This window comes from Pseudomonas sp. ACN5, from assembly GCF_002303975.1.
Taxonomy (GTDB): Bacteria; Pseudomonadota; Gammaproteobacteria; order Pseudomonadales; family Pseudomonadaceae; genus Aquipseudomonas; species Aquipseudomonas laurylsulfatiphila.
In genome coordinates this window covers 110,906-168,576 of record NZ_MRCP01000010.1, presented here as the reverse complement: position 1 = coordinate 168,576, position 57,671 = coordinate 110,906, and the positions used below count along the sequence as shown (strand labels likewise).

General features: G+C 59.7%; 43 protein-coding genes (2 of these 43 running past the window's edge). 13 read left to right on the top strand and 30 right to left on the bottom strand.

All coding sequences use genetic code 11. The features are described 5' to 3' along the window. The 8 genes from rpsA to mtnA form a co-directional block, all read right to left on the bottom strand. Positions 1-926, bottom strand: the 5' portion of a protein-coding gene (rpsA, locus tag BSF40_RS19600) for a 30S ribosomal protein S1 (RefSeq protein WP_007973639.1). Its footprint begins 766 nt before the window's first position; 926 of the gene's 1,692 nt are visible here — the first part of the coding sequence; it begins with the start codon at positions 924-926; the stop codon falls past the left edge of the window. Positions 927-1,046: 120 nt separating this feature from the next. Next, positions 1,047-1,736: a (d)CMP kinase gene (gene cmk / locus BSF40_RS19595; protein ID WP_007973641.1), complete on the bottom strand. Its 690-nt coding sequence runs from the start codon at positions 1,734-1,736 to the stop codon at positions 1,047-1,049. Next, positions 1,733-3,940, bottom strand: a complete 2,208-nt coding sequence (locus BSF40_RS19590) for a bifunctional prephenate dehydrogenase/3-phosphoshikimate 1-carboxyvinyltransferase (RefSeq protein WP_256589565.1) — start codon at positions 3,938-3,940, stop codon at positions 1,733-1,735. Before BSF40_RS19590 ends, cmk begins: the two co-directional genes overlap by 4 nt. 28 nt (positions 3,941-3,968) lie before the next feature. After that, a complete protein-coding gene (gene hisC, locus BSF40_RS19585; RefSeq protein ID WP_095966352.1) occupies positions 3,969-5,081 on the bottom strand; it encodes a histidinol-phosphate transaminase in 1,113 nt (370 codons plus the stop codon). A gap of 12 nt (positions 5,082-5,093) precedes the next feature. Then, positions 5,094-6,188 (bottom strand): prephenate dehydratase, encoded by a 1,095-nt coding sequence (pheA, locus tag BSF40_RS19580; RefSeq protein WP_007939916.1) that lies wholly within the window; start codon positions 6,186-6,188, stop codon positions 5,094-5,096. Continuing rightward, on the bottom strand, positions 6,188-7,273 hold the full coding sequence (gene serC, locus BSF40_RS19575) for a 3-phosphoserine/phosphohydroxythreonine transaminase (RefSeq protein ID WP_095966351.1): 1,086 nt from the start codon (positions 7,271-7,273) through the stop codon (positions 6,188-6,190). Before serC ends, pheA begins: the two co-directional genes overlap by 1 nt. 222 nt (positions 7,274-7,495) lie before the next feature. Then, on the bottom strand, positions 7,496-10,150 hold the full coding sequence (gyrA, locus tag BSF40_RS19570; RefSeq protein ID WP_095966350.1) for a DNA gyrase subunit A: 2,655 nt from the start codon (positions 10,148-10,150) through the stop codon (positions 7,496-7,498). Positions 10,151-10,601: 451 nt separating this feature from the next. Beyond that, positions 10,602-11,678, bottom strand: coding sequence for an S-methyl-5-thioribose-1-phosphate isomerase (gene mtnA / locus BSF40_RS19565; RefSeq protein ID WP_095966349.1), 1,077 nt, complete (start codon positions 11,676-11,678; stop codon positions 10,602-10,604). A 108-nt stretch (positions 11,679-11,786) separates the two neighbouring features. Between mtnA and BSF40_RS19560 the strand changes: the two genes are divergently transcribed. From BSF40_RS19560 to BSF40_RS19540, 5 genes are all read left to right on the top strand, one after another. After that, complete coding sequence (locus BSF40_RS19560; RefSeq protein ID WP_095966348.1) at positions 11,787-13,121, top strand: TRZ/ATZ family hydrolase; 1,335 nt, start codon at positions 11,787-11,789, stop codon at positions 13,119-13,121. A 58-nt stretch (positions 13,122-13,179) separates the two neighbouring features. After that, positions 13,180-13,878 carry a bifunctional 2-polyprenyl-6-hydroxyphenol methylase/3-demethylubiquinol 3-O-methyltransferase UbiG gene (gene ubiG, locus BSF40_RS19555; protein WP_007973655.1) on the top strand — a complete coding sequence of 233 codons (699 nt, stop codon included), beginning with the start codon at positions 13,180-13,182 and terminating at the stop codon, positions 13,876-13,878. Positions 13,879-13,882: 4 nt separating this feature from the next. Then, a complete protein-coding gene (mupP, locus tag BSF40_RS19550; RefSeq protein ID WP_095966347.1) occupies positions 13,883-14,554 on the top strand; it encodes an N-acetylmuramic acid 6-phosphate phosphatase MupP in 672 nt (223 codons plus the stop codon). 170 nt (positions 14,555-14,724) lie between these two features. Further along, positions 14,725-15,465 (top strand): YciK family oxidoreductase, encoded by a 741-nt coding sequence (locus tag BSF40_RS19545; protein ID WP_095966346.1) that lies wholly within the window; start codon positions 14,725-14,727, stop codon positions 15,463-15,465. Between the two features lie 367 nt (positions 15,466-15,832). Beyond that, positions 15,833-16,759 (top strand): GGDEF domain-containing protein, encoded by a 927-nt coding sequence (locus tag BSF40_RS19540; RefSeq protein WP_095966345.1) that lies wholly within the window; start codon positions 15,833-15,835, stop codon positions 16,757-16,759. 136 nt (positions 16,760-16,895) lie between these two features. On the opposite strand, the gene BSF40_RS19535 is transcribed toward BSF40_RS19540, so the two are convergent. Then, complete coding sequence (locus BSF40_RS19535) at positions 16,896-17,657, bottom strand: iron-containing redox enzyme family protein (protein WP_219735577.1); 762 nt, start codon at positions 17,655-17,657, stop codon at positions 16,896-16,898. Between the two features lie 76 nt (positions 17,658-17,733). After that, positions 17,734-20,193, bottom strand: a complete 2,460-nt coding sequence (locus BSF40_RS19530; RefSeq protein WP_095966343.1) for an EAL domain-containing protein — start codon at positions 20,191-20,193, stop codon at positions 17,734-17,736. A 302-nt stretch (positions 20,194-20,495) separates the two neighbouring features. Between BSF40_RS19530 and BSF40_RS19525 the strand changes: the two genes are divergently transcribed. Then, on the top strand, positions 20,496-25,139 hold the full coding sequence (locus BSF40_RS19525) for a deaminase domain-containing protein (RefSeq protein WP_095966342.1): 4,644 nt from the start codon (positions 20,496-20,498) through the stop codon (positions 25,137-25,139). 11 nt (positions 25,140-25,150) lie between these two features. On the opposite strand, the gene BSF40_RS19520 is transcribed toward BSF40_RS19525, so the two are convergent. The 5 genes from BSF40_RS19520 to BSF40_RS19500 all read right to left on the bottom strand — a co-directional run bounded on the left by BSF40_RS19520 (position 25,151) and on the right by BSF40_RS19500 (position 29,553). Further along, positions 25,151-26,968: an ABC transporter ATP-binding protein gene (locus BSF40_RS19520; protein ID WP_095966341.1), complete on the bottom strand. Its 1,818-nt coding sequence runs from the start codon at positions 26,966-26,968 to the stop codon at positions 25,151-25,153. Continuing rightward, on the bottom strand, positions 26,961-27,563 hold the full coding sequence (locus BSF40_RS19515; RefSeq protein WP_172435727.1) for a DsbA family protein: 603 nt from the start codon (positions 27,561-27,563) through the stop codon (positions 26,961-26,963). The genes BSF40_RS19520 and BSF40_RS19515 overlap by 8 nt, the downstream gene beginning before the upstream one ends. Positions 27,564-27,599: 36 nt before the next feature. Next, entirely contained in the window at positions 27,600-28,541 is a 942-nt protein-coding gene (locus BSF40_RS19510) for a rhodanese-related sulfurtransferase (RefSeq protein ID WP_095966339.1), read from the bottom strand. Between the two features lie 175 nt (positions 28,542-28,716). Beyond that, complete coding sequence (locus BSF40_RS19505) at positions 28,717-29,016, bottom strand: BolA family transcriptional regulator (protein WP_095966338.1); 300 nt, start codon at positions 29,014-29,016, stop codon at positions 28,717-28,719. 12 nt (positions 29,017-29,028) lie between these two features. Beyond that, positions 29,029-29,553, bottom strand: coding sequence for a DUF2059 domain-containing protein (locus BSF40_RS19500; RefSeq protein WP_095966337.1), 525 nt, complete (start codon positions 29,551-29,553; stop codon positions 29,029-29,031). Between the two features lie 191 nt (positions 29,554-29,744). Between BSF40_RS19500 and BSF40_RS19495 the strand changes: the two genes are divergently transcribed. After that, positions 29,745-31,139 (top strand): class II fumarate hydratase, encoded by a 1,395-nt coding sequence (locus BSF40_RS19495; protein WP_095966336.1) that lies wholly within the window; start codon positions 29,745-29,747, stop codon positions 31,137-31,139. Between the two features lie 109 nt (positions 31,140-31,248). On the opposite strand, the gene BSF40_RS19490 is transcribed toward BSF40_RS19495, so the two are convergent. The 3 genes from BSF40_RS19490 to pap form a co-directional block, all read right to left on the bottom strand. Next, positions 31,249-32,211: a DMT family transporter gene (locus BSF40_RS19490; RefSeq protein ID WP_095966335.1), complete on the bottom strand. Its 963-nt coding sequence runs from the start codon at positions 32,209-32,211 to the stop codon at positions 31,249-31,251. Between the two features lie 232 nt (positions 32,212-32,443). After that, positions 32,444-33,628: a thiolase family protein gene (locus BSF40_RS19485; protein WP_095966334.1), complete on the bottom strand. Its 1,185-nt coding sequence runs from the start codon at positions 33,626-33,628 to the stop codon at positions 32,444-32,446. 102 nt (positions 33,629-33,730) lie between these two features. Beyond that, complete coding sequence (gene pap / locus BSF40_RS19480; RefSeq protein ID WP_095966333.1) at positions 33,731-35,254, bottom strand: polyphosphate:AMP phosphotransferase; 1,524 nt, start codon at positions 35,252-35,254, stop codon at positions 33,731-33,733. Positions 35,255-35,439: 185 nt separating this feature from the next. On the opposite strand from pap, the gene mnmC reads away from it, so the two are divergent. From mnmC to BSF40_RS19455, 5 genes are all read left to right on the top strand, one after another. Continuing rightward, entirely contained in the window at positions 35,440-37,419 is a 1,980-nt protein-coding gene (gene mnmC, locus BSF40_RS19475) for a bifunctional tRNA (5-methylaminomethyl-2-thiouridine)(34)-methyltransferase MnmD/FAD-dependent 5-carboxymethylaminomethyl-2-thiouridine(34) oxidoreductase MnmC (RefSeq protein ID WP_095966332.1), read from the top strand. A 170-nt stretch (positions 37,420-37,589) separates the two neighbouring features. Further along, positions 37,590-39,362, top strand: coding sequence for an N-acetylglutaminylglutamine amidotransferase (locus tag BSF40_RS19470; RefSeq protein WP_095966331.1), 1,773 nt, complete (start codon positions 37,590-37,592; stop codon positions 39,360-39,362). 3 nt (positions 39,363-39,365) lie between these two features. Continuing rightward, the gene (gene ngg, locus BSF40_RS19465; RefSeq protein WP_095966330.1) at positions 39,366-41,114 is read left to right on the top strand and encodes an N-acetylglutaminylglutamine synthetase; all 1,749 of its coding nucleotides are present in this window, start codon (positions 39,366-39,368) and stop codon (positions 41,112-41,114) included. Positions 41,115-41,270: 156 nt separating this feature from the next. After that, positions 41,271-42,461, top strand: coding sequence for an osmoprotectant NAGGN system M42 family peptidase (locus tag BSF40_RS19460; RefSeq protein ID WP_095966329.1), 1,191 nt, complete (start codon positions 41,271-41,273; stop codon positions 42,459-42,461). 201 nt (positions 42,462-42,662) lie between these two features. Next, a complete protein-coding gene (locus tag BSF40_RS19455) occupies positions 42,663-42,890 on the top strand; it encodes a YheU family protein (RefSeq protein WP_003199186.1) in 228 nt (75 codons plus the stop codon). Positions 42,891-42,894: 4 nt separating this feature from the next. Here BSF40_RS19455 and csrA read toward each other — a convergent pair whose 3' ends face one another. The 3 genes from csrA to BSF40_RS19440 form a co-directional block, all read right to left on the bottom strand. Continuing rightward, complete coding sequence (csrA, locus tag BSF40_RS19450; RefSeq protein ID WP_015093958.1) at positions 42,895-43,080, bottom strand: carbon storage regulator CsrA; 186 nt, start codon at positions 43,078-43,080, stop codon at positions 42,895-42,897. 154 nt (positions 43,081-43,234) lie between these two features. Beyond that, complete coding sequence (locus BSF40_RS19445) at positions 43,235-43,567, bottom strand: YnfA family protein (protein WP_008004345.1); 333 nt, start codon at positions 43,565-43,567, stop codon at positions 43,235-43,237. 64 nt (positions 43,568-43,631) lie between these two features. Next, the gene (locus tag BSF40_RS19440; RefSeq protein WP_095966328.1) at positions 43,632-44,447 is read right to left on the bottom strand and encodes an SDR family oxidoreductase; all 816 of its coding nucleotides are present in this window, start codon (positions 44,445-44,447) and stop codon (positions 43,632-43,634) included. A 284-nt stretch (positions 44,448-44,731) separates the two neighbouring features. On the opposite strand from BSF40_RS19440, the gene BSF40_RS19435 reads away from it, so the two are divergent. Further along, positions 44,732-44,884, top strand: coding sequence for a DUF3309 family protein (locus BSF40_RS19435; protein ID WP_018606531.1), 153 nt, complete (start codon positions 44,732-44,734; stop codon positions 44,882-44,884). Between the two features lie 72 nt (positions 44,885-44,956). Here BSF40_RS19435 and BSF40_RS19430 read toward each other — a convergent pair whose 3' ends face one another. The 9 genes from BSF40_RS19430 to BSF40_RS19390 form a co-directional block, all read right to left on the bottom strand. Further along, entirely contained in the window at positions 44,957-46,321 is a 1,365-nt protein-coding gene (locus tag BSF40_RS19430; protein ID WP_095966327.1) for a DUF1552 domain-containing protein, read from the bottom strand. 2 nt (positions 46,322-46,323) lie between these two features. Continuing rightward, a complete protein-coding gene (locus BSF40_RS19425; RefSeq protein WP_095966326.1) occupies positions 46,324-50,445 on the bottom strand; it encodes a DUF1592 domain-containing protein in 4,122 nt (1,373 codons plus the stop codon). 447 nt (positions 50,446-50,892) lie between these two features. Further along, positions 50,893-52,986, bottom strand: coding sequence for an LTA synthase family protein (locus BSF40_RS19420; RefSeq protein ID WP_095966325.1), 2,094 nt, complete (start codon positions 52,984-52,986; stop codon positions 50,893-50,895). A 337-nt stretch (positions 52,987-53,323) separates the two neighbouring features. Then, positions 53,324-53,929, bottom strand: coding sequence for an START domain-containing protein (locus BSF40_RS19415; RefSeq protein ID WP_095966324.1), 606 nt, complete (start codon positions 53,927-53,929; stop codon positions 53,324-53,326). Between the two features lie 41 nt (positions 53,930-53,970). Then, positions 53,971-54,225: a YkgJ family cysteine cluster protein gene (locus tag BSF40_RS19410; protein WP_095966323.1), complete on the bottom strand. Its 255-nt coding sequence runs from the start codon at positions 54,223-54,225 to the stop codon at positions 53,971-53,973. Between the two features lie 166 nt (positions 54,226-54,391). After that, positions 54,392-54,874 carry a translation initiation factor 2 gene (locus BSF40_RS19405; protein ID WP_095966322.1) on the bottom strand — a complete coding sequence of 161 codons (483 nt, stop codon included), beginning with the start codon at positions 54,872-54,874 and terminating at the stop codon, positions 54,392-54,394. An 80-nt stretch (positions 54,875-54,954) separates the two neighbouring features. Then, positions 54,955-56,394: a PLP-dependent aminotransferase family protein gene (locus BSF40_RS19400; protein WP_007973699.1), complete on the bottom strand. Its 1,440-nt coding sequence runs from the start codon at positions 56,392-56,394 to the stop codon at positions 54,955-54,957. A 200-nt stretch (positions 56,395-56,594) separates the two neighbouring features. After that, positions 56,595-57,401 carry an OmpA family protein gene (locus BSF40_RS19395; protein WP_095966321.1) on the bottom strand — a complete coding sequence of 269 codons (807 nt, stop codon included), beginning with the start codon at positions 57,399-57,401 and terminating at the stop codon, positions 56,595-56,597. Then, positions 57,398-57,671 carry the 3' portion of a DUF4398 domain-containing protein gene (locus tag BSF40_RS19390; RefSeq protein WP_015093949.1) on the bottom strand. The gene runs 83 nt beyond the window's last position, so only the last 274 of its 357 coding nucleotides appear in the window; its start codon lies beyond the right edge, outside the window — the gene reads right to left on this strand; the stop codon is at positions 57,398-57,400. The genes BSF40_RS19395 and BSF40_RS19390 overlap by 4 nt, the downstream gene beginning before the upstream one ends.

The following is a 57,671-nucleotide window of genomic DNA, read 5'->3' as shown; positions in this document are numbered from 1 at the left end:
GAAACGTGTACCAGACCTTCAACGCCTTCTTCCAGCTCAGCGAAGCAGCCGTAGTCGGTCAGGTTGGTTACACGCGCGGTAACGCGAGTGCTTTCCGGGTAACGGGCTTTGATAGCAACCCATGGATCTTCACCCAGTTGCTTCAGGCCCAGGGAAACACGATTGCGCTCGCGATCGTACTTCAGAACCTTGACATCGATCTCGTCGCCAACGTTGACGATTTCGGAAGGATGCTTGATACGCTTCCAAGCCATGTCGGTAATGTGCAGCAGGCCATCGACGCCACCCAGATCGACGAATGCGCCGTAATCGGTGAGGTTCTTGACAATACCTTTGACTTGTTGGCCTTCCTGCAGGGATTCCAGCAGAGCTTCGCGCTCGGCGGAGTTCTCGGCTTCCAGGACGCTACGACGGGAAACGACAACGTTGTTGCGCTTCTGGTCCAGCTTGATGACCTTGAATTCCAGCTCTTTGCCTTCCAGGTGCGTGGTGTCGCGCACTGGACGGACGTCAACCAGAGAACCTGGCAGGAACGCACGGATGCCGTTAACGTCGACAGTGAAGCCGCCTTTAACCTTACCGTTGATAACGCCCTTGACCACTTCTTCGGCTGCGAAGGCTGCTTCCAGAACAATCCAGCATTCAGCGCGCTTGGCTTTTTCACGGGACAGCTTGGTTTCACCAAAGCCGTCTTCAACCGAGTCCAGAGCAACGTGAACTTCGTCACCGACGTTGATGTTCAGTTCGCCAGCGTCGTTGTAGAACTGCTCAAGCGGGATGAGTGCTTCAGACTTCAGGCCAGCGTGAACGGTTACCCAGCGAGCCTGGTAATCGATATCAACGATAACACCGGTGATGATGGAGCCTGCCTGAAGGTTCAGGGTTTTTAGGCTTTCTTCAAAGAGTTCCGCAAAGCTTTCGCTCATTTTAATTCCTGTTGATGAGGGCGAAGAAAACGCCCATCTCCACACCCCAGACGGTGTGGGTTAGTTTCATTTAAAAGAAGCCACCGCAGGACTATGACTGGTCCCCTGCGGCCCTCTTGGTCACCCGGCGATATCGCGGATGGCGATCTCGCTCATGATGCGTTCCAGCACCTGGTCGATGGACAATTCCGTGGAATCCAGCTGTATGGCGTCAGCCGCCGGTTTGAGCGGGGCTACCGCTCGCTGGGTGTCACGCTCATCGCGTGCACGTATCTCATCTAGCAGACTCGACAGACTAACACCCTCGACTTTGCCCTTCAACTGCAAATATCGGCGGCGTGCCCTCTCCTCGGCACTGGCGGTCAGAAAAATCTTCAGCGGCGCATCAGGAAAAACCACCGTTCCCATGTCGCGCCCATCCGCCACCAGGCCCGGCGCTTCCTGAAAAGCACGCTGGCGCTGCAGCAGCGCCTCGCGCACAGCGGGCAACGCAGCCACCTGGGACGCGCCGGAACCGACGCTTTCGGTGCGGATGACATCGCTGACTTCATCACCTTCCAGAATGATGCGTTGCAGCTGACCGTCCGTCGCCGCGATGAACTGCACGTCCAGATGAGCGGCAAGTTTCTTCAGCAACTCTTCGTTGGTCAGGTCGACACCATGGTTATGCGCGGCGAACGCCAGCAGGCGGTACAACGCACCGGAATCCAGCAGGTTCCAGCCCAGGCGCTTGGCCAGAATCCCGGCTACCGTGCCCTTGCCCGAGCCACTTGGCCCATCGATGGTGATGACCGGTGCAATGTTGTTCACGACTGCGCCTCTTGTGCCACGCGAATACCGACCTGCGCGCACAGCGCCAGGAAGTTCGGGAACGACGTCGCGACGTTGGCGCAATCATGAATGCGGATCGGCGCACTGGCGCGCAGCGAAGCAACGCTGAACGCCATGGCGATACGGTGATCACCATGACCGTGCACTTCACCGCCGCCGATCTGGCCGCCGTCGATGATGATGCCGTCCGGGGTCGGTTCGCATTTGACGCCCAGTGCCAGCAGACCGTCCGCCATGACCTGGATGCGATCCGATTCCTTGACCCGCAGCTCTTCGGCGCCGGTCAGCACAGTGCGCCCTTCGGCACAGGCAGCGGCCACGAACAGCACCGGGAATTCGTCAATGGCCAATGGAACCAGCGCTTGCGGAATCTCGATACCTTTGAGTTTAGCTGCCCGCACACGCAGGTCAGCCACGGGTTCGCCGCCGACTTCACGCTGGTTTTCCAGAGTGATGTCCGCTCCCATCAGGCGCAGGATGTCGATCACACCGGTACGGGTCGGATTGATGCCGACATGCTCGAGCACCAGGTCCGAACCTTCGGCGATCGATGCCGCCACCAGGAAGAACGCCGACGACGAAATGTCGCCCGGCACTTCGATGTGGGTCGCGGCCAGCTTGCCACCGGACTCAACCGATGCCGTGGCACCATCAACGCTCACCGGGTAGCCGAAACCGCGCAGCATGCGCTCGGTATGGTCGCGGGTCGGAGCCGGCTCGGTAACGGTGGTCTTGCCTTCGGCGTACAGACCGGCCAGCAGCAGGCAGGATTTAACCTGGGCGCTGGCCATCGGCATGGTGTACGTCAGGCCCTTGAGCTTGTTGCCGCCACGGATGGTCATCGGTGGACGACCTTCGGCGGCAGTCTCGATCACCGCGCCCATTTCACGCAGCGGATTGGCCACGCGATTCATCGGGCGCTTGGACAGCGAGGCGTCGCCGGTCAGGGTGCTGTCGAAGTTCTGCGCAGCCAACAGGCCGGACAGCAGACGCATCGAAGTACCGGAGTTGCCCAGGTAGATCGGGCCCGGTGCCGGCTTCAGGCCGTGCAGGCCAACGCCGTGAATGGTCACGCGTCCGTGGTGCGGACCTTCGATGACCACGCCCATGTCACGGAACGCCTGCAAGGTCGCCAGGGCATCTTCACCCTCGAGGAAGCCTTCGACTTCGGTGACGCCCTCAGCGAGGGAACCGAGCATGATCGAACGGTGGGAAATCGATTTGTCACCCGGTACGCGAATCCGACCGGACAGGCGGCCACCAGGTTGAGCCAGGAAAATCAGATCGTTGGAATTCATAGCGTCCACATAGGCCCTGCGGGCCAGGATTTTACTGAAATGCTCGCGGGCAACCCGGGCGCGAGTGAAAACGCCCAACAATTGGTGCCCATCCCCTGCATCGACCGCGTCGCGCAAGGCGTCGAGATCGCTGCGAAATGTATCGAGTGTGCGCAGGACAGCTTCGCGGTTGGCGAGGAAGATGTCGTGCCACATGACCGGGTCGCTACCGGCGATTCTTGTGAAATCGCGGAAACCGCCCGCAGCGTAACGGAAGATCTCAAGATTTTCATTGCGCTTGGCCAACGAATCGACCAGGCCGAACGCCAGCAAGTGCGGCAGATGACTGGTCGCGGCCAATACTTCGTCGTGACGTTCGACTTGCATGTGCTCGACATCGGCACCCAGCGCGCGCCACAAACGGTCGACCACGGCCAAGGCTGCCGGATCGGTCTGATCCAGCGGTGTCAGGATCACCTTGTGCCGACGGAACAGCTCGGCGTTGGAGGCCTCGACCCCACTCTGCTCGGAACCGGCAATCGGATGCCCCGGCACGAAACATGGCGGCATCTTGCCAAATGCTTCAGTGGCAGCGCGCACCACGTTGCCCTTGGCACTACCGACATCGGTCAGGATCGCCTGCCCCAGGTCCATGCCAGCCAGACGCGCAAGCACTTTCTCCATGGCCAGGATCGGCACCGCCAGCTGAATGACGTCGGCGCCCTGACAAGCAACGCCCAGGTCTTCTTCGCAGCGATCCACCACCCCCAACTCGACCGCGAGCTTGCGCGATTGTGGATCGAGATCGACCCCGACCACTTCGCGACACATCCCGCTTTCGCGCAACCCCTTGGCAAACGAACCGCCGATCAACCCCAGACCGACCACCACCAGGCGACCGATCATAGGTTCAGCAGATTGCAGTGCAGTGACATCAACCACGAGCCAGAACCTTGGTCAGCGCATCCAGGAAGCGGCTGTTCTCTGCCGGCAGACCAATGGTGACGCGCAGGTGATTCGGCATGCCGTAGTTGGCCACCGGGCGCACGATCACACCTTCACGCAGCAAGCCCTGGAACACCGGAGCCGCCACTTGACCGAGATCGACGCAGATGAAATTGCCCTTGGATGGAATCCAGCTCAGCCCCAGCTCACGGAAACCGGCTTCCAGCTGCTGCATGCCGGACTCGTTCAACTGACGGCTTTGCGCCAGATACTCGTCGTCCTTCAACGCCGCACAGGCTGCGGCCAGGGCCAGGCTGTTGACGTTGAATGGCTGGCGCACACGGTTCAGCACATCTGCGACTACTGACGTGGACAAGCCATAACCCACGCGCAACGCCGCCAGACCATAGGCCTTGGAGAAGGTGCGGGAAACCAGCAGGTTCGGGTAGGCCGCCAGGAAGTCCAGGCCATCCGGCAGATCGCTGCCTTCGGCGTACTCGATATAAGCCTCATCCAGTACGACCAGCACATGCTCCGGAACATCCTGCAGGAATTCGTCCAGCGCCTCGGCGTCGAACCAGGTCCCGGTCGGGTTGTTCGGGTTGGCGATGAAGACCACGCGGGTATTGGCGTCGATGGCTGCCAGCATGGCAGGCAGGTCATGCCCCCAATCCCTGGCCGGAACGACCTTGGCCTGTGCACCGACCGCCTGAGTGGCAATCGGGTAGACCGCGAACGCATGCTCGCTGAACACGGCGTTCAGGCCTGGCGCCAGATAGGCACGCGCGACCAGTTCCAGGATGTCGTTGGAACCATTGCCCAGCGTAACCTGATCAAGTTCGACGCGGCACTGCTCGGCCAACAGGCTCTTGAGGGCAAAGCCGTTGCCGTCCGGATAACGGGTCAGCTCGGCCAGCGCATCGCGGATGGCCGCCAACGCCTTGGGACCAGGGCCCAGCGGGTTTTCGTTGCTCGCCAGCTTGATGATGCTGGCTGGATCGAGGTCCAGCTCGCGAGCCAGTTCGTCCACGGGCTTGCCCGGAACGTAAGGCGAAAGTTGTTGCACGCCCGGCTGTGCCAGAGCGAGGAAATTGCCACTCATTTGCTACCGCCCTTAGAGAACTGCTTTCGGGTAGGAACCCAGCACTTTGAGTGCCACTGCTTCCTGACTGATTTTTTCCAGCACACCTTTTACCAGCGGATCGCGGTGGTGGCCGACAAAATCGATGAAGAACACGTAGGTCCATTTGCCGCTGCGCGACGGACGGGTCTCGATTCGCGTCAGGTCGATGCCGTTGTCGTGGAACGGCACCAGCAACTCATGAAGCGCACCCGGCTTGTTGCTCATCGAGACGATGATCGAGGTCTTGTCGTCGCCGGTCGGCGGCACTTCCTGGTTACCGATCATGAGGAAGCGCGTGGAGTTATCCGGGCGGTCCTCGATTTTTTCGGCCAGACGGGTCAAGCCGTACAGACCGGCCGCCATGTCACCGGCAATCGCCGCCGAGTTCCACTCGCCCTTGACCCGCTTGGCCGCTTCGGCGTTGCTGGACACCGCCACGCGCTCGACATTCGGGTAATGGGCGTCCAGCCACTTGCGGCACTGGGCCAGGGACTGTGCGTGGGAGTAGATGCGGCTGATGCTGTCGGTCTTGGTGTTTTCACCGACCAACAGGTGATGGTGGATACGCAGCTCGACTTCGCCGCAGATCACCATGTCATGTTCGAGGAAGCTGTCGAGGGTGTGGTTGACCGCGCCTTCGGTGGAGTTTTCCACCGGCACCACGCCAAAATTCACCGCCCCGGCCGCCACTTCACGGAACACTTCGTCGATCGCCGCCATCGGCTTGCTGATTACCGCGTGACCGAAGTGCTTCATGGCCGCCGCCTGGGTGAAGGTACCCTCAGGGCCGAGATAAGCCACTTTCAACGGCTGCTCGAGTGCCAGGCAGGAAGACATGATTTCGCGGAACAGCCGCGCCATCTCTTCGTTGCCCAGCGGCCCCTGGTTACGCTCCATGACACGCTTGAGCACCTGAGCCTCACGCTCAGGACGATAGAACACCGGCACTTCGCCTTCGGCCAGCGAGGCCATCTTTACTCGCGCGACTTCCTGGGCGCAGCGCGCACGCTCACTGATCAGCTCCAGGACCTTTTCGTCCAGGGCATCAATGCGCAGGCGCAGTGCCTTGAGTTCTTGCTCAGACATTAGCCGTGTTCCTTCTCGAACTCTGCCATGTACGAAATCAGCGCATTGACGGCGTTGATGTCGACGGCGTTATAGATGGAGGCGCGCATGCCACCCACGGAACGGTGGCCCTTGAGGTTCAACAGGCCACGCTCGTCGGCACCGGCCAGGAACGGCTTGTCCAGACGATCATCAGCCAGGCGGAACGGCACGTTCATCCACGAGCGGTCCGACTTGTTGATCGGGTTGCTGTACAGGCCGCTGGCATCGATGAAGTTGTACAGCGTGCGCTGCTTGACTTCGTTGAGCTTGCCGATGGCCTCGACACCGCCCTGCTCTTTGAGCCACTCGAACACCAGGCCGGACAAATACCACGCCAGGGTCGGAGGGGTGTTGTACATCGAGCCGTTGTCGGCCGCGACCTTGTAATTGAGCATGGTGGGGCAAATGGAGCGGGCCTTGCCCAGCAGGTCTTCGCGCACGATATTGACGACGATACCGCTCGGGCCGATGTTTTTCTGGGCACCGGCGTAGATCATGCCGAAACGCGAAACATCCACCGGGCGCGACAGGATGTCCGAGGACATGTCGGCCACCAGCGGAACGTCACCGGTTTGCGGAATCCACTGGAACTCCAGGCCACCGATGGTTTCGTTCGGCGCGTAGTGAACGTAGGCCGCGTCTTTCGACAGCTTCCACTCGTTCTGACCGGGAATGGCGAAATAGTCGTAGGGCTTGGCGGTGCCGGCAACGTTGACATGGCCGTAGCGCGAAGCTTCTTCGATGGCTTTCTGCGACCAGATACCGGTGTCGATATAGTCGGCCGAGCCGTTTTCCGGCAGCAGGTTCAGAGGAATCTGCGCGAATTGCTGGCTGGCGCCACCTTGCAGGAACAGCACTTTATAGTTCGAAGGGATATTCAGCAGATCACGCAGATCCTGCTCGGCCTTGGTGGCAATGGACACGAACTCATCACTGCGATGGCTCATTTCCATGACCGACAGACCCTTGCCGTGCCAGTCGAGGAGTTCACCCTGGGCGCGCTGCAGGACAGCTTCGGGAAGCGCCGCAGGACCGGCACAGAAGTTATAGGCTCTCTTGCTCACATCCAATCTCGCTCTGATTTGGGGGTATCACATATCAGTCGACGCCAACTTGATGTGGGAGCGGGCTTGCTCGCGAAAACGGGCTGACATTCAGCAAAGATGTCGCCTGATACTCCGCTTTCGCGAGCAAGCCCGCTCCCACAGGGGATCTAATGGGCGTCGATATTTCATTACGGACAAACAACAAGGGGGCGAATTCTCATCCGCCCCCTGCTTACCCGCTTATTCCTGTGGTTCTTCGTCAGCAGCAGCGTCGAGTTGCTGGTCTTCAACGGCATCGTCGATCACGACTTCACCCTCGAACACCGCCCCCTCTTCACCTTCCAGTTCTTCACCTTCGATTTCCGAAGGTTCCTGAACCCGCTCAAGGCCGACCAGGGTTTCATCCTTGGCCAGTTTGATCAGGGTCACGCCCTGGGTGTTACGACCCAGGCTGGACACTTCGTCGACACGGGTACGCACCAGGGTGCCCTGGTCGGAAATCAGCATGATTTCCTCGCCGTCGAGCACCTGGACGGCGCCGACCAGGCGGCCGTTACGCTCGTTGCTGACCATGGCGATAACGCCCTGACCGCCACGCTTGTACTCAGGGAACTCGGTGATCGCGGTGCGCTTGCCAAAACCACGCTCGGAAGCGGTGAGAATCTGGCTGCCTTCTTCCGGGATCAGCATGGAAATCAGCTTCTGGCCTTCCGGCAGACGCATGCCGCGCACACCGCGGGCGGTACGGCCCATGGCGCGAACGTCGGATTCCTTGAAGCGGGTGACCTTGCCGCCGTCGGAGAACAGCATCACTTCACGCTCGCCATCGGTAATGGCGGCAGAAATCAGCACGTCACCTTCATCCAGTTCCAGTGCGATCAGGCCGACGCTGCGCTGACGGCTGAAGGATTCCAGCGGGGTCTTCTTCACGGTGCCGTTGGCGGTGGCCATGAAGATGTAGTGACCTTCGGTGTATTCCTCGACCGGCAGCATGGTGGTGATGTATTCACCGTCATCCAGCGGCAACAGGTTGACCAGCGGACGACCACGGGCCGCGCGGGACGCTTCAGGGATTTCGTAGGTCTTCAGCCAGTACACCTTGCCCTTGCTCGAGAACAGCAGCAGCGTGGTGTGGCTGTTGGCAACCAGCAGGTGAGCGATGTAGTCCTCATCCTTGACGCCGGTCGCCGACTTGCCTTTACCGCCACGACGCTGGGCCTGGTACGCCGCCAGCGGCTGGGTCTTGGCATAGCCACCGTGGGAGATGGTCACGACGCGCTCTTCTTCCGGGATCATGTCACCCAGGGTCAGGTCGAGACGGGCATCGAGGATTTCGGTGCGACGCACGTCGCCGTATTCGGCGCGAATCACTTCCAGCTCTTCGCGGATCACTTCCATCAGGCGCGTGGCGCTGTTGAGGATGCGGATCAGCTCGCCGATCTGGTTGAGGATCTCTTGATACTCGGCCAGCAGTTTTTCGTGTTCCAGACCGGTCAGGCGGTGCAGACGCAGTTCCAGAATGGCTTGCGCCTGTTCCGGCGACAGGAAGTACTTGCCGTCACGCAGACCGTATTGCGGATCGAGGTTTTCCGGACGGCACGAATCGGCGCCGGCACGCTCCACCATCGCCACCACGGCCGAGGACTCCCAAGGGGTGCTGACCAGCGCTTCCTTGGCTTCCGACGGCGTTGGCGACGCCTTGATCAGGGCGATGACCGGGTCGATGTTCGACAGGGCAACCGCTTGACCTTCAAGAATGTGACCACGCTCGCGGGCTTTGCGCAATTCGAACACGGTACGACGGGTCACCACTTCGCGACGGTGACGAACGAAGGCTTCCAGCAGGTCCTTGAGGTTCAGGATCCGCGGACGGCCGTCGATCAGCGCGACGATGTTGATGCCGAACACCGCTTGCAGCTGGGTCTGGGCATAGAGGTTGTTGAGGATCACCTCAGGCACTTCGCCACGACGCAGCTCGATCACGACGCGCATACCGTCCTTGTCGGACTCGTCGCGCAGTTCGGTGATGCCTTCGAGCTTCTTCTCTTTTACCAGCTCGGCGATCTTCTCGATCAGACGCGCCTTGTTCAACTGGTAAGGGAGTTCGGTGATGACGATCTGCTGGCGGCCACCGACCTTGTCGATGTCTTCGATCATCGAGCGGGCGCGCATGTAAATGCGGCCACGGCCAGTGCGGTAGGCTTCAATGATGCCGGCGCGACCGTTGATGATCGCAGCGGTCGGGAAGTCCGGACCCGGGATGTATTGCATCAGCTCGTCGACAGTCAGCTCGGGATTGTCGATGAGCGCCAGGCAACCGTCGATGACTTCACCGAGGTTGTGTGGCGGAATGTTGGTCGCCATGCCCACGGCGATACCGCTGGAGCCGTTGACCAGCAGGTTGGGAATACGGGTCGGCATGACCGCCGGGATCATTTCGGTGCCGTCGTAGTTCGGCACCCAGTCCACGGTTTCCTTATGCAGGTCGGCCAGCAGCTCGTGCGCCAGCTTGGTCATGCGCACTTCGGTGTATCGCATGGCCGCGGCGTTGTCGCCGTCCACCGAACCGAAGTTGCCCTGGCCGTCTACCAGCAGGTAGCGCAGGGAGAATGGCTGTGCCATCCGAACGATGGTGTCGTACACCGCGGTATCACCGTGCGGGTGATACTTACCGATCACGTCACCGACAACACGGGCAGATTTCTTGTACGGCTTGTTGAAGTCGTTGCCCAGCTCGCTCATCGCGAACAGCACGCGCCGGTGCACGGGCTTCAAGCCATCGCGCGCATCCGGCAGTGCCCGCCCGACAATTACGCTCATCGCGTAGTCGAGGTAGGACTGCTTCAGCTCGTCTTCGATATTGACCGGGAGGATTTCTTTGGCCAGTTCGCCCATGAGAAGCCTGATTCCTTTTTCTGGTGAAACTTCGTCAGGACCAACGAAGCTCGCCGCTGCAGGCTCGGTGCCATGCAGTGGCTTACGACAAATCAACGAGTTATGCCATGGATCTGCGCAGTAAAGGTCACCCCGCAGGGTAACCATGGAAACCGCCGGATGTTATCACAAGAGCCGCCACGCACCTATCCCCCAGATGCGCATGGAGAGTAGTTAGTTGACCGGTGACAGGCTTGAAGGGGACGAGAGGGGCTTAGAGCCGTGTTGAATGGAGAAATGGGGCTGGATTTTGGGTTGTTCGGTGCCTGTGCAGGCCTCTTCGCGGGCAAGCCCGCTCCCACAGTGGTTCTTTATTGTGCCGACGATTGCGGTCACACCTCGATCAACTGTGGGAGCGGACTTGCTCCGGGCGGCGATCCGACGAAAGCGATTGAACAGACGCCAACGATAATTAATGCAGACGCTTGCGGCACATCAACTGCGCCATCTTCGCCGTGTCCGGGCGTTCGACAATGCCTTTTTCGGTGACGATCGCATCGATCAGATCCGCCGGCGTCACGTCGAACACCGGGTTGAAGGCATGGACATCGGCCCCGACGCGCTTGCCACCCACTTCCAGCAACTCGCGACCATCACGCTCTTCAATCGGAATGTCGTCGCCACTGGCCAGGTTCATGTCGATGGTCGAACTCGGCGCCACCACCATGAAGCGCACGCCGTGGTGCATGGCGTTGACGGCCAGCTGATAGGTGCCGATCTTGTTGGCCACATCGCCATTGGCGGTGATCCGGTCAGCGCCGACGATGACCCAGGTAGGGCCTTTGGTCTTCATGATATGCGCAGCGGCGGAGTCGACATTGAGGGTCACGGGAATGCCTTCATTGGCCAGCTCCCATGCGGTCAGCCGCGAGCCCTGCAGCCATGGGCGGGTTTCGTCGACATAGACCTGCTCGACCATCCCCTCGATGAATGCAGCGCGAATCACGCCCAGCGCCGTGCCAAAGCCGCCCGTGGCCAGTGCGCCAGTGTTGCAGTGGGTCAGGATCGCCTGGGCGTTGCCCTGATGCTTGCGGATCAGGTCGACACCCAGTTGCGCCATGGTCAGGTTGGCTTCGCGATCACTTTCGTGAATGGCAATGGCCTCGGCCTCCAGCGCCTCCAGCGGATCGGCATTGTCTTTCAGGCGATCAAGCCGGTCGTGCATGCGACCCAGCGCCCAGAACAGGTTGACCGCAGTAGGACGGGAATCGGCCAGCAGCATGAAATCCTCTTCCAGCGCCGCATACCAGTCGCCACCTTCGGCAATCCGGGCACGGGCCGCGAGCACAATGCCATAAGCGGCGCTAATACCGATGGCCGGCGCGCCACGCACCACCATCGAGCGAATGGCCTCGGCCACACCGGCTGCACTGGTGTAGGCGATCCAGGTTTCCTCGAACGGCAAAATGCGCTGATCCAGCAGATGGAGAGCGCCATCACGCCAATCGATGGCCTTTACCTTTTCCGCAGCCAACAGTCGATCGCGCATCCCTCACCCCGCACTCATGAACAAAAGCCGCCGATTATAGCGATCCCCCCGCGAAGACGCTCGGGTATACTTCGCCATCCTTTACAAAAGCACTGGAACCGACCCTCGATGCCGAACACTGCCGCTGCGCTCGACCTGTTATTGCTGCCGACCTGGCTGGTACCCGTCGAACCCGCTGGTGTCGTCCTCAAGGAACATGGCGTGGGCATCCGTGATGGACGCATCGTGTTTATCGGCCCACGTTCCGCCGCACTGAAGCTTAACGCAACCGAAATCCGCGAATTGCCCGACATGCTGCTCAGCCCCGGCCTGATCAATGCCCACGGGCACGCGGCGATGACACTGTTCCGCGGCCTGGCCGATGACCTGCCATTGATGACCTGGCTGGAAAACCACATCTGGCCCGCCGAAGCCAAGTGGGTCGACGAGGACTTCGTGCGCGACGGCACCGACCTTGCCATCGCCGAGCAAATCAAAGGCGGGATCACCTGTTTCTCTGACATGTACTTCTTCCCGAAGGTTGCCAGCGAGCGCGTGCACAACAGCGGCATTCGCGCGCAGATCGCGATTCCGATCCTCGATTTCCCGATTCCGGGCGCCGGCTCCGCGGATGAAGCCATTCGTCAGGGCGTTGAACTGTTTGGCGATCTCAAGCACCACGAACGCATCAAAATCACCTTCGGCCCCCACGCACCCTACACCGTGGGCGACGAAAACCTGGAAAAAATCCGGGTAATCTCCGAGGAACTGGACGCCTCGATCCACATGCACGTGCATGAAACCGCCTTCGAAGTGCAGCAATCGGTCGAACAGCGCGGTGAACGCCCGCTGGCCCGCCTGGCGCGCCTGGGCTTGCTGGGGCCGCGTTTCCAGGCGGTTCACATGACCCAGATCAGCGATGAAGACCTGGCACTGCTGGTAGAAAGCAACACCAATGTGATTCATTGCCCGGAGTCGAATCTGAAGCTGGCCAGCGGGTTCTGCCCGGTCGAGCGTTTGTGGCAGGCGGGGGTCAATGTCGCGGTCGGCACCGATGGCGCGGCGAGCAACAATGACCTGGACCTGCTCGGCGAAACCCGCACCGCAGCCCTGCTGGCCAAGGCTGTCGCCGGCTCGGCCACCGCGCTGGATGCCCATCGCGCCTTGCGCATGGCCACCCTCAACGGTGCCCGCGCGCTGGGCATCGAAGCCGAAACCGGCTCGCTGGAAATCGGCAAGGCCGCGGACATGGTGGCTTTCGACCTCTCCGGTCTGGCCCAGCAACCGGTCTACGACCCGGTTTCGCAGCTTATATACGCCACCGGCCGGGACTGCGTGAAACACCTTTGGGTTGCCGGCAAGCAACTGCTCGACGACCGTCGCCTGACTCGCCTTGATGAACAACAGCTTTGCGCTGTCGCGAAGGCCTGGGGCCAGCGCATCAGCGGCCGTACCGAATCGTAAGCACCCCGGAACGCCATCCGGGGCAACAGGATTTTTCAAGTTTTAGAGGACTTAGACCATGAGCAACGTCGACTACGCCGAAATCGCCAAATTCGAGGCCCTGGCCCATCGCTGGTGGGACCGCGAAAGCGAATTCAAACCGCTGCACGACATCAACCCGCTGCGGGTCAACTGGATTGACGAGCGGGTCAATCTGGCCGGCAAGAAAGTGCTCGACGTGGGTTGCGGCGGTGGCATCCTCAGTGAAGCCATGGCCCAGCGCGGCGCGACCGTGACGGGTATCGACATGGGCGAAGCGCCGCTGGCGGTTGCCCAGTTGCATCAACTGGAATCGGGCGTCAACGTCGAATATCGGCAGATCACCGCCGAAGCCCTGGCCGAGGAAATGCCGGAGCAGTTCGACGTGGTCACCTGCCTGGAAATGCTTGAGCACGTGCCGGACCCGTCGTCGGTCATCCGCGCCTGCTTCCGCATGGTCAAGCCCGGCGGCCAGGTGTTCTTCTCGACCATCAACCGCAACCCGAAGGCGTACCTGTTCGCCATCGTCGGCGCCGAATACATCATGAAGCTGCTGCCGCGCGGCACCCACGACTTCAAGAAATTCATCCGACCTTCCGAACTCGGTGCCTGGAGCCGCATGGCCGGCCTGACCGTCAAGGACATCATCGGCCTGACCTACAACCCGCTGACCAAGCACTACAAGCTGGCCGCCGACGTGGACGTCAACTACATGATCCAGACCCTGCGCGAGGAATAAGCCGATGCGAATCAGAGCAGTTCTTTTCGACATGGACGGCACCCTGCTCGACACCGCGCCAGACTTCATTGCGATCTGTCAGGCGATGCGTGCCGACCGCGGCTTGCCCCCAATGAACGACAAGCACATCCGCGACGAGATTTCCGGCGGTGCCAAGGCGATGGTCGCCGTGACCTTCGCCATGGATCCGGAATCGCCAGGGTTCGAAGCGTTGCGCCTGGAGTTCCTGGAGCGCTACCTCGTCGGTTGTGCGGTGCACAGCAAGCTGTTCGACGGCATGGCCGAGTTGCTCGCCGATATCGAGAAAGCCAACCTGATCTGGGGCGTGGTCACCAACAAGCCACTGCGCTTCGCCGAACCGATCATGCAACAACTGGGGCTGTCCGAACGTTCGGCGCTGCTGATCTGCCCGGATCACGTGAAGAACAGCAAGCCGGATCCGGAGCCGCTGATCCTGGCGTGCAAGATGCTCGACCTGGACCCGGCCAGTGTGCTGTTCGTCGGCGATGACCTGCGCGACATCGAGTCGGGCCGTGATGCCGGCACCAGGACGGCTGCAGTGACCTTCGGCTATATCCACCCTGACGATAACCCGCGTCACTGGGGTGCGGACGTGGTGGTCGATCATCCGCTGGAGTTGCGCAAGGTTTTGGATAGCGCCCTCTGCGGCTGCTGAATCTCTTTACTGAGCTCGCCCACTGTAGGAGCGAGCTTGCTCGCGAAAAACCTGAGAGCGCCGCGGGGTGCCTGGCTCGTCGCGTAATCGTTGACGACCATCGTCGGACCGCCGCCCGGAGCAAGCTCGCTCCTACAAGGTTCGCTCGTTCTGATTTGTTGAGGTTTTTTATGTTTGATTATTCCGCCCGCCCCGAACTGCTCAAGGATCGGGTCATTCTGGTCACCGGTGCAGGACGCGGCATCGGCGCCGCAGCGGCAAAGACTTACGCCGCCCACGGCGCAACCGTGTTGCTGCTGGGCAAGACCGAAGCCAACCTGACCCAGCTCTACGACGAAATTGAAGCCGCCGGCCATCCACAACCAGCGGTGATCCCGTTCAACCTCGAAACCGCCCTGCCCCATCAATACGATGAACTGGCGGCGATGATCGAAAACGAATTCGGGCATCTCGACGGCCTGCTGCACAATGCCTCGATCATCGGCCCGCGCACGCCGATCGAGCAGCTTTCCGGCGAAAACTTCATGCGGGTCATGCAAGTCAACGTCAATGCCATGTTCATGCTCACCAGCACTCTTTTGCCGTTGCTCAAGCTGTCGCAGGACGCCTCGGTTGTGTTCACGTCCAGCAGCGTCGGTCGCAAGGGACGTGCGTACTGGGGCGCTTACGGCGTCTCCAAGTTCGCCACCGAAGGCCTGATGCAAACCCTGGCTGACGAAGTCGACACCGTGGCCCCGGTACGCTCCAACAGCATCAACCCGGGCGCTACCCGCACCAGCATGCGCGCCCAGGCTTACCCGGGTGAAAACCCGCTGAACAACCCGACGCCCGAGGAGATCATGCCGGTCTACCTGTACCTGATGGGCCCGGACAGCGCCGGTATCAATGGTCAGGCGTTCAACGCCCAATAACGACCGTACGTCGCTTTTTCGATGCCGCGCCGGCTTCCCGACGCGGCACTCGAAGACACCCCATGCACCTGTCAAACAAACGTCACACGCTGCGCCATACAGGTTGCAGATGATGCACAACCATTTGATTTAATACGAATTTTATTCTGATGAAGCGAATGGCACGACTTTCGCTCTAAGTTTGCTCAGACACGCAAGGTGAAAGCAGACGGGGTGAAGCATGGGTGCAGGAGTTACTCATCTTCCACAAAGCAGATTAAACTTGTACGAAATATCCTACGGGACTGACGGACCAGTACGACGCGCAGCCCTAAGCCGCTCTCACCCAGCTTGTAAGACAGCCTTACTGCTCAGGGGCGCACGCCTAATGAAACCACCTTCCCAGACCAACGCAATTGACTTCGATAGCGCCAAATTGCAGCGCCTGGGCTTTGGTCAGCAACCGCCTCTTCTGGAACGGCCCGTCAACCTTGCGCAAATGCGCCAGCAACTGGGCCTGCAACTGCAAACCAGTCTGGAACCGCAGCGCATTCTTGGGACTTTCTATCGCGAGATTCAGCGATTGGTGCCGTTGGACGCCTTGTGCTACCTGCACAAGAGCAGTGATCTGCGCCTGGAGTTCGGCCAGCGTGGTCACCATTCCATCAGTTACAGCCTCAGTCACGATGGCGAACACCTGGGTGAACTGATTTTCCGCCGCAATCAGCGTTTCAGCGAACAGGAACAGGGCAATCTCGAATCACTGCTGGCTACGCTGCTGTTTCCGATGCGTAACGCGCTGCTATACCGTACCGCCACCCAAAGCGCACTGCGCGACCCGCTGACGCGCACCGGTAACCGCATCGCCATGGACCAGACGCTGCAAAGGGAAATCGAGCTGTCCCGGCGCCATCTGCAACCGTTATCGGTGTTGATGCTGGACATCGATCATTTCAAGCAGGTCAATGACACCCATGGCCACAGCACGGGTGATCACGTGCTCAAGGCGGTCGCCGCCTCGATCAAAAACCAGCTGCGCAACGTCGACATGGTGTTCCGCTATGGCGGTGAAGAGTTTCTGATACTGCTGTCCAATACCAGCCGCGAAGCCGCGGCCATGGTGGGGGAACGGCTGCGGTTTGCAGTGCAGGCTGAGGAGTACCTGGCCGACGGTCATACGATCGTGCTGACAGTCAGCCTCGGCTGTTCGACCCTGTTGCCCGGCGAGTCCGCCGACAGCCTGTTGCGGCGGGCAGACAGTGCACTGTATGTGGCCAAGCGCGAAGGTCGTAACCGGCTGGAGATGGCGGGCTGAGTCATTAGCTGCGACACAAGACAATGTGGGAGCGGGCTTGCTCGCGAAGGCGGCGTATCAGCTGACATCTAAGCTGAATGACACTCCGCTTTCGCGAGCAAGCCCGCTCCCACAGTTTTATTGCGTGATAGCTGAATCAGCCTTCGGCCAATGCCATCCGCTCACGCACGACCGGCGCCCGCTCTGCGTGCTCCAATTGCATGCAACGCTCGAGAAACAGGTACATGTAGTCGTAACTCTTGCAAACGGCCTGGCGCAATTCCACCTGCAGGGATTTGCTCGGGTTGGTGCCCGCCAATGTGCAGATGATTTCCAGGGCTTCCCACGGATGGGCATCGTCGTACTGGGCATGCATCTTCAACCACTTCATCGCCCGCTTGCGATCCTCCTCGGGGAACGAGGCGGCGTAGATACCGTTGGAACACACGAGCGCCGACCATTCCCCGGTCGCTCCTTCGATGGCGTAGTTGGTGGCGGCAATCGCAACGATCAGCGAGTCGGCCGAACTGGTGTGCCAGCACCAATGGCTCAACGCGTGAAGCTCCGGTGCAACCTGCTGTGCCTGCAGGTCCTCAAGGCTGACACCGTGCGCGCGACTCCAGTGCACCCAATAATCGGCGTGGTTCAATTCGACGCGGATGTTGCGCATCAGCCAGCGACGGGCCATGTCTTCGCCGGGATGACGGGCGAAGCGGGTCTTGGTCAGGTTTTTTGCCATATACAACGCGAACTGTTCGACCACCGGCCAACCACCGATCAGGTATTGGCGCATGGTCTTCGCACTGAGCTTGTTGTCTCGCATGCGTTGGTACAGTTCGTGTTCGACAACCCGGCGCTTGCTCTCGCTGCAATCCTGGATCAGGCGCTGGGCCCAGGCAGGGTAACTTGCAGCTTCCATGAGCGGTCCGGTTCGGTTGAATGTGTCGATCACTGTCGAGCTCCTTTTGATTGTGATTGTCAGACCGGCAGGAATTTCAACGGAACGTGCCAGGGGCCTTGAACAACATCGGCTGGGGCCTGGCAGGACGACTCAACAAGCTATCGCTGGTAAACAGATGCGGGCGTTCAATCACATACCCTTGAGCGTAATCAACCCCGATCTCCAGCAGTGCCTGCTCGATCTGGGGCGTTTCGACAAACTCGGCAATCGTGCGCTTACCCATGACATGGCCGATGTGATTGATCACCTCGACCATGGCGCGGTTAATCGGGTCGTCCAGCATATCCTTTACAAAACTCCCGTCGATCTTCAGGAAGTCTACAGGCAAATGTTTCAGGTACGCGAATGAGGACATTCCGGCACAAAAGTCGTCCAGTGAAAAATGGCATCCTAAGCCTTTGAGTTCATTAATGAATCTAATGGCGCTGCCAAGATTTGAAATAGCACTGGTTTCAGTAATTTCAAAACAAATCATTTCAGGCGGAATCGAATAGGTCACAAACTGTTCACGCAGGAAGTCCAGGAACGCCTCATCCCCGATCGTCGTGCCTGACAGATTAATCGCACACATGGCCAGCGGGCCTTGGCTTCGCTCGGCCCGACATTGGGCAATGATCTTGAACACGTTCTGCACCACCCAACGATCAAGCGAGCTCATCAGGCCATAACGCTCGGCAGCCGGAATGAAGCTGTCGGGCAAGATCATCCGCCCGGCTTCATCATGCAATCGCAGCAGAATTTCAATATGCCCGCCGTGCTGCTCGACATGACCCAAGGGGACGATTTCCTGGGCATACAGGCAGAAGCGGTTTTCCTCCAGCGCCATGTGCAAACGTTGCACCCAGGCCATTTCGCCGAAACGCAGGGACAGTTCCGAGTCATCCGGATGATAGACCTGGACCCGGTTGCGGCCCTTTTCCTTGGCCATGTAGCACGCCATGTCAGCAGCACGTAGCGAGACTTCGAGCGTCGTCGGATTCTGCGCGACATGAACCAGCCCGATACTGACAGTGGTGACGAAAGGTCGGCCCTTCCAGACAAAATGCAGATTCTGCACAGTCTGGCGCAGGCTCTCGGCAATTTTCTCCGCCGCTTCCGGCGCGCAGTTTTCCAGCAGGATGCCAAACTCGTCGCCGCCCAGGCGCGCCAGGGTATCGCCTTCGCGCAGCCCCGACTGCAGCAAGGCGCAGATATGCCGCAACAGTTCGTCGCCCGCCGCATGGCCGCAGGTATCGTTGACCAGCTTGAACTGATCCAGATCGAGGAACATCAGGGCATGGCGCCCCGAGTAGCGGGTCAGGCTGTGCAGCGCCTGTTCCAGGCGATATTCGAATTCACGGCGGTTGGCGAGTCCGGTCAAGGCATCGTGGGTCGCCTGCCATGACAGATTGGCGATGTATTGCCGCTCCTGGGTCATGTCATGCAGCACCAGCACCGTACCGCTGACTTTGCCGGCATTGCGGATGGGCGCGCCCACCAGTGTGACCGACACCGTGCTGCCGTCCAGGCGTTGAATCAGCCTGGAGTGCTCGCTGCCGCCACTGAGCTGGCCGCTGAGAATATGCTCGATAAGGGTGAAGCCATCGGCCTGGGCCTCTTCATCCAGCAGGTTGAACAGCGCTGCCAGCGGCAAGCCTGTCGCCTGCTCGGCCTTCCAGTGGGTCAATGCCTCGGCCGCCGGGTTCATATAGGCAATCGCACCGGAAACATCTGTGGTGATCACGCCGTCGCCAATCGATTGCAGGGTGATCTGCGCCCGCTCTTTCTCCAGCTGCAGCGCATCGGCGAAGGCATGGCGCTGCTTGAGCAGCTTGCGGGTGCGCATCAGCGCCAGCGCAATCAATCCAAGCGCAGTGGCGAGGTTAGTCAGCAGCAGCAGACGAAGAATGACCCGCGACCCTTCCCCCAGTGCATCACTGAAGGCTTTCGCCGCCGGAGTCACTTCATCATTGATCGCGAAGATCTGCTCCTTCCAGCGCTGGATATCCGCATCAGAGGCAGGGCGGGTATTGATGTGCTGATGCATGTCCCTGGCAACGTCATCGAGCTTGGCCAGATAGGCATCCCCCACGGTCCACAGATCGATGGCTTTTTCGAGGTAACTGAAGTGACGAAAGTTGAGGTACAGCCAGATCAGGCTGGAAACGTCGTCCGGGTGGTTGCCCCCCTTGAGGATCGCCAGCCTCGCCGCTTCGATGTCTGGCGGTTGCTGATCCAGCGCCACACGCAATTCATGCCCGCCTTGAGGCACGGAAATGGCGTTCCGGTACTTATCAAATATCCCTTCGTCGCCGCTGTCGGCGTAGAGGTTCAGGTAATAGATGGCATCTTTCTGGCCCTTGGACCAAAGGCTTTCGCCGGCAACATAGCCACGAACAGCCGACAGCACATAAAGGCTAACGCCGCCCAGCAAGGCTTGAAACAACACAACGGCGATAAATGGCCAGACAATGCCCAACAACCGTGGCGTTCCGAGAGTCCGCGTTTGATTCATGAGGTCCCTTGCATTAGCACTGCTTGCTCGTCTTCCGGACGAAATCGCTATAGCCAGACTAGGGGGCATTCGTGATCCCGGCAAGTAAGAACTGCCGCCCACCGTGAGCAGCACTCTTGCAGCAACGCCAGCGCCGTCCCCCCCTGCCATAGACCTCGAACAGAAATCGACTTCTTCAAAAACGGTGCATTATCTATGTACCGCACAGCCCTTGCCATGAACCGTTGTAATCGGTGGCGAAACACCAATGCTCGTTCAATCGAGCGCATACCAACCGATGCAACGAAAAGAGAAGCTGGCTTATGCAAACTCCCCCTTCAACTAGCACATCAACTGAAACTCTAAATTCAACCCCGACCACTGCGCAGATCTATCAGAGCCAACTGGATGACTATGAATTATTACTGTCTTTCCTGCGCGCAGAAGTCGGCTCTATGTCTCATTTCGCGCGAACACTGCTCAGACCCTGCACGCTCTCTCCGCTGGATCAAGAAAATGAAGCCGGTCAAACCGCTTTGCAAGACTTGATGAAAGACAGCAAGTATCAAGCACTGTGTAAAAGTAAAAACGTGTCCCCTCATTATTTGATTGTCACTGCAAAAGACGGAACCTACGTCTACGAGACGTCGAATCGCGATGACCAGAACAAAGTAGTTCTGGCATTAACCGGATCTGAAAAATGGTCAGAATTTAAAGCACGCATCGAAAAGACGGCTAAGTTGCTGGGCGGACAGATCCGTTACGACCGCCTTGTCAGCCTGCCAGGAATGGCCACTTTTTACGGTCTTGCCCCCTGGGATCCGACCAACTCGGCTGAACACCAAGCCGCCATCAATGCCCTTGAGGAAAAAATCGCAAGCTATCGTCTGAAACTGGAAGACGACTTCAACATTGTCGACTTGAAGCGTCCTCCCAGCGCAAAGGATCGCAAAGTGTTCAACGTTGTCAGGGCAGCTTCATCCGATCCCTCAAGTATCACTATGCAAAAAGTGCAAGAGCAGATCATCGGTGCGGAAACGATCGAAACGATAAGAACGTTTCTGCCCGAGGCGGGCATTTCTCCATTCACTCATCTGGCCAACGACACTCTTATGTCGGCTACCGCTGAACAAATCCGCGCCACTCCTACCGTTTTTCTTGAAAAAATCCTGCAAAACCCTGAAGCCGAGAAGCTGGCAACCGGCTTGCTGTCGACTTTGAACTGGTATGGAGGAGCACCAGGCGAAGAAACGTCGCCGCACATCCGCATCAAAGTCATAGCCAACGCATTGCAAATCTGGTTTGAGACACCGAGCCAAAAACCGGAAGAAGTTGCCGGTTTCGATTGGCAGTCACGTTCACACTGGGGCAAAAGTTATCCGGCCATCCGAAACGAATTCGAGACCCATCTACTCAGGTCAAAACGGGCCGCGTCGGAAAAAGAAGCGATTGTTATGGCCCGATTGTTTCTGCACCAGTTTCCGGTCGAGTTCCGTGTCACCGATATTCCGACCGCGCTTCCATACCGGAGCTCCCTTGTTTGGGTGAACTTCATGAATGGCGTGAACCTGATAAACGCTACCGACCCCGAAGCGTTGTGCAGAATGACCTTTCAGCATTTGGTTAACCTGGCTCTCGATCGGGCCGAGGGAGCGACAGACGAGCAACTCAAAGAAGTCAGCCTGGCAAGGCTGCTGCCGACACTGGACTGGGCAGTGACCCAAGGCATCATCCTGCCTAAGCGTCATGAGGATTACACAGAGCCCGAAATCGAACTGGCGCTATCGGAGCTGGATAAACACACCAATGCGCTCGGCACTGCCATCACCCGAATCAACGAAACCCCGCCAAACCGACTATCAATGGCGAAAATCGTAGCGGAAAAGTTCTTTGGAAAACGCTTTGTCGCGCAAAACAGGAAGCTGGCGAGGAAAGAACGCGAAACCATCCGATGGAATAGCGTTCCGACCCTCCGTGGCAAGGGGTACGATCGCTATTCGCTCATCGACATCCTCGCCTCAAATGAATTCGATGAGCAGACACGATGGTATTACACGCAGGCTGATGGCGCCGTCAGTCAATACTATTTCAGGATCGACAGTAACCGAAAGGTAGCGTCGCCATTTTACTGGGAAGCATCAGGGATACCGGCGGTATATGGCATCTTGCCAGAAGTGAAATCGATGTTCTATGACGGCTTCCTGGATTACGTTGAACGACAGACAACTGCTTACAAAACGCTGATTCGCAGTCAACTGGCCTCACTCCCATTCGACGATCGCCAGGCCATTGAATGGGGTGAACTCAAAATCCATAGCCTGAGAAAGGAAACCAGCGGTGTAGAAGCCCAAAACGAAACACCTGAAATAATCCTGCCACTACGAGCCCGTAACGGCCTGATTTTGCAGACGACCTACGCCGAGGAAACAAGAACCTACGAACTGCTGCCCCGAGCTGGGGTGATACGCCGCGTGGAAAACCCCGACCCGGAGCAATTCGGGGGTGTCCAGAAAACCGAGACGTGGCGAATGAACAAAGGGACCGTTTCCGTTTCGGTGTTGCGCAACCAGACATTACCCTTTGACTGGGATGCTCATTCGATCGGGAGCGCACCCAACGCCGGAGCGGTCTGTGAGGCAATCATCGAACAGCTAGGTGATACGTTCACCGCTCCTTCCAACGATGTGCAAACCGCAAACAGCACTCCACTGACACTTTCCTCACCCCGTTGCCTGGCAATCAGTCATTTCATTGCCAGCCTGCTACCGTTTGTAGACCCCAAACAGCTCTACAAGGACTGTGCCGGGCAGACTGAGTTTGAACGCGAAAAAGCCGAGAAAGATGAAATCCGCGAAGTTATCAAAATCTTCGTGCCATTCTGGAAAAGTATCGAAGATCTGGCCTCAGGCGAAAAGACACGCCTTATCAATGGAGTGTTCGGAGTGTTCATCGACCTGTTGTCATTCGCACAACCGATCGGCAAGTTTGCTTCGGGCTCGACAAAACTGATCAGCAATGCCGGCCGACTGACCTTACGCGCCAGACTTCCAGCATTTAAATTGCTGACCAAAGAGTTTTTGATTTTGAGCTTGATGGCACTGAACCCGCTTGACGGCATCGGAGCGCTGCTCAAGGCATTGGGATCAAAAGGACTTAAAATCGGCAGATCCGGTATTTTCCGCATCAAGGAATTGGCGGGCAGTGCAGGGCACTATAATTTCTCCCGCAGCCTGCCGCAGGTCACTGGTGCGGGCCGCTGGAAACCTTTGGTCAACGGCGACCAGTTAACGTCCCTTAGAGGTCTGGACGATGTACCCGTACGCAATCTGTCGTCCTCAGGCAAGGCCCGGTATTACCTGGTCGATCCATTGTCGTCCAAGCCCTATGGCCCCTTGCTACGCAGCCGTTCGAGAGAGTTCTCATTGGGGCGATCCCACTACAGCCCCCTGGAAAAAACCAAGGACAATGTCATTGTCGAGTTGGCTGACAAAAGCAGCGTGCGCGAAGTGCTTGAAGTCGATGGCCGGACGACGCTCTTCATTGACGACCAACCTTACCGACTGAAGGATGATGTGTTACGCCGCGCCGACCTGATGGACCTGAAGGACAGCTATAAGGCGGCTCCTTGCAGGATCCGTCGCATGCCCGGTTCCGCGCCGTGTAAAACCAGCTATGTCATTCGCGACCCTGCCCCCACACCCGACATCGGCAGTTTTGATACCGCCAAGGGTTGGGCGCCCTGGTTCGGGGATGTTACTTACATCCCCGCGACCAACAGAGCTGCAATGCAAGTGGACGCGATCCGCGCCCACTCAACCCTTCAGGGCACAATGGAATTTCAAAAAGGTATTTATGGGCGGGTCATGGTCAGTGTCCCCGTTCCGGGAGAAGAGCTCGTCGATAACTTCCACATCGGCAGTATCATTGTCGAAGCGGCGGACGGTTCAAAACACTACGTTTTCACGCGATTGAACGCCGGGGACTATTATTTCGCCGAGCGCGCATCTGGACATGGCGTGCATGACCTCCTGACGTTCAAGAAAGCCGACACCCTTCCCGATGAACTGAAAAACGAGTTATTGGTGGTGTACACCGGTTCTCTGAATGCCAACAACATGGTCAGAATCCATGGCCAGGCGTCGGTAGAGCGAGCACTGAAAGCGATGGATGAGATTGCCATCCCGATCGGCGGCCATGCCAATCCGCCTGAAACACTCAAATGGCTCAAGGTTGATACCAGCCCGGGGGAAGCGGCTTTATTCGATCATTCCACACGAATGATCATTCGGTTTTCCACCGACGGTGCCGCAACCTGGTCGCTGTCCAAGGCTGCCCCCGACAGCGCACGTGAAACGACTGCGGAAATTTTCAACAACCTGTTTGAAGAAAACGTCATCACCGTCGCATCGTCGACGCAGGCGGGGCCCAAGGCATTAAAAATCGATGACACGATGAGGCGCCTGCAACGCCTCATCAGCAAGAAAACACGACGCCCCCTGCACAAACCCCGGAACATCGCGTTCGCCGAAATCAAGACAAAAGCCGGGGGGCGCGAGGTGTATGTCAGCGTTTCCGGCAACAAGGGTGATACGGGTTTCCTGCCATTGTTTGCCAACAACAGACATACGAATGAGGTTAAAGTCGGCAGCACCAGCTACTTCAATATCGATCATAAAGTCAGCTTCCCGCAGACCGCACTTGAGGTATCACCCCAAGGCAAGTTGCAGGCGATCCCGCGCACCATCAATGACATTGAAACCTACACGCCTGCGCTCACATCTCGCCCTACCTCGCTGGACACCGAAAGCAAACTAATCAGTGTCATCCGCGGCAAATACCCCAATCCCAAGGATCTGGACTCCATCACGATCGCCACCGCCCTGGCGCCATGCGAATCGTGCTCGGTCGTGATGAAGCAGTTCGGTTATGACGGCAGCGCCGATGCACTGGGCGTGATCTGGAAGTAATTGCTTGCTGGTCAGTGCCGCTGCAAATGCCCATACAGCTTGGCATACAGACCACCATCGGCAATCAGCTGCTGGTGGTCGCCGTCCTCGGCCACTTGCCCACCGTCGAATACCAGCACTCGATCAGCCTGCTTCACCGCCGAAAGGCGGTGGGCAATGATCAACGTGGTGCGGTTGCTCAGAAACCGCGCCAGGGCCTGGTGCAGGTTGTATTCGGTGGCGGCATCCAGCGCGGAGGTGGCTTCGTCGAGGATCACCACCTTGGGCTCGGCGAGCACCATCCGGGCGATGGCCAGGCGTTGGCGCTGTCCACCGGACAAACGCACGCCGGAGCGCCCGACGATACTGTCCAGGCCATTGGGCAAATCCCGCACCGTGCCGTGCAACTGGGCTATTTCCAGTGCATGCCAGCAAGCCTCGTCAGTGCGCTCACGCCCCATGGTCAGGTTGGCCCGGATGGTGTCGTTGAACAGCGCCGGATGTTGCAGGACCACGGCAACATTTTCCCGCACGGTTTCCAGGCCGATCTCCTGCTGGGTCGAACCGCCAAATCGAATGGTTCCGGCCAACGGCGTGTACAAACCCAGCAGCAGTTGCACCAGCGTGCTCTTGCCCCCGCCACTGGCGCCGACGATCGCGACCTTTTCGCCGGGGGCGATGGACAGGTTCATCTGGTTCAGGACCAGTTCATCGCCGTAACCGAAGCTCAACCCTTGTACTTCCAGCCCGACGGTCTCGCGCCCGATGAACGGGTCGACGCCGCCCGGGTATTCAGGCTCATCAGCGCGCGACAGCAGCTCATTGATCCGCGACAGCGCACCGCCGGCAGCGTAGTAGGCATATTGCAGGTTCAGCAGCTGTTCGACCGGACCGATCATGAACCACAGGTAGCTGAACACCGCGAGCATCTGGCCGATGGACAAATCGGAGAACAACACCGTGAGCATGGCCGCGGCACGGAAAATATCGATGCCGAACTGGAACAACAAACCGCTGGCCCGGTTCGACGCATCGGTTTTCCATTGCGAATTCACCGCATAGTCGCGCACGTCACGGGCGCGTTGCCCCAAGCGACCGAGGAAAAACCCCTGACGGTTGCCGGCGCGAACTTCCTGGATGGCATCCAGGGTTTCGGTCAGTGCCTGGGTAAAGCGCGAAGTACTGTCGTTCTCGAGTTTTTTCAGGTGCTTGACCCGTTTGCCCAACTGCACCGTGGCGTAGATCACCAGCGGGTTGAACAGCAGGATCAGCAATGCCAGTTTCCAGTGCATCCACATCAGAATGCCCGCCGTACCGACCAGGGTCAGCATGGCCACGAGGAAACGACTGAGGGTTTCACCGACGAATTTGTCCAGCGTGTCCAGGTCGGTGACCAGATGCGTGGTCACCGTGCCACTGCCCAGGCTTTCGTATTCACCCAGCGAGATACGCTTGAGCCGTTCGATCAGACGTATGCGAATGCGGTAGACGATGTCCTTGGCCAACCCGGCGAACAATTTCGCCTGCACCACGTTGAACAGCAACGCCGTACACCTCAGGGTCAAGGTCACCAGCAGCATCAGGCCGATGTAGCCCGCCGCTTTTTGCCAGCCTTCGGGCAGCGCGTGGTTCATGATCTTCAGCGCGGCATCACCGTGCCCCAGCAACACCTCGTCCACCAGCAACGGCAGGAGCAAGGGAATCGGCACGCTGCACAAGGTCGCCAGCACGGCCACGCCGTTGGCGATCCACAGGGACTTCTTGTGATGCAGGGCCAGGCGACGGATTTCCGCCCAGCTCAGACGGTCGACACGTTTAGCGGTGGCGACGTCTTCGGGCAGGTCATGCACAGGCAGCGCGCTCCAGCCAGCGGCCGAGCAGCGGGGACAGCACACTCAGAGGCTGATAGCCGTTGGTCAGCAATGCCAATTGACCATTGCGTTCAGCGAGCAATGTAGGAAAACCGGCGATACCCAGGTCCTGGACCCAGGTGAAATCGGCGGCGGTGGCTGCGTGCATATCAGCCCGATCGAAAGCACCGGCGAACTCGATGCGCGGCAGACCGGCCTGTTCCGCCAACTCGACCAACACGCTGGCCTGGGTGACATCACGGCCTTCGGCATAAAATGCGTGCTGAATCAGCCCGAGCAGTCTCAACGCGCAATCCGGCGCCAGGCTGCGCGCCGTCACCAAGGCCCGGCAGGCAGGTTCGGTATCGTAGACAAAACCGTCGGGCAGCGCGCCTTCGAACTTGAACGGCTGGCCAGTGGCCTCGGTGACCGCCTGCCAATGCTCAAAAATATAGCGTCGGGTGGTCGGCTCCAGCGCCGCACCGCTACCGGTGCGCAAGCCACCCACGATCAGATGCACATCCACACCCGCGGCTTGCGCCTGCTCGACCAGTGCCTTGGCCACCGGGGCAAACCCCCAGCACCAGGAACACATCGGGTCCATCACATAGAGCAGGCGCGCAGACATGGTTCAGGCCTCGGTGGATGCTTGCTTGTAGTTGTAGCCGATCGGGTGGGGCTGGTTACGAGCCTTGGCCAGCTCGATCTGCTTCTGCCGGTCGATGGCGCTGCGACGGGTCTTCTCACTCAGCTTATCCCAGCAATGCGGGCAACTGATGCCGGCCACGTAATGCTCGGACGCGCGGTCTTCAATGCTGACCGGAGTGCGGCAGGCATGACATTGATCGTAGTCACCTTCGCTCAGGTCGTGACGCACGGTCACGCGGTTGTCGAACACGAAGCAGTCGCCCTGCCACTTGGTTTCTTCCTGCGGCACCTCTTCGAGGTACTTCAGGATGCCGCCCTTGAGGTGGTAGACCTCACCGAAGCCCTCGCTGAGCATGTAGCTCGACGCCTTCTCGCAGCGGATGCCGCCGGTGCAGAACATCGCAACCTTCTTGTGCACGGCCGGGTCGAAGTTGGCTTTGATGTAGTCGGGAAATTCGCGAAAACTGGTGGTTTTCGGGTCGATGGCGCCTTCGAAGGTGCCAATCGAGACTTCGTAATCGTTGCGGGTGTCGATCAACAGCACTTGCGGGTCGCTGATCAGCGCGTTCCAGTCCTGTGGATCGACGTAGGTGCCGACCTTTTTGTTCGGGTCCACGCCTTCCACACCGAGGGTGACGATTTCTTTCTTGAGTTTGACTTTGGTGCGGTAGAACGGCTGCTCATCGCAGTACGACTCTTTATGGTCGATGTCGTCCATGCGTGGGTCGTTCTTGAGCCAGGCCATCAGCCCGTCGATGCCTTCGCGGCTGCCGGACACGGTACCGTTGATGCCTTCTTCGGCAATCAGCAGGGTGCCTTTGATGCCGTTGTCGACCATCGCTTGCAGCAGGGGCTCGCGCAGGGCGACGTAATCTTCCAGGGTGACGAACTTATACAGTGCCGCCACGACAATCTGTTGTGTCATGGGTAAATCTCCAGGTGGCTACCCTCGTAAGGGGTGAACCGGATGCGAAAAAAAACGCGCCGGGTGAGCGGCGCGTTGGGCATTGTAGCAAAACAGCAGCTTCTAGCGGCAAGCTTCAGGCCACAAGTTTGGAGCGCGGCGCCTTGAACTTGCAGCTTGCAGCTTATAGCTGTTTTTACTGCTTCTCTCCGCCCGCACAGGTCGGCGAGGCCGGAGCCGCGTCGATCTGTGCCCATTCCTCTGGCGTGTAGGTATGCAGCGCCAACGCATGGAACTCGCCCATCAGCTCGCCGAGCGTGCCGTAGACTTTCTGGTGGCGTTTGACCCGGTTCAGGCCATCGAACTGCGCGCTGACCACCACGGCCTTGAAATGGGTTTGCAGCCCACGGCTGTGCATGTGGCTCTCATCCAGCACTTGCAGATGCTCGGGCTGAAGCAGGGCCAGCGTCGATTCGATGCGTTGTTGCATAGTCATACCGAACTCCGCTTAAGGCTTTTTCTTGGCGGGTGCAGCCGCGTCTTTCGGGGCCAGCTCGGCCGTCATGTCAGCCAGCAGCTTGTTGACCACCGGCACAGCGCTTTCCAGCTTGGACTGGGTCATCTGGGCCGATTGCTGGGTCAGCTGGGGCATTTTTTCCATGACTTTCTTGCCCAGTGGCGACTGGTAGAACGCAACCAGGTCCTTGAGCTCGGATTCGCTGAAGTTGCTGGTGTACAGCTTGACCATGTCCGGCTTCAGCTTGTTCCAGCCAATGGCCTGGTCCAGAGCGGCGTTAGCCTTGGCCTGGTAGGTTTCCAGTACGGCTTTTTTCGATTCAGGGGCTTTGGCCTGTTCGAAACGCTGGGCAAACATCTGCTGTACTTGCATGTACACCGGAGTGCCCAGTTTGTCGGCGTGCGCCATGGTCAGGAAAGCCTCGGCACTGGCGTTATGGCTGGCAGTGTCGGCGAGAACCTGGCCGCTGGCGCAGACCAAAGCAACGGCGGTACAGATGGCACGAAGACGAGTCATCGAGTTTCCTATTCTAGCTGGCGAGGTAAGACCCCAAGGGCATCCATTCTGCGCCTAAAAAAGTGTGTCGCTCAACCCCAAGCCTTGTCGCACCTGATTTAGAGGGGTTGAATGGACAAATTCAGACTGATGGAACCACGGCCGTCGATCACGGCCTAAACTGCGCAATCGGACCTACAGGAGTGAGCAAGATGAGCCGTATCGAAACCGACAGCCTCGGCCAGGTTGAAGTCCCGGATGAAGCCTATTGGGGTGCTCAGACGCAACGCTCGCTGATCAACTTCGCCATCGGCAACGAACGCATGCCGCTGGCGGTGTTACATGCCCTGGCGCTGATCAAGAAAGCCGCGGCGCGGGTCAATGATCGCAACGGCGACCTGCCCGCCGATATCGCCCGTCTGATCGAGCAGGCCGCCGACGAGGTGCTCGCCGGCGACCATGATGACCAGTTTCCGCTGGTGGTCTGGCAAACCGGCAGTGGCACCCAGAGCAACATGAACGTCAACGAAGTGATCGCCGGTCGCGCCAACGAGCTGGCTGGCAACCCCCGTGGCGGCAAGTCCCCCGTGCACCCCAACGATCACGTCAATCGCTCCCAGAGTTCCAACGACTGTTTCCCCACTGCCATGCACATCGCGGCCGTGCAGGCGGTGCAGCAGCACTTGCTGCCGGCGATCAGCGAATTGTCCGGCGGCCTGGCCGAGCTGGCTGCTCGCCATATGAAGCTGGTCAAGACCGGCCGCACCCACATGATGGATGCGACACCGATCAGCTTCGGTCAGGAAATCTCGGCCTTCATCGCGCAACTCGATTACGCCGAGCGGGCGATCCGCAGCGCACTGCCCGCGGTCTGCGAGCTGGCCCAGGGCGGCACAGCGGTCGGCACCGGGCTGAATTCGCCCCACGGTTTCGGTGAAGCCATCGCCGCCGAACTGGCCGCCCTCTCCGGCTTGCCGTTTATCACCGCGCCGAACAAATTCGCCGCACTGGCCGGCCATGAGCCGCTGACCACGCTGTCCGGCGCGCTGAAAACCCTCGCCGTGACCCTGATGAAAATCGCCAACGACCTGCGCCTGCTGGGCTCCGGTCCCCGCGCCGGCTTCGCCGAAGTCAGGCTGCCGGCCAATGAACCGGGCAGTTCGATCATGCCGGGCAAGGTCAACCCGACCCAGTGCGAAGCGTTATCGATGCTGGCCTGCCAGGTGCTGGGCAACGACGTCGCTATCGGCTTTGCGGCCAGTCAGGGCCACTTGCAGTTGAACGTGTTCAAACCGGTGATCATCCATAACCTGCTGCAATCGATCCGATTGCTCGGTGATGGCTGCAGCAACTTCCAGCAGCATTGCGTGGCCGGCCTGGAGCCGGATGCGGAAAAAATGGCTGAACACCTGGAACGTGGCCTGATGCTGGTGACGGCGCTCAACCCGCACATTGGCTATGACAAATCGGCGGAGATCGCCAAGAAGGCCTACAGCGAAGGGCTGACCTTGCGTGAGGCGGCGTTGCAGTTGGGGTATCTGACCGATGAGGAGTTCGATGCCTGGGTAAGGCCGGAGAACATGCTGGAGGCTGGGGCCAAGGGCTGAATCTGTAGCGCCTGAAAATCCGTCTTCGCGGGCAAGCCCGCTCCCACATTGAACTGCGAACGCGGTCAAATGTGGGAGCGGGCTTGCTCGCGAAGAACGATAATACGGTCTACCGACCGACCGCCATCCGCATCCGCCGCGCCCGCAACCCGGCAATCAACGACGGCCCCAACGCCACCAGCGCCGACCCCAGCACCACCAGCACCGCACCGCCATAACCCAACCCATTGATCGTCTCGGCATGCACATACTCGGGCCACAGCCATGCCGCCATGGCAACCGCCGCAAAAGTCACCAACGGCGTGATGGCCAGCGTCGCGCTGACCCGGGAAGCTTCCCAGTGGGCCAGGGCCTCGGCAAAGGCGCCATAGGCAATCAGCGTGTTGAGACAGCACGCCAGCAGCAACCACCCCTGCAAGGGGTTCAATTGCAGCGCTTCAAGCGGATGCACCCAGGGCGTCAGCAGCGCCGCGCAAAACAGGTAGATCACCATCATCACCTGCAGCGAATTCCACACCGTCAGCAATTGCTTCTGCCCCAGGGCATAGAAGGTCCAGACCGTGGATGCCAGCAGCACCAGCAGCACGCCGGCGGTGTAGTCGGTCAGCGACGTGAGCAATTCACTCAAGCGCTGGTTGAAGAACAGCGCAAAGCCGATCAGCAGCACCAGCAGGCCAATCCCCTGCCCCAGGCTGAAGCGTTCCTTGAACACAAACAGACTGGCGATCAGCAGCATGATCGGCCCCATCTGCACCACCAGTTGCGCGGTGCCGGGGCTGAGCAGGTTCAGGCCCATCAAATACAAGACATAGTTGCCCACCAGGCCAAGCACGGCCATCAGCACCAGCCAGCCACCGCGAGGACCGAGCACTTTGCGGCTGGGCAGGCGCCTGGTGGCCGCCAGGTAAATGAACAGGCAGCCACCAGACACCAGCAGGCGAAACCAGGTCACCGTCACAGGGTCCATCACCAGTAACACTTGCTTGAGCTTGATCGGCAGGATTCCCCACAACAACGCGGTCAGCAAGGCCAGGAACAGACCGTAAACCCAGCGACCCGATGAAATGTGCATGTGTACCCCGAAGCCAACTGACAGGAGCCGTCATTCTAGGCGCAGAGCGGTGGCGTACACAGGGACAGTTACGGTCTGGCCGCGATTGAAACTGTGCGGGTCGCAATGTGAAAGACCGCGGAGCCTGCATTCGCGAGCAAGCCCGCTCCCACATTGAACGGTGTACGCGGTCAAATGTGGGAGCGGGCTTGCTCGCGAAAGCTATCTGGCAGACAACGCAAAAAACCGGGGTTTACCTCACCGCTTCAAACAACCCCGTAGCCCCCATCCCCCCACCCACGCACATGGTGACGATGCCGTACCGCAGATTGCGCCGCTGCAACTCACGCACAAGATGCCCGACCTGACGCGAACCGGTCATGCCGAACGGGTGGCCGATGGAAATCGAGCCGCCGTTGACGTTGTACCGGGCGTTGTCGATTTCCAGGCGATTACGGCTATAGAGGCACTGCGAAGCGAACGCCTCGTTGAGTTCCCACAGATCGATATCGGCAACTTGCAAGCCTTTGGCCTTGAGCAGTTTCGGCACCGAAAACACCGGGCCGATGCCCATCTCGTCCGGCGCGCAACCGGCCACGGTAAAACCACGGAAGAACGCTTTCGGCTTGAGCCCCAGTTCCAGTGCCTTTTCCAGGCTCATCACCAGGGTCATGGACGCGCCGTCCGACAGTTGCGACGAGTTGCCGGCCGTGACCGAGCCATCTTCGGCGAACACCGGTTTCAAGCCGGCCAGGCTTTCCAGGGTGGTGTCGGGGCGGTTGCAGTCATCGCGGTCGACGATGCCGTCGAGGATCTGTACCTGGCCGGTCGCCTTGTCTTCGACGCGGTACTTCACCGCCATCGGCACGATTTCATCAGTGAACAGCCCGGCGGCCTGAGCCTCTGCGGTGCGCTGCTGGCTTTGCAGCGCGTACAGGTCCTGCTCTTCACGACTGACGTTGTACCGACGTGCGACGATTTCAGCCGTCTGGCCCATCGGGAAGTAGATACCCGGTACCTGCTCCTTGAGCAGCGGGTTGATCAGGTTGTCGGTGTTGACGCTTTTCATGGTCAGGCTGATGGACTCGACGCCACCGGCGACGATGATGTCGCTGCAACCCGAAGCGATCTGGTTGGCGGCGATGGCGATCGCCTGCAAGCCCGAGGAACAGAAGCGGTTGAGGGTCATGCCGGCCGTACCGATGCCCAGGCGCGACAGCACCGCGACATTGCGCCCGATATTGAAACCCTGGGCGCCTTCGTTGGAACCGGCGCCAACGATGCAGTCCTCGACGCTTGCCGGATCGATACCGGTGCGCGCCAACAGGGCATCGACGCAGTGTGCCGCCATGTCGTCCGGGCGGGTCATGTTGAATTTGCCGCGAAAGGATTTGGCCAGGCCGGTCCGCACGCTGTCGACGATCACCACTTCACGCATGGCATACCTCATTGTTGTTGTCGGTTGAGAGTGGACCGAGCATAAGTCCAGCCCTTCACCGACCGCGACAATCATTCACCCCGCGTATGCGTAACCATCGCCTCAATCCTTGTCCTTCTGCTTCTTGCGCTCATGCCGGTCGGCTTTTTCGAAAGCCTCCTCCAGCGCCCGATTGATGGTGCGCAAGACTTTGACTCGCGCCCAGCGCTTGTCGTTGGCCTCCACCAGGGTCCATGGCGCAATCTCGGTGCTGGTACGGTCAACCATGTCGCCGACCGCTGCGCGATAGTCATCCCATTTTTCACGGTTGCGCCAGTCATCTTCAGTGATCTTGAAGCGCTTGAAGGAAATCTTTTCGCGTTCCTCAAAACGCTCCAGTTGCGTCTGTTTGTCGATGGACAGCCAGAACTTGACCACGATCACACCGGCGTCGGTGAGTTGTTCCTCGAAGTCGTTGATTTCACCGTAGGCACGCAGCCAGTCTGCCGGGCTGCAAAACCCTTCGATGCGTTCCACCAACACCCGGCCATACCAGGAGCGGTCGAACACGGTGAACTTGCCCCGGGCCGGGAGGTGCCGCCAGAAGCGCCACAGATAGGGTTGCGCCCGCTCCTCTTCAGTGGGGGCGGCAATCGGCACGATGCTGTATTGGCGCGGATCGAGCGCCGCCGCCACCCGGCGGATCGCCCCGCCCTTGCCTGCCGCGTCGTTGCCCTCGAACACCGTCACCAGCGCATGGCGACGCATGCGTTTGTCACGCATCAACCCGGAAAAACGCGCCTGCTCGGTGATCAGCTGTTCTTCGTAATCCTCCTTGTCCAGGTGCAGGCTCAGGTCCAGGCTGTCGAGCAGGTTCACTTGATCGACACTGGGGAACACTGGCGCGGCACTGACCTTTTCCGGATGGATCGTCGGCCGTTGCAATGCGCCCTGCAGGCCCGCCAGCAGTATCCGCCCCACGGCCAGACTGCGATAATGGGCATCCGCCCCGGCGATCACATGCCAGGGTGCATAGACGCGACTGGTACGGCGCAGCACCCGCTCGCCATACTTCACGAACCTGTCATAGGTTTCCGATTGCTGCCAGTCCAGCGGGCTGATGCGCCAGCTGTGCAGCGGGTCGTCGGCCAACGCCTTGAGCCGCGCCTTCATCTGCTTCTTGGAAAGGTGAAACCAGAACTTGAAGATCAGCGCACCTTCATCGCAGAGCATCTTTTCCAGGCGCTCGGCGCCATTGATCGCCTGGTCCAGCCGCGGATCCTTGAACTCGCCATGGACCCGCCCCTGCAGCATCTGGCTGTACCAGTTGCCGAAGAAAATCCCCATGCGTCCCTTGGCCGGGAGCATCCGCCAGTAGCGCCAGGCCGGTGGCCGCGCCAGTTCTTCGTCAGTTTGCTGATCAAAGGTACGGACCTCGATCAGGCGCGGGTCCATCCACTCGTTGAGCAACTTGATCGTCTCGCCCTTGCCGGCACCTTCGATGCCATTGATCAAAATGATCACCGGAAAGCGGCGTTGCTGCTGCAATTCGAACTGCGCTTCGAGCAACGCCTCGCGCAGGGCCGGTTCTTCGGCGTCGTAGGTTTCTTTGTCGATGGCGTGATCGATTTCGGCGGATTCGAACATGGATGGCTCCCTTCCAGATGTGAGCAAGACTAGCGGAAGTTGATGTCGAGCGATGCCGCCTGGATCAAAAGATCGCGGCCTTCGGCAGCTCCTACATAGATCGGCGTAATCCTGTAGGAGCTGCCGAAGGCTGCGATCCTTTAGCGATCGGCTAGAATGGCGACCTTGCCGTTGCCGAGCCTGCCATGAAACCTGTATTGCCCCACGCCCAGCTCGACTGGGACGACCAAGGTCGCCCGTATTCGCGAGTGTTCGATGATGTGTATTTCTCCGACAAATCGGGGCTGGACGAAACCCGCTACGTGTTCATCGAACAGAACCGTTTGGCGGAACGCTTTGCGGCCTTGCCCGAGGGCGGGCGGCTGGTCATCGGTGAAACGGGGTTCGGCACCGGGCTGAATTTCCTGTGCGCCTGGCAGGTGTTCGAGCAACACGCCGTGGCCGGTGCGCGACTGCATTTTGTCAGCGTCGAAAAGTACCCGTTGAGCCCGGCCGACTTGCAACGTGCCCTGGCACTGTGGCCGGAACTCAAGGTGTTTGCCGATCAACTGCTTGAGCAATACGTAGCCATCCATCAGGGCTTTCAGCGCCTGACGCTGGACCACGGCCGCATCACCCTGACCCTGCTGATCGGCGACGCGCTGGAGCAACTGCCCCAACTCGACGCCCGGGTCGACGCCTGGTTCCTCGACGGTTTCGCTCCGGCGAAAAACCCGGACATGTGGACCGCCGAACTGTTTGCCGAACTGGCGCGCCTGGCTGCGCCCGGTGCCTCCATCAGCACCTTCACCAGCACCGGTTGGGTGCGGCGCCTGCTCAACGCCGCCGGTTTCAAGATGAAACGCACCCCGGGCATCGGCCACAAATGGGAAATCCTGCGCGGCGAGTTCCTCGGCTGGCCCCACGACGTACCCGCCCCGGCGCCCGACAAACCCTGGTTTGCCCGACCTGCACCGCCGAGCGGCGAGCGCCAGGCACTGGTGATCGGTGCCGGGCTGGCCGGTTGTGCCAGCGCCGCCAGCCTGGCCGCGCGGGGCTGGCAAGTGACGTTGCTGGAGCGTCACGACGACATCGCCCGCGAAGCTTCGGGCAATCCGCAGGGCGTGCTCTACCTGAAGTTATCAGCGCATGGCACGGCGCTGTCGCAATTGATCGTCAGCGGATTCGGCTACACCCGGCGACTGCTCGAACACTTGCAACGGGGCCGCGACTGGGACGATTGCGGCGTGTTGCAACTGGCCTTCGATACCAAGGAAGCCGAACGCCAGGCGCAATTGGCGGCGGCGTTTGCGCCGGACCTGTTGCACCTGCTGGATCAATCCAAGGCCCAGGCCGTGGCCGGGATCGGGCTGGCACAAGGGGGCCTGTTCTATCCGCAAGGCGGCTGGGTCCACCCACCGGCGCTGTGCCAGTGGCAGGCCAGGCATCCGCAGGTTCGACTGCTCACGCATTGTGATGCGCTGGAACTGCGCAAAGTCGAGGATCAGTGGCAAGCCTGGAACGGCGAGCAATTGCTTGCCAGCGCCCCCGTGGTGGTCCTCGCCGGTGCCGCGGACATCCAGCGTTTCCCCGAGAGTGCCGGGTTGCCGCTCAAACGCATTCGCGGGCAAATCACCCGCCTGGTGCAAACGCCGCAAAGCCAGGCCCTGAGCACCGTGGTGTGCGCCGAAGGCTATGTCGCTCCCGCACGCTTGGGCGAACACACCCTGGGGGCCAGTTTCGATTTCAACAGCGATGACATGACGCCGACCACGGCTGAACACCTGGGCAACCTGGCCATGCTCGACGAGATTTCCCACGATCTGGTCGAGCGCCTGGAGATTGACCGCCTCGACCCCGAGAGCCTCCAGGGGCGCGCCGCGTTTCGCTGTACCAGCCCCGACTACCTGCCAATCGTTGGCCCCTTGGCCGACACCCAGGCCTTCGCTCAGGCCTATGCCGCGCTGGGCAAGGACGCCCGGCAGGTGCCGGACGTCGAATGCCCGTGGCTCGACGGTTTGTACATCAACAGTGGCCACGGCTCGCGCGGCCTGATCACCGCACCGCTGTCCGGAGAACTGCTGGCCGCCTGGCTGGACAACGAGCCCCTGCCCTTGCCCAGGAGCGTGGCCGAAGCCTGTCATCCCAACCGGTTTGCGTTACGTCGCCTGATCCGGGGCAAATAGCCGATTCCGCCGTCGGGAGCGCCCGCACAGCGGCTCTCGGCCCGGGTTTCGCCCTCTTATAACTCATCGATATAAAACTCCCCTTGCCGAGGCGGGTCAGTTTCTGAGTACCCGCCATTTTGGCGCGGTATCGATTGACCCTCCCCAACGGAAAAACCGGTAAGGAATTTATGTGCGGATTAGCTGGCGAGTTACGTTTTGATCATCAACCTGCAGACCTTGCAGCCGTTGAACGAATCACCCATCACCTGGCCCCTCGCGGCCCCGACGCCTGGGGATTTCATAGCCAGGGGCCGGTTGCCCTGGGCCATCGGCGCCTGAAAATCATGGACCTGTCGGACGGCTCGGCGCAGCCGATGATCGACCCGCAATTGGGCCTGTCCCTGGCCTTCAACGGCGCTATCTACAATTTTCCGGAACTGCGCGCCGAGCTTGAAAGCCTGGGTTACTCCTTCTATTCCGGTGGCGACACTGAAGTCCTGCTCAAGGGCTATCACGCCTGGGGCGAAGCCTTGCTGCCGAAACTCAACGGTATGTTTGCCTTTGCCGTTTGGGAGCGCGATGCCCAACGCCTGTTCATCGCCCGCGACCGTCTTGGCGTAAAACCCTTGTACCTGTCGCGCACCGGCCAGCGCTTGCGCTTTGCCTCAGCACTGCCGGCATTGCTCAAGGGCGGCGACATCAATCCGCTCCTCGATCCGGTGGCGCTCAATCACTACCTGAATTTCCACGCCGTGGTCCCCGCACCGCGCACGTTGCTGGCGGGCATCGAAAAACTGCCGCCAGCGACCTGGATGCGCATCGAAGCCGATGGTCGCACCGAGCAGAAAACCTGGTGGACCCTGGCCTACGGCCCCCACGACGACGAGAAGAACCTGACCCTCGAAGACTGGCGCGACCGGGTGCTCGACAGCACCCGCGAAGCCGTCGCGATTCGTCAGCGTGCGGCGGTCGATGTTGGCGTGCTGCTGTCCGGTGGTGTCGACTCGAGTTTGCTGGTGGGCCTGTTGCGGGAAGTCGGCGTGGACAATCTGTCGACCTTCTCCATCGGTTTCCAGGATGCCGGCGGCGAGCGCGGTGACGAGTTCCAGTACTCCGACCTGATCGCCCGGCACTACGGCACGCACCATCACCAATTGCGCATCGATGAAAAAGAGATCATCGAACAACTGCCCGCCGCGTTCCGCGCCATGAGCGAACCGATGGTCAGTCATGACTGCATCGCGTTCTACCTGTTGTCCCGCGAAGTGGCCAAACACTGCAAGGTCGTCCAGAGCGGCCAGGGCGCCGACGAACTGTTCGCCGGCTACCACTGGTACCCGCAAGTGGACGGTGCGAGCGATCCCTATGCCGCGTACCGCGACGCGTTTTTCGACCGCAGCTACGACGACTACGCGGCGACCGTGCAGCCCAAATGGCTGACCGCCAATGACGCCGCCGGTGACTTCGTCAAAGCCCATTTCGCCCAGCCCGGTGCCGATGCGGCAGTGGACAAGGCCTTGCGTCTGGACAGTACGGTGATGCTGGTGGACGACCCGGTCAAACGCGTCGACAACATGACCATGGCCTGGGGCCTGGAAGCGCGCACGCCGTTTCTCGACTACCGCCTGGTGGAGCTGTCGGCCCGGATTCCGGGGCGTTTCAAACTGCCGGACGGCGGCAAGCAAGTCTTGAAAGAAACCGCGCGCCTAGTGATTCCCAGTGAAGTGATCGACCGCAAGAAAGGTTACTTCCCGGTGCCGGGCCTCAAGCATTTGCAGGGCGATACGCTGGAGTGGGTGCGTGAGTTGCTGCTCGATCCGAGCCAGGATCGCGGCCTGCTCAACCCGGCAATGCTCGACCGTCTGCTGACCGATCCCCAGGGACAGTTGACGCCGTTGCGCGGCTCCAAGCTGTGGCAACTGGCGGCCCTCAACCTGTGGCTCAGCGAACAAGGAATCTGACCGATGAAACCTCACGCCACGGCTTTCAGCCAACGCCTGTTGCGCGGCCAGTCGCCTTCCTACGAACGTTTGCAGGCACGCCTGGCCGAGGATGGCAGTGAACTCGGCGCCGCACCGATTGCGGTGCATTGCGGTTGGGGCCGCTTGTTGATCGGCCACACCTTTGCCGATGCGGCGAGCCTGGCCGCGGAGTTGCTCAACGAGCAGCCCGGCGAACGGGACATCGCGCTGTACGTCGCCGCGCCCCAGCAGGTGCTGGGGCTGGAGCCGGCGCAGCTGTTCCTCGACCCATCCGATACCTTGCGCCTGTGGTTCAGCGACTACCGCCAGGCGACCCGGGTGTTTCGTGGATTTCGCATTCGACGCGCGCAGAGCGACGCCGACTGGCAGGCCATCAACCAGCTGTACCAGGCGCGCGGCATGCTGCCGATCGATGCCACCCTGCTCACTGCGCGCCACCTGGGCGGCCCGGTGTACTGGCTGGCGGAAGACGATGACAGCGGCGCGGTCATCGGCAGCGTCATGGGCCTCAATCATGCTAAAGCCTTCAACGATCCGGAACACGGCAGCAGTCTCTGGTGCCTGGCGGTCGACCCGCATTGTGCGCGGCCGGGCGTCGGCGAAGTGCTGGTGCGGCATCTGATCGAACACTTCATGAGTCGCGGTCTCGCTTACCTCGACCTGTCCGTGCTGCACGACAACCGCCAGGCGAAAAGCCTGTACGCCAAGCTCGGCTTTCGCAACCTGTCGACCTTCGCCATCAAGCGCAAGAACGGTATCAACCAGTCGCTGTTTCTCGGGCCGGGCCCCGAAGCCGCCTTTAATCCGTACGCCCGGATCATCGTCGAAGAAGCACACCGTCGCGGCATCGATGTGCAAGTCGATGACGCCGATGCCGGAATGTTCACCCTCAGCCATGGCGGGCGCCGGGTACGCTGCCGCGAATCACTGAGTGACCTGACCAGCGCCATCAGCATGACCCTGTGCCAGGACAAGAGCCTGACCCACAAGGTGCTCAAGGCTGCCGGGCTGAACCTGCCCGTGCAGCAACTAGCGGGCAATGCCGATGACAATCTGGCGTTCCTGGATGAGCACCGGCGCGTGGTGGTCAAACCGCTGGACGGCGAACAGGGCCAAGGCGTGGCGGTCGACCTGCAGACCATCGAAGAGGTGCAGCACGCCATCGAGGCGGCCCGCCAGTTTGATAGTCGCGTGCTGCTGGAAAGCTTCCACCAAGGCCTCGACCTGCGAATCCTGGTGATCGGTTTTGAAGTGGTCGCGGCCGCGATTCGCCGGCCGGCCGAAGTGATCGGCGATGGCCAGCACTCCATCGGCCAGTTGATCGAAGCCCAGAGCCGGCGCCGACAAGCGGCCACGGGTGGCGAAAGCAAGATCCCGCTGGACGCGGAAACCCTTCGCACCTTGCAGGCGGCCGGATACGACTACGGCAGCATTCTGCCGGCCGGCGAGCATCTGTTCGTACGGCGTACGGCGAATCTTCATACCGGCGGCATTCTCGAGGACGTCACGGCGATCCTGCACCCGACGCTGCTGGACGCGGCTGTACGGGCCGCCCGGGCGCTGGACATTCCTGTGGTCGGCCTCGACCTGATGGTGTCCGCCGCTGACCAGCCAGACTACGTGTTTATCGAAGCCAACGAACGGGCCGGGCTGGCCAACCACGAACCGCAGCCGACGGCGGAGCGGTTTGTCGATTTGTTGTTTCCGCACAGCCAGCCGGTGGTTTCTTAGTGATGTGTTGTCTGGACCGGCCCCTTCGCGAGCAAGCCCGCTCCCACAGGGGAATGCAATTAAATGTGGGAGCGGGCTTGCTCGCGAAGACGGACTGACAAACAACACAAATCCCTCATCGAAACCATCGATGCGCTCAACTCATCAGGAGTTTCCATGACCAGCAAAATCCCCGAACCGGACCTCGGCTACCTGCAAAAAGTCCTGCTGGAAATGCTCGCCATTCCCAGCCCCACCGGGTTCACCGACACCATCGTGCGCTACGTCGCCGAGCGCCTTGAAGAACTGGGCATTCCCTTCGAGCTGACCCGTCGCGGCACCATCCGCGCCACGTTCAAGGGCAAGAAGAACAGCCCCGACCGCGCCGTTTCCGCCCACCTGGACACCATCGGCGCGGCGGTGCGTGCGGTGAAGGACAACGGCCGCCTGACCCTCGCGCCGGTCGGTTGCTGGTCCAGCCGCTTTGCCGAAGGCAGCCGGGTCAGCCTGTTTACCGACAACGGCGTGATCCGTGGCAGCGTCTTGCCGTTGATGGCGTCCGGGCACGCGTTCAATACCGCCGTGGATGAAATGCCGATCAGTTGGGATCACATCGAATTGCGCCTGGACGCCTACTGCGCCACCCGCGCCGACTGTGAATCGCTGGGCATCAGCGTCGGCGATTTCGTCGCCTTCGACCCGTTGCCGGAGTTCACCGAAAGCGGCCATATCAGCGCCCGCCACCTCGATGACAAGGCTGGAGTGGCCGCACTGCTGGCGGCCCTCAAAGCCATCGTCGACAGTGGCGAAGAACTGATGATCGACTGCCATCCGCTGTTCACCATCACCGAGGAAACCGGCAGCGGCGCCGCGGCGGCGCTGCCCTGGGACGTCAGTGAATTCGTCGGCATCGACATCGCTCCGGTCGCGCCAGGCCAGCACTCCAGCGAGCATGCGGTAAGCATCGCGATGCAGGACTCCGGCGGGCCGTATGACTATCACCTATCGCGTCACCTCCTGCGCCTGGCCAGCGACAACGACCTGCCGGCACGCCGCGACCTGTTCCGCTACTACTTCAGCGACGCGCATTCGGCGGTCACCGCCGGCCACGACATTCGCACGGCCCTGCTGGCCTTCGGCTGCGACGCCACCCACGGTTACGAACGCACCCACATCGACAGCCTCGCCGCCCTGAGCCGCCTGCTCGGTGCCTACATCCTCAGCCCGCCGGTGTTTGCCAGCGATGCGCAACCGGCCAAGGGCTCACTGGACCGGTTCAGCCATCAGCTCGAACATGACACGCAGATGGAAAGCGATACGCGGGTGCCGTCGGTGGACAGCCTGGTGGGGCAGCGGTCGGAGAGTTAAGTCAGACTCTTCATTGCCTGACAGATCGCCTTCGCGAGCAAGCCCGCTCCCACAGTGACCGAGTTACTTCCATGAAAATGCGGTCGAATGTGGGAGCGGGCTTGCTCGCGAAGGCGTCAGACCAGACAACACATCAGCCCCAGGCTAGCCGCAACAGCCCAATCGCCGTAGCATCGCGCCATTGATCCGACCGAGGTGCCTATGCTGATCCCCCACGACCAACTTGAAGTCGACACCCTCACCCGCCTGATCGAGGATTTCGTGACCCGCGACGGCACCGACAATGGTGACGACACGCCGCTGGAAACCCGCGTTCTGCGCGTGCGCCAGGCGCTGACCAAGGGCCAGGCACTGATTGTCTTCGACCCGGAAAGCGAGCAATGCCAACTGATGCTCAAGCATGACGTGCCCAAGCACCTGTTTGACTGAAGCTTCAGCGTTCCTTGGTTTTCGCCAGTTTGTTCTGAATGCGTTCATAGATTTCGGCGCGGTGCACATTGACGTCCTGAGGCGCCTCGACGCCAAAGCGAACGTGGTTTCCGTTGATCGCGAGAACGCGCACGCAAATGTTGTCACCGATGGAAATGGTTTCGCCCACAACGCGACTGAGTACGAGCATAAGGAGTGTCCTTCAGGGATTACTGGCCCCTGAAGATGCCCGGCCCGCCGTACGCCTACAATGCTCCGACAGCAAACCGGACCGGACTGACAGCCCCTGAACCACCCCGCTGACGGAAAAGTCCGACAAGCCGGGTGATTGTAGGGACGAGCTGTCAGGACGCGGAGAATCGCGGCCCGAACAGGATGATACTCGCGCCAATCACACACAACGCCACGCCGAGCCAGTCCGAACCCAGCGGACGAATCCGCTCGACCACGGCCAGCCAGCCAATCGAGGCAATGATGTAGATGCCACCGTAGGCAGCGTAGGCGCGGCCGGCGTAGGTGGCCTCGATACGGGTCAGTAGCAGGGCGAACAGGGTCAGGCTGAGGAGCGCCGGCACCACCCACCACATGCTTTTACCCTGGCGCAGCCACATCCAGAAGGCGAAGCAACCGGCAATTTCGAACAGCGCGGCGAGGAAAAACCACAGGTAATTGAGCATGCAAGCGTCTCGCAAGGATGGCCGATGGCGGCCACCCTAACCACAGCGTTGCCTGCGGGCAAGATCAGCTTGCGGATTGCCTGGCCTTGGCGCGCATTTTGTCGGCCATGACGGTCATTTCGTTGTAGAGCAATTGCGGGTTCTTCTGTTTGATCGCCCAGGCCATGCGGCCCTGTTCGTGGGGCAGGATCATGAACTCGCCGGCAGCGACCTGCTGGTAGATGTAGTCGGCGATGTCGGCGGCGCTGATCGGCGAGCTTTCCAGCAGCTTGCCGACCTGGGCCTTCATGGCCGGGGTCGGACCGCGGAAGGAGTCCAGCAGGTTGGTCTGGAAGAAGGATGGGCACACCACATGTACGCCGACTTCCTGATGCGCCAGCTCGATCAGCAGGCTTTCGGACAACGCCACCACACCCGCCTTGGCCACGTTGTAGTTACTCATCGCCGGGCCTTGCATCAGCGCGGCCATGGAGGCGATGTTGATGATCTTGCCTTTGCTTTGTTCCAGCAGCGGCAGGAAAGCCTTGCAGCCCTTGACCACGCCCATCAGGTTGATTGCTATCTGCCAGTCCCAGTCCTCCAGGGACAACTCACTGAAGAAGCCGCCAGAGGCCACACCCGCGTTATTGACGATGACATCGATGCCGCCGAGCTTGACCTCACAGGCCTGGGCAAACGCCGTCAGTTGGCTGTAGTCGCGCACGTCGCAGCGCTGGATAAAACCATCGCCACCGGCTTCACGGACCAACTTCAGGGTTTCCTGCAAACCGGGCTCGCTGACGTCCGACAAGGCCAGTTGCCAGCCTTCACGCGCCCAGCGCAACGCGATTTCGCGACCCAGGCCAGAGCCTGCACCAGTGATCATCATGCGATTTTGCATAGCAAACAGCCTTGTTGTTCTCGGAAGATGCATCGAGTGTAGCGAAGGAAGTTGCCCGACCCACGCTCCATCAGATTGCTGAATGGCCCGAGCAAACCGCGGGCGCGCCACAAGCAACTAAGGCAATCACAAAAGAAATAAGAACCTGTCCGAAATACTTCAAAAAAACTTGGAATTTTCCTGCAGTCGCATGAGTCGGAATTTTTAAGCAGCTCGAATTTACTTCATTCCCGCTGACCTGATTGGCACGGTCATTTCACTGCATTTTCGACAAGGAAAAAGACATGGGCACAATACTGATCATCATTCTGATCCTGTTACTGATCGGGGGTTTACCGGTCTTCCCGCACTCCAGAAGTTGGGGTTATGGCCCGTCCGGAATCATCGGCGTCGTATTGGTGGTGCTGTTGATCCTGCTCTTGCTCGGCAAGATATGAAAGTCTGACAAGCAGATAGAAACCAGCGAAAAAGACGATGCCAGTCCATCTGACTGGCATCGTTGTTCGGATTCACACGTTAGTGAATATCCCGCTGAGGGGATTGATATTGCCGCCGTAAGGCACGCGGGTTCCGGCTGCCTTGGCTACGGTTGCCCAGATACGCTGCATGTCGACGAAATGCTGGCCGATCACCGGGTTCCCCGCGTGGTGCTTTTGATCGGCTTGCGACGTAATGTTGAAGTACCGTCCCGAACCGTCCCCGCTTTTCAACAATCCGCTCGCCCCCCCCATTAACAACATCGGCATATCGATCATGTGTTCAGGGGATCCATCGGCCATCTCGCTGGTGAGTACGACGAGTGTATGTTGGAGCAGATTGTCGCTGGGCACGTGCGGGTCCTGGTACCGGGCCAGTTCATCCATAAACAGTTTGACCTGCCGAACGTACCATTGCCGCGTTCCCTTCCAGAGTTCTTGCCCGGAGCGACGGTGAGCACAATCGTGGGGATTTCTCTCGGGACTGACATCAACGATATTGAGCGACTCCGCCGAGCGCCCGATCTGAAGGGTGGCGACCCGGGTTATCCCGCAACCCAAGGCGGTGGCCACCACTTTGTGGTGATCCGCCTGAATGCGGGTGCGGTGCGCCGCCGATCTGTAATCCAGAGGCTCGAGTGTCACCGGCTCACATGCCCCCACGGGCGGCCGTGTTTCCTCCAGGTCCTTGATGACCTGCTCCACCGAGTCGAGATGGGTATCAAGCTTTTGCCGCTCTGCGGTAGAAAGCCTGGCTCTGAGTTCCCGGATATCCACCAGGGATGCCTCCAGCAGCGCACCGGCACCAGGCTGTAGTGCGCGCCGAGTCCGAGCGGGCGACTTGAACAATGATTCAGCCATCAGCATTGGGTCACGGTAGGGGGTACGAATCGAACGTCCCTGAAACGACACAAACCAGGGCGTTCCATCGATTCCGGCGTGGGGGCCGGCAAACAGACTTCGGTGGGACGGCTCAGTGCCCGGCAGCGCTTGCCCCAGCAACACGTCAATAGACGATTGACTCTTTTGACTATCACGCAATACCCAGTTCCAGCCATTATGACCCACGTTCCCCGGCCCCAGAATAATCCCGCGCAGGTACAACGACTGGTTGCGATAGGCGGCCAGCTCTGAACTGACTTCATTGAGCGTAAAGGCCGTGGTATCCATCCCCTGTGCAGTGGGGTGCCACAATCCGCGCCCATCACCAAAAGCACCGCCATTGTAGGAGTCCACCGCCAGTCCGTCGGGGACCACCACAAACACAACCTTCAACCTGGCTTGCTGTGTTTGCCCGGCCAAAGCCATGCGCGCCAAACCGAATTGAGTCAGAGGACCGTAGACACCTGCCGCAGCCATGCCCGCGAGAAAACGCCGACGACTTTTCAAAATGCCCATGATCAATTCCTCTCGGTTTTGTAGATGAACGCCTTGGAAGTCCCCAGGGTTCGCAACATTTCTGCCAGGGAGCCTGAAGTTTTCAAGCCATCGGCAATCGCCTTCACTGTCCCGGAGGTCGATTCATCCGATTTGTTGCCGAACACAAAGCGGAAGTAACTGTCGGCCATGCAGAACTGTGATGCCGGGTTACGCGAGACAATTCTTGCGACATCCCGGACATCATCGACCTGCTCGGTGCCGGCCAGACTGATGAACGGACCGGAGGCCTTGATCGGCAACATCTGCGGATACTGGTTATAGTTGTGGGCCTTTTCCTGAGTGCGATAACGACCAGCCGCGTCGTAATGCTCCATCGACGACCCTGTGTCATTCATGTATTGATGGCACTGCCAGCAGCGTCCACCTGAAGCTTGCTCGCCGTTGACCAGGTCCCAATGCTCACGGGTGGTAATGGCGCGAGGCGGATAAACCGGTTCTGTCGGATCGGCCTCCACCGGGGCACCGAACTCACGGCAGAACATCTGCTCACGAATCATGATTCCACGCTTGACCAATGAGGTCCTCACCAAGTCTGACGTGGCAGCTTGAGTCAGCCCCAGATGCAACAACCCTCCCCGTTTTTCGTCCACCATGACCTTTTGCATCGTGCTGCCCGTGACACCGCTGATGCCATAATGCGCGGCCAGGTCCTGATTCAAATAGGTGTAGCCGGGGTTGAACAACTCGTTCAGGGTGCCGGAACCCAGCAGCATGTTTTTGCTCAGCAGATACTGCTCCTGCGTCATGAGCTCAATCATGTGCCTGGTCAGTCCCGGTTTTTCCTGGACGCCTCGAACCGTTTTGACGTAATAGCTGACGAAGCGGTTGAACTGCTCGATGCCGCGATCGGTTTGCATCATTCGCTGAATTTCTGCGGCGATCTGTTGCGAGGTCTGCAGTTCGTTGCGCTGCGCCTTGGCCAGCAACTCAACATCCGGCGTCGTGCCCAGGAACCCGTAAGAGAGCGCAGTGGCTACCTCGAACGGTGTGAGCTGATACACCTTGCTTGCCGATGCTGACTCCACTCCCAACTCCGAGCGATAGAGAAAGTTCGGCGACATCATCAGAGCGGTGATTGCAGCCGGCGCCCCTTGCTCATCGAGGATTTTCTGGTAACGCAACCGCTCGGCGTCAGTGACAGGCCGTCGGAACAACTGATAGCCCAGGGAGGTGACCAGATCGGTGCCTGCCCGGGAGGTTGCCAGCGCGCTCAACCGCGATGGCGAAACCTTTTCTGCCACCGACAATGCCATGTCGTAAAACAGTTTGACGTCCTCTGCCTGCAGAACGCCCATGTTCGCTTCCCCAGGGTACTTGAAGTCTTTTTCGGACTTGTCGGCCGGCAGCTTCTCGGGATTGACTTCAACCCCCAGAATGTCCAGGACGGTGGCGGCATACTCATCTGGCGTCAGCAATCGCAACTGCCGCGCGCCATAGGATTCGCCCTGATCCAGGTAAGATTTCCAGACGACGTCGAACAAGTGATTACTGATTTCAGTCGCACAGGTGGTGTCGCAATGCCCTGAAACCGGCATGGTCTTGATTTGTGTGACCAACGCGTCCCGACCCGCCACGCTCCAGAGCAAGGCCTTACTCGCGTTATTGAAGTACTCGACCGCATGGCACTTGGTACAGGCCCCCGTCAGGACCGTTTCGCCCAGGTTCTCGACATGCTGGTAAGTGACGAGTGGCAGCTGCCGGTCCTGGCTGGACTCATCAATCACCACCGTCTCCAGTTCCGGCTGCGGTTTTTCCTTCGGATAAAACGGGTAGATAACCTTGTACTTGCCATAGTCGAGGAGCTGCGTCGTAGTCCCGCCCCATGGAATGTTTATGACCTGTGGCTCAGCATTACTCTGGTCCTCGTTAATCAGGCTGACGTGCCATTGGGCATCGGTGACAGAAGCGGGCCTGGTCGGTGCCTTGATCGTCACCTTGACCTCAAGCTTGATCGGCCGCTCGCGGTAACGCAGGTTGATCGTATGAGTCTTGCTGGTTTCCGATAGCGTTAACGCTGTGTTGCGCACTTCGGGAATCCAGTTTTTCACATCATTGAGGCGCAACTGATACTCACCATACGCCAACCCATTGAGAACCAGCGCGGACTCATTGTTTAACGCATTCCATGAAATTTGCACCAGTCGACTATTGCCGTCGGGGGCAATCAGATAACCACTGATCATTTCGTTTTCCAGGCCGGGAGGTGACAGCATTGGACGTAACGCCAACTGCGTCTGCGGCAACCCGGTCGCGTCATAGCGCACGCGATAGATGACCCCGGCGACGTCGTCGCTGATCAGCAGGCTGCCATCCGCCAGTTCAAGAAACTCGACGGGGCGCCCAATGCACGAGCTGTCCAGGCAATAGACATCAAATCGTTCCGGGTCCTGCACAAATCCATTGATCAGCGGGATCTGGTTGACCACGCGCGTACCGTCCTGGATGGTCAGCATTTGTATGTCCATGCCTGGACGGGCAGTGGAGCCCGCACCATGCACGGCAACCAGCAAACGCTGGGTCCTTTCAGTGGCCGGGTAACCTGACCAGAACTTGACCCCGAGCGGCGCCGTGTTGGTGCCCGACTCAAAAGCTGCCGGCACATAATCAGCGGGGTTGATCTGCTCGAGCGACTTGTCGGACACAATGGCACCGGGCACCAGCGGCGGCTGGATCACACCCGGGTTGAGGTACTCCTCCTGGGTGAATCCGGGCGTGTCCTTGCCAAACCGATAAGGCACGCCGAAATGCAACCCGGGGCTGCGGATAAAGTTGACCTCGTCAGGGTTGGGGAAGCCTTGGCGATTATTGTCACTGAACCATATTTTGCCGTCCTTGGGGTTCCAGTCGAAGCCGACAGAGTTACGCACCCCCGAGGCCAGAATCTCGGACGCCCCCGTTTCCGGGGAGTAGCGCAAGACCGTCCCATAGCGCTTGTCGGCAGGAATCATGCACAAGTTGCACGGAATGCCGACCGCTGTATAAAGCCACTTGTCTGATGGATCGAGTGGATTGAAGCGCAAGGGGTGCTTCATGTGCCAGATGCGAGTGTTGGAACCGGACGACAGAGGGGGCAAGGGAAACAGGTTGTCGTCTGCCGGAAAGCTGAAGACCCGTTCGGGTTTCGGGTCTTTGTAATGATCGTCCGCGTTACGCAAGCGATACAGACCACCCGTGGTCGAGTAATACAGATCACCGTCGCGATACGCCACGCCGTGAGGCTCCTCCAGACCACTGGCAATGACATGAATGCCCGTCGGTTTACCCGCCCCATCCAGTGGCAATGCGTAGATCATGTCGCCGATTTTTCCGCCATAGACGTACGAAGGGATTGCGCTGGAGCCGACATACAATACGTTCTTGCCCATGGCCATCTGCCTGGGTTGTACAAGCCCCTGGGCAAACAGCTCGATTTTCACCCCCGGCAAACCACTGAGCTTGCTCACATCCACCGGTGGGCGATACGTCACCGTCACGGCTTGCTCTGCCCCTTGCGCCTCCTTGAACGTGACAATGCGCGGCGTGTTCAGCGGGATGTATCCATCGGCGCTGTTCATCACCAGTTGGTAGTCGCAGGCTTTCAGATTATCGAGATGGATCGTTTCGCTGGCCTTCGCCCTGATCGAAATTTCTTCGGCCTTGCAGCGCAAGGTTCCGGTGACGATCTGATCAGCGCGAGCGACACCGGGCACCGCCGGTTTCAGGGGTGCTTTGCCGCTGAGGGTGGCAAAGCTCAGCGTCAGGCGATTGCCCTCGAAGCCACCGCATTCACCGAGGTCCTTCCATGCGTCTTTCCAGTGGTTGGTTGGAAGGAGCGGCTCATAGGCCGGTTGCCTGCACCATTGCCAACTACCGATACCAAGCGGTGCCTCGTCGTCTTTCCAGCATTCAAACTGTCGGCCGGCGTGCTGTACCTGTTGTCCTTGTTCATAGGGCGTGTTCTTCGCATAAGCGGGAGCGGTACAGGACTGAGGTGAGGGCGTGGACTCTGATGTTCTGGTGAACGCCACCCAAGCGATGACAGCGGCGAGCGCCACCAGACACGCGAGCCACAGCAAACGAAGCACACCGACAGACTTGTTCATGAAGCGAGCCTCACTCGTTAGACAAGTGCTTCAACCCACTGGACAAATCTGTTGATTCGATGTCCTGCGGCGAACCACCTGAACCGAAGCGGCAGGCCAGAAAAGCGCCAAAGCCACCCCCGGCGTTTCTATTGGAATGTCTTCCAGTGCGGTTCCACAGCATCACCAAGACATGGCACGAAAGCCAAAGAGACAGGAACAGACAGACACTCATCCTTGCGACACTGCCCGCTCTCAACGTCGCTGTTACAAACGTTGGATCAGGTACCCGAAGCACCTGTATGAAATCCCCAAACCCCAAGGGTGTCTACTGTCAGAGTTGACAGGTATTGCCCTTGGATGCGGTTCTTCGCCACCCGGCAAACATAAAAAAATCCGATGCCTGTGCAGGCATCGGATTCTGATTTTTTGTTGCCTGAAGTCAGGCAACAAGACCTGACTGAATACTTAGTCCGGCGTGCCGTCAACGACTCCTGCTGTGTTGTCCAGCAGGCTCTTGGTCGCTGTTTGCAGGAACGCTTCGAGCTTGAGTTTCAACTCGGCGGTACGCGGTGCGTCAGCAATGATTTCGGCGCGAGGCTTGGCACCCAATTCATACTGATACAGCTTCGGCGCCATGTCCTTGTCCTTCGGCAGGACCAGAATCTGGTCGGCGGTGAGGATGGCCGTGGTCTGCTCGCTGCCCGACGGCTTGATCACACCAATACCGGCATCGCCTTGCGGCAGGTCGAGCAGATCGCGTCCCCAGCACTGATGGCGCACTTCGCCACCGATGCGGCCCATGATGGTCGGCACGATGTCGATCTGGGTGCCCACGGTGTGGTCACGCTGGCCGAATTTTTCCTGGATGCCCGGCGCGATCATCAGCATCGGCACGTTGAAGCGCCCCAGGTCCATCTCGGTGATCTGCTGTTCGTTACCAAAACCGTGGTCACCGACGATGACAAACAGGGTTTCCTTGAAGTACGGCTCCTTGCGGGCCTTTTCAAAGAACTGGCCCAGTGCCCAGTCCGAGTAACGCATGGCGGTCAGGTGTTCGTTCAGGTTGCCACGATCGGTTACGCGCTCGACCGGCAATGGCGTCGGCAAGGCGTAAGGCGTGTGGTTGGACAGGGTTTGCAGCAAGGCATAGAAAGGCTTGCCGTTTTCCCGCGCCTTGAGCTCGACCAGGCCACGGTCGAACATGTCCTGGTCGGACACGCCCCAGGTCGGATCAGAGAACACCGGGTTCACAAAATCGTTACGACCGATGAAGTTGGTCATGCCCTGGTTGCTGAAGAAACCCGACTGGTTGTCCCAGGCGAAATCGCCGTTGTAGACATACACGTCGTCGAAGTCACGGGCACTGAGCAACTGCGGCAGACCCGACAGCTTGTGGCTGCCTTCCGGGGTCTGCATCAGGTATTCGAAGCCCGGCAGGTTCGGGAAGCAGGCCATGGTGGCGAACATGCCCTGGTGGGTATGGGTGCCGTTGGAGAAGAAGCGGTCGAACAGCAAGCCTTCCTTTGACAGTTTGTCGAGGTACGGCGTGATGTTGCCCGGCCCGCCCAGCACGCCCACCGAGTGACCGGCCATGCTTTCCATCAGGATCACAACGACGTTCTTGATCGGCAGGGTCTTGTCGGCCGGCGGGGTGTAATCGCGACGTACCGCTGCGGTGTCGGTATCCACCAGTTTATCGGCCGGTACCAACAGCATGTCACGCACCACTTGCTGGGCTTGTGGCTGAGGCAGGGTCGCCTTCCAGATATTGTCGCGATCCTCGGACATCCGGCTCTTGGCGGCGGCGACCAGAGAAAGCGTACCGTTGAGACCCAACTGGTTGGCGAAGTTGGAATCCGTGGTGTAGACATCACCCCAGCGCATCGGCGGGCCTTGACGCAAGGTGCCACGGGCCGCGACGACGCAGATCAGCAGGCAAACCACGAACACGCCAATGCGTGCATACCACGGCGCAACCTGGCGAGTGCCGATGCTGCCGCCACTGAACGGGCCACGAGGGCGGGTCGCACGGTCTGCGCCCTTGAACGCCAGGCTCAGGATCCAGGTGCCCACGGCCCATGCCAGCAGGTAGCGGACCACGGGAAAACCGTACCAGAGCATGCTCATCACGGTTTTCGGATCTTCCTTGACGTACTGGAAGACCAGGCCGTTGAGACGCTGGTGGAACTCACGATAGAAGTCCATCTCCATCAGGCCCAGGAACAGCGCAATGCTGGAGACGACTGTCAGCCAGAGACGGAACAGCCCGCGTGCGGCCATGGCCCGGACACTGAACAATGACAGCAGCAACGGAATACTGAGATAGACCACCAGACGCAGGTCGAAACGCAGACCGTTGGCGAATGCCTCAAGGAAGGTCGAAGCCGGTGTATCGAGGATCATCGAGCGGTTGTAAACCAGCAGCGCGACGCGCAGCAGGCTGAACATGACCATCATGACCAGGGCACACAACAGCGTGTAGGCCAAATGCGATTTGACGGTCGGTTGCAGCAGGCGACTAAAGGCTCGCTGCTGATTCAGGGCGTCCGGGATTGCCATGTCGTTTTAGGACCCATTGGAAGTTGAAGTTTCAAAAAATACAGCTGCGCCTGGCCCTCTTTTCGGCCCGTACAAGGCCCGGGGTTTGCGCGGTGCGCAAATGTTGCACGATCAACGGCTGTATTGCCATTGATTACTCCCCTCATCCCGACTGTTTCATCCTGCATTCAGGAATACGCTGCGTGTGGCGGGAGAGCCGGTGAATTGTCTTGGAGACCTGGTGAAAATTTCGTGCAACGCATATCCGGAAACAAATTAAAGCGCCCTGCCCGGCCAAAAACGCAAACGCCCCGAACCGGTCGGGGCGCTGCGAAGTCACCTTTAAAGCAGCACGCCGTTACTTCTCGGCGCGTTCCTTGAGGGCTTTCAAGGTATTGAACGGGGCATCCACCACGAACTTGTTGGCCACCATCGACGGCACGCTGCCACCCGGTTCAGTGTGCACCTGATAGGTCACTTCGACCTGGTCGCCCTTGGGTACGAACTTCCAGAAACCGTCGACCTTGGCGACCCGGACGAAGCCTTTTTCTTCAGGAAGGTATTTCGGTACGCCTTCGAGCTTGCGGGTCAGGCTGCCATCGGCACCTTCGGTGGTGGTGATGTGCAGCACCGAGTCACGCGCAGTCACCGGCCATGGGGTGTTGAACTGAGTGTAGGTCCAGCTCTGGTCACCTTCGTGCTTGAGCAACTTCTGGGTTTTGCATTCGTGAATCCAGGCGCAGGCTCCGGACACGTCATCCTGCAACGCGCGCAGCTTGGCCATGGTGGTTTTCATTAGCGTAACGCCCTGGTAGGCCTTGTAATCGGACCCGGCCACTTCACTCAGGGAGACCTTGATGCCGTCTTCGTTTTTCGCGATTTTCCAGTCTTCGGCCTGGGCCGTCGAGGTAACCAGCACAACCGTCAAACCACACAGCACAGCCATACGATGCAGCGAACCCATAGTCTTATTCCTTATTGTTGAAGTTCCGTTCGTTCGACACATCACGCCGCCGTCATTTGCTCCCACCAGCCAATCAGCCGGATGGCTTCTTCGCTGCTGCTTCCGCACACCTCGAGGTCGGCCTCGAAGGCAGAACACACCGCCGGCCGTTCCGGCTGGCCGAAAATATTGCACAGGTTATCGGCGGAAAGTTGCAGGCAACGCTGCCCCGCGGCCTTGCCGTTGGGCATACCGGGGATCGGTGAACTGATGGACGGGGCAATGCAACAAGCGCCACAGCCCTCACGGCATTTCATGACGACAAGCTCCTCGCGACGAGCAATGTGTAAAAGGACGGGGCACAGAGTACCCGCTAAAACAGTTGTTTTAAATTACCTGCGAGCGGGTTTTTCCACGTTAACGGGCATGACCGACCAGTCTCCGACAAAGCGTCTGTTCTGCGGCTCGCGGAACTTGCTGGCGTTACTGCTTGAACTCGAAATCCAGTGCCGCGCCTTCAACCTCACGGCGCTCTTCATTGCGCAGTTGCAGCTGCATTTCATTGCTGAGCAGGCGGCCGTTGAGCTGGAACGGGCTGCTGCCGCTTTTGTCACCGAACATCTGGGGCAGCAGCGGTTCGCGCTTGGACAACGGCACTGTTCCGACCGGCTTGAGTTCCTGAACCATATCCTTGGGCAAGCTCAGGTCCAGCTTGGCGGATGGAAGCTCGGTCTTTACCACTTCGCTGGCCGGTTTCGATTTGGAAGCAATGGGTGGGCGTTTTTTCGCGGGCGTCGCCGGTTTTTTGGCCGGCGAGGCTTTTTTTGCGGGTGCGGTTTCTATCGGTGCGACGTGGAAACTGCCGGTGGCCTGCTGATCCTGCTCGGTGGCGGCAACGACGGATACCGGCTGAATACTCGCAATCAGGCAGAGCAAAAGCCAGGCGGCAGGAAAAATCGGTTTCATGTATCCAACGGTGGGTGCAAACGGCAGAGGTGCCTATGCTCGCCTGTTGCAGCCCACAAGACAAGCGCAGTAGCAGACTATTACAAACCGCCAGCCATCTCCTGGCAGAGTTGGGTGGCCAGCATGCCCAGGGTCATTAACGCGCGCTCGGCTTCACGATTCCAGGGCGTGCCGCAATTGAGGCGAATGCAGTGATTGAATTGCTCGGTATTACTGAAGATCAGCCCGGGTGCAATACTGATGCCCTGCTGCAATGCCCGCACGTGCAACTCTTGGGTGTTGACCCGCCCCGGCAGACTGACCCACAGAATGAAGCCACCGGTAGGCCGGGTCATCTGCGTGCCTTCCGGGAAATACTGCTGCACGGCCAGCTGGAAGGCACTGAGGTTCTTGCGGTACTCCTGACGGATGAAGCGCAAATGCCGGTCGTACCCGCCATTTTCCAGGTAGGCGGCGATGCCCATCTGGGTCACGCTGCACGCTGAATGCGTGCTGAAGGTCTGCAAGCGCTGGATTTCCTGCTGATACTTGCCGGCAATCATCCAGCCGATCCGCACCCCCGGCGACAGGGTTTTCGAGAAGCTCGAGCAATAGATCACCCGGTCCAGCCGATCATAGGCCTTGAGGGACTTGGTGCGTCCCTGCTCGAACATCAGCTCACCGTAGATATCGTCTTCGACAATCTGGATATCGAAGTCCGACGCCAGGCGCAGCAGTTGTTTCTGCCGCTCTTCAGGCATGGTGCCGCCCAACGGGTTACTCAGCCGGGTGGTCAGCACCAACGCCTTGATCGACCACTGGTTGGCTGCCAATTGCAGGGCTTCCAGGCTCATGCCCGTGGCCGGATCGCTAGGGATCTCGATGACCTTGAGGCCCAACAGATCGGCCAGTTGCAGCAACCCGTAGTAGGTCGGCGACTCGGCTGCAATCAGATCGCCCGGGCGGGTCAGTACGCGCAAGGACATCTGCAGCGCATCGACGCAGCCGTGGGTGATCACCACTTCCGACGGATCGACCACCACGCCGGCATCGCGCATGCGGATCGCCACCTGCCGGCGCAACGGCTCGAAACCGGGACTGAACATGTAACTGAAAGCCCGCGGGCTATGGAAACGAGTGACTTTGGCCAATTGCTGATGCAGCGCCCGCACCGGCAAATAGTCGACACTCGGCACCGCCGCGCCCAACGGGAAGACACCTTCACGACGGGATTCGACCAGCACTTGTTGAATGATGCTGCTACGGGTGACCAGGCCGGGGCGCTCGACCCGGGCGATGTCCGGCGTCGGCGCCGTGAGTGCCGGCGTCTGGTGCACGTAGTAACCCGACTGCGGCCGGGCACGGATCAGCCCCTGATCTTCGAGATTGGCATACGCCTGCAACACCGTCGCATGACTGACATTGAGCTGCGAGCTCATCTTGCGCACCGAAGGCACGCGCTCTCCCGGCTGATAGACCCCTCGGCGGATGTCTTCGGCCAGTTGTTGAGCAATACGTTGATAGAGCAAAAGATTGGTCATGACGCAGCACTCGATTTCACGGGCATTTTATTCTTGTGTAAAACAATACCGGAACAGTTTAGAAGTGTACGGGGACAGTTACCACAATAGTCGACCGTACAGTGCAGTGTCAGCAAAATCTGTACTGTTTTGTGCGGTAATCGGCAGGCAAAAAAAACCCGGCGCTGCATGGCAGGCCGGGTTTTCCATCGACGCACACCCTACCGGGCGGCGCCGAGCTGGCCGTTTTCGTCGGAAAACACAATTTCCACCCGACGGTTCTGCGCACGGCCCCGTTCCGACGCATTCGCGTCCACGGGATACTCGTCGCCATAACCTTCGACCTGGATGCGCTTGTCGTCAATGCCCAGGTCCATCAGCACGTCAGCCACCGACTGTGCGCGGTCGCGAGAAAGCTTGAGGTTTTCCTGCTTGCCCCCGGTACTGTCCGTGTAACCTTCGATCCGCACCACACGCTTGGGGTTGAGTTGCAGGAACTGCACGATCTTCAACACCACGCGGTTGGCCGAAGGTTTCAATTCCGCTTCGCCGGTGTCGAACAGCATGTCGCCCAACGTCATCACCAGACCGCGGTCGGTCTGGGAGGTGGTCAATGCCAGGATCTGCTCTTCGAGCCATTTGCCTTGCTGCTGCACACTGAACAGTTTGGACTCACGCAATGCCAGTTGCAGGCGCTGCCGTTCCAGTTCGAGTTTTGCCGCTTTTTCTTCGTTGAGCGCCTGATTGGTGTGTTCCCGGGCAATGGCGCTATAGCGCTGGCTCAGGTAGGCGTAATGCACCACGTCCGAACCACTGCCCCAATAGCTGGACAGGCGATCGGCACGGGCCAGGGACTCACCGGCGCGGATCACGTCCTTGGGGGCGATTCGCAGGACATTGGAGTCTTCCTTGACCTTCTGAAAGTCGGTTCCGGCCTGCTGCAGCGAGGTCTCGCTGTGCTGGCTGACGCAACCGGTCAGGCTGGCGGCCAGAATCAAACCGCCAAGGGTTTTGCGCTTGAGGCTCATTGAGCATCTCCCAGTTGCTTTTGCAGACGGGCGATGCGGGTGTTAAGCACGTTCAACTGTTCCTCGCTCTTGGCCGTCAGCACCTTGGCCTCAGCCAGGCGCGCATCCAGTTCGGCCTGTTCGGCGCGCATGCGCGCGTTCTTGAACGATTGATCAGTCATGTTGCCCTTGGCACGGTTGTACTTGTCCTCGGCCAGTTTCATTTCCGGCACATCGTCGGCGGTGGCACCCACGGCCTTGGCCTGTTCGAGTGCCTGTTCGGTCAGGCGC

Coding starts and splice junctions, on each gene's coding strand:
- BSF40_RS19515 (WP_172435727.1), bottom strand. CDS start 27,563: ATGTGTTCCTGGTGCTGGGGGTTTGCCCCGGTGGCCAAGGCACTGGTC.
- hisC (WP_095966352.1), bottom strand. CDS start 5,081: ATGAGTGGCAATTTCCTCGCTCTGGCACAGCCGGGCGTGCAACAACTT.
- BSF40_RS19420 (WP_095966325.1), bottom strand. CDS start 52,986: ATGGCAATCCCGGACGCCCTGAATCAGCAGCGAGCCTTTAGTCGCCTG.
- pap (WP_095966333.1), bottom strand. CDS start 35,254: ATGTTCGAATCCGCCGAAATCGATCACGCCATCGACAAAGAAACCTAC.
- BSF40_RS19405 (WP_095966322.1), bottom strand. CDS start 54,874: ATGAAACCGATTTTTCCTGCCGCCTGGCTTTTGCTCTGCCTGATTGCG.
- BSF40_RS19435 (WP_018606531.1), top strand. CDS start 44,732: ATGGGCACAATACTGATCATCATTCTGATCCTGTTACTGATCGGGGGT.
- BSF40_RS19470 (WP_095966331.1), top strand. CDS start 37,590: ATGTGCGGATTAGCTGGCGAGTTACGTTTTGATCATCAACCTGCAGAC.
- BSF40_RS19400 (WP_007973699.1), bottom strand. CDS start 56,394: ATGACCAATCTTTTGCTCTATCAACGTATTGCTCAACAACTGGCCGAA.
- pheA (WP_007939916.1), bottom strand. CDS start 6,188: ATGTCTGAGCAAGAACTCAAGGCACTGCGCCTGCGCATTGATGCCCTG.
- BSF40_RS19425 (WP_095966326.1), bottom strand. CDS start 50,445: ATGAACAAGTCTGTCGGTGTGCTTCGTTTGCTGTGGCTCGCGTGTCTG.
- BSF40_RS19415 (WP_095966324.1), bottom strand. CDS start 53,929: ATGGGTTCGCTGCATCGTATGGCTGTGCTGTGTGGTTTGACGGTTGTG.
- BSF40_RS19460 (WP_095966329.1), top strand. CDS start 41,271: ATGACCAGCAAAATCCCCGAACCGGACCTCGGCTACCTGCAAAAAGTC.
- BSF40_RS19495 (WP_095966336.1), top strand. CDS start 29,745: ATGAGCCGTATCGAAACCGACAGCCTCGGCCAGGTTGAAGTCCCGGAT.
- ngg (WP_095966330.1), top strand. CDS start 39,366: ATGAAACCTCACGCCACGGCTTTCAGCCAACGCCTGTTGCGCGGCCAG.
- BSF40_RS19485 (WP_095966334.1), bottom strand. CDS start 33,628: ATGCGTGAAGTGGTGATCGTCGACAGCGTGCGGACCGGCCTGGCCAAA.
- mupP (WP_095966347.1), top strand. CDS start 13,883: ATGCGAATCAGAGCAGTTCTTTTCGACATGGACGGCACCCTGCTCGAC.
- BSF40_RS19535 (WP_219735577.1), bottom strand. CDS start 17,657: ATGGAAGCTGCAAGTTACCCTGCCTGGGCCCAGCGCCTGATCCAGGAT.
- BSF40_RS19505 (WP_095966338.1), bottom strand. CDS start 29,016: ATGACTATGCAACAACGCATCGAATCGACGCTGGCCCTGCTTCAGCCC.
- BSF40_RS19590 (WP_256589565.1), bottom strand. CDS start 3,940: ATGATCGGTCGCCTGGTGGTGGTCGGTCTGGGGTTGATCGGCGGTTCG.
- BSF40_RS19540 (WP_095966345.1), top strand. CDS start 15,833: ATGAAACCACCTTCCCAGACCAACGCAATTGACTTCGATAGCGCCAAA.
- BSF40_RS19525 (WP_095966342.1), top strand. CDS start 20,496: ATGCAAACTCCCCCTTCAACTAGCACATCAACTGAAACTCTAAATTCA.
- mtnA (WP_095966349.1), bottom strand. CDS start 11,678: ATGCGCGATCGACTGTTGGCTGCGGAAAAGGTAAAGGCCATCGATTGG.
- BSF40_RS19445 (WP_008004345.1), bottom strand. CDS start 43,567: ATGCTCAATTACCTGTGGTTTTTCCTCGCCGCGCTGTTCGAAATTGCC.
- BSF40_RS19490 (WP_095966335.1), bottom strand. CDS start 32,211: ATGCACATTTCATCGGGTCGCTGGGTTTACGGTCTGTTCCTGGCCTTG.
- BSF40_RS19560 (WP_095966348.1), top strand. CDS start 11,787: ATGCCGAACACTGCCGCTGCGCTCGACCTGTTATTGCTGCCGACCTGG.
- mnmC (WP_095966332.1), top strand. CDS start 35,440: ATGAAACCTGTATTGCCCCACGCCCAGCTCGACTGGGACGACCAAGGT.
- gyrA (WP_095966350.1), bottom strand. CDS start 10,150: ATGGGCGAACTGGCCAAAGAAATCCTCCCGGTCAATATCGAAGACGAG.
- BSF40_RS19545 (WP_095966346.1), top strand. CDS start 14,725: ATGTTTGATTATTCCGCCCGCCCCGAACTGCTCAAGGATCGGGTCATT.
- BSF40_RS19410 (WP_095966323.1), bottom strand. CDS start 54,225: ATGAAATGCCGTGAGGGCTGTGGCGCTTGTTGCATTGCCCCGTCCATC.
- csrA (WP_015093958.1), bottom strand. CDS start 43,080: ATGCTCGTACTCAGTCGCGTTGTGGGCGAAACCATTTCCATCGGTGAC.
- BSF40_RS19440 (WP_095966328.1), bottom strand. CDS start 44,447: ATGCAAAATCGCATGATGATCACTGGTGCAGGCTCTGGCCTGGGTCGC.
- BSF40_RS19510 (WP_095966339.1), bottom strand. CDS start 28,541: ATGACACAACAGATTGTCGTGGCGGCACTGTATAAGTTCGTCACCCTG.
- BSF40_RS19455 (WP_003199186.1), top strand. CDS start 42,663: ATGCTGATCCCCCACGACCAACTTGAAGTCGACACCCTCACCCGCCTG.
- ubiG (WP_007973655.1), top strand. CDS start 13,180: ATGAGCAACGTCGACTACGCCGAAATCGCCAAATTCGAGGCCCTGGCC.
- BSF40_RS19530 (WP_095966343.1), bottom strand. CDS start 20,193: ATGAATCAAACGCGGACTCTCGGAACGCCACGGTTGTTGGGCATTGTC.
- BSF40_RS19430 (WP_095966327.1), bottom strand. CDS start 46,321: ATGGGCATTTTGAAAAGTCGTCGGCGTTTTCTCGCGGGCATGGCTGCG.
- BSF40_RS19395 (WP_095966321.1), bottom strand. CDS start 57,401: ATGAGCCTCAAGCGCAAAACCCTTGGCGGTTTGATTCTGGCCGCCAGC.
- BSF40_RS19500 (WP_095966337.1), bottom strand. CDS start 29,553: ATGACTCGTCTTCGTGCCATCTGTACCGCCGTTGCTTTGGTCTGCGCC.